Source organism: Nocardioides sp. DN36, assembly GCF_055380375.1.
Genome location: NZ_AP043823.1, coordinates 338,956 through 393,948, shown reverse-complemented (window position 1 = coordinate 393,948; position 54,993 = coordinate 338,956). Strand labels below are relative to the sequence as shown.

Here is a 54,993-nt window from a genome sequence, read left to right as displayed (position 1 = left end):
GGGCCGGCGAACGCGAGTGCCGTGGTGGCGACCCGTCGGGGCGACGGCGGCGCCCGCCTGCTGCTGTGCGGCCACCTGGACACGGTCTTCCCCCGTGGCACCGCTCAGTCCCGCCCCTTCGCCGTCTCGGGAGACCGGGCCACCGGACCCGGGGTGAGCGACGACAAGGGCGGTCTCCTGGCCGGGGTCACCGCGCTCCAGGTCCTCGATGACCTGGGCTTCCGTGACTTCGGACAGGTGACCCTGGTGGCCACCCCGGACGAGGAGGTCGGGAGTCCGTCGTCCCGGCCCCTCCTCGAGGAGCTGGCCGCCTGCCACGACGCTGCCCTGTGCCTGGAGTGCGCGCGCGAGGACGGCCGGCTGGTCATCGCCCGCAAGGGGGTGGCCGACGCGGTGCTGGAGATCACGGGAAGGGCGGCCCACGCCGGTATCGAGCCGGAGCGAGGCGTCAACGCGGCCCTGGTCGCGGGGCAGCTGGCCCTCGACCTCGCGGCGCTCGACCGCAGCGGGCCCGACGTGACGGTCAACGTGGGGATCGTGTCGAGCGGTGATCGCGCGAACGTCGTCCCGGGCCACGGCCGCGTGGTCGCCGACGTACGCACCCGGCACACGAGCTCGTTCCGCCAGGTGGTCGAGGAGATCCACCGGATCGCCGAGCGCCCCTCGCTGCCCGGGGCCTCGATCAAGGTCCAGCTCGAGAACGTCGCGCCGCCCTGGGAGGCCGACCCTGCCTCACGTTCGCTCGCCGAGACCGCCGCGGAGGTGGCTGCGGACCTCGGCCTCGAGATCGGCTTCGCGCGGACCGGCGGATCGGCCGATGCGAACCTGCTGGCGGCTGCCGGCATTCCCGCGCTGGACGGACTCGGCCCGGTCGGGGGCGGTGACCACTCCCCCGAGGAGTGGCTCGACCTCGCCACCGTGACGCAGCGGATCACGCTGCTCACCGGTCTCGTGGCCAGGCTCGGCACACCCTCTCGCACCTGCTGAAGCGAGTTCGGACGCGTCCCGGGCTCACACCTCGGGGGCCTTCACCTCGGCGCCGTGCAGGGTGACCGCCCAGATGACGAGGATGTCGATGACGATCATGAGGGCCGACCAGAGCGGGTAGGCCGGCATGAAGGCGAGGTTCGCCACGGCACTCAGCATGGCCAGGACCACCGCGATGATCCGCGCCCACATCCGGCCGGCGAGCAGGCTCGTGCCGACCAGGATGGCCAGCACGCCCCACGCCAGGTGCACCCAGCCCCACGTGGTGTAGCTGACGTCGACGGCCAGGCCTCGGCTGCCGACGACGTACACCTCGTCGCGCAGGAGCGCGACGAGCCCCTCGATGCCGTGGAAGAGGCCGAGGAGGACGAGCATCACGCCGGCGAAGTTCACCCACGCCACCCAGGCGGACTGCTGGATCGTGTACTGCTGGTGCTGCCACTCCGGTGAACCGGGCGCGGCGAAGTTGCTGACCGTCTGGACGTCGGCCATGGACCGGGGGTCCAGCTGGTTGCTGCTCATGGTGACTCCTCGATGTCGGGGCTCGTGGGTCACCGTCGAGCGTCGTCGACTCTCCCCCGGGCCGCGTCATCCGAGAAGGATGATTTCGCGGTCCGCGGCCACTTTCACGTCGCGCGCTGGTCCCGAGCGCTTCGTCAGGGTCGAGGGAGGACCGTCAGGACCCGCTCGACATGGTCACGGAACTCCTGCATGAAGTCCGACAGGAAGGCCGCCGTCGACTCGTCGGTCACCTCGCCGTCGTCGGTGAACAGCCCCGGCCTGAAGGTGATGTAGGCCTCCGGCGCGGTCATCTGACGGGCGTTGCAGAAGCTCAGGACCGCGCGCAGGCTCTGCTGGCCCACCGCGGTGCCGATCTGTCCGGGCGAGGCCCCGATCACCGCCGCCGGCACGTGGTCGAAGGAGTTCTTCCCCCAGGGCCGTGAGGCCCAGTCGATGGCGTTCTTCAGGGCGCCCGGGATCGAGCGGTTGTACTCCGGGGTGACGAACAGGACGGCGTCCGAGCGGGCGATGGCGTCCTTGAGCGCCTGGGGCTCCGCGGGGTAGCTGTTGTCGAAGTCCGGGGAGTACAACGGGAGGTTGCCGATGGGGAGCTCGGTGAACTCCAGGTCCTTCGGCGCCAGCCGGATCAGGGCCCGGCTCAGGACCCGGTTGATCGACGTCGATGACAGGCTCCCGACGAAGTAGCCGACCTGGTACGCGGTCATGTCGTCCTCCTGGTGAACACGAGTGGGGTGGTCCGAGGCACGGGAGGGGTTCGTCTCCCACTCGCAGGCTCGCAGATCCAGTGCGTCGCCAACACCCCTCGGACGACGTGCCACGAGCGCACGGTGCCCCGGCCCGGGATTCCGGACCGGGGCAGCCTGCGCTGGGTCACCCTGCTGGGTCACCGGGACAACACGCGACCGATGGCCATCACGCCCAGCGGGTCGTAGGTGTCGATCGCCCGACGCAGCCGCGCCCGCGTGGCCTCGTCGTACGCGTCGACGTACTCCTCCGGGCTGAAGGTGAAGTTCGGCAGCCGCGGACCGCCCGTCCAGGGCGCGAGCGCCTCCAGGATCGCCTCCGAGTGGGACTCCAGGCCCGGGGTGCCGGCGATGCCCACGGTCAGCAGCGAGTACGCCGCGCCCCGCGCGCTGAACGCGCTCTCGTGCTCGCCGGCCCGGGCCGTGGCGCCGCCCATCTGCCGCACCTCCACCAGCACCTGGGGCGACTGCGAGCCCGGTCCCGTCAGGGCCAGCAGGGCGTCGACGGCCTCTGCGGGGAAGTCGGTGAGGACCGCGGCCGACTCGTGGGCCGGAAGCGGGTCCAGCGGGTCGGTGTGCACCGAGTCGATCGCGGTGTAGGGCTTGAGCGCCACGTCGTCGAGCAGGACGGGCGCCGACTCGCGGATCGGGGCGAACCGGCGCTCCCCCTCGTCGGGGTCCCCCGTCCAGACGTAGCGGACCGAGAGCGTCATCCGGTCGGCGAGCTCCGGCGGGACCCCGGGCATGGCCGGCAGCTGGAACAGGGCGATCGAGGTGGTGGCGAGCTCGGGGAGGTCCTCGGACCAGTGCAGCCAGCGCTCGATGACCGACGCCGCGTCGTCGCCGTCGAACCACAGCGAGCCGCCGTAGAACGTGGGCTGGTGGACGAGGTCGAACTCGATCGCGGTGACGATCCCCAGCATGCCCTTGCCGCCGCGCAGGGCGAAGAAGAGCTCGGGGTGCTCGGTGGGGGTCGCCCGGCGCAGGACGCCGTCGCCGGTGACCACCTCGATGGCGCGCACCTTGTCGATCGCGAGGCCGTGGGTGCGGGCCATCGGGCCGAGGCCGCCGCCGGTGGTGTAGCCGACGACGCCCACGTCCGTGATCGAGCCGGACAGGGGCGCGAGGCCGTGGGGAGCTGCCGCCTCGACGACGCGGAGCCACTTGACCCCGGCCCCGACCCGGGCCCAGCCCTCCGGGTGCACGACGCACTCGTCGAGTCCCCGGGTGGTGACGAGCAGCTCGGTGGTGAGCTCGGCCATCGGGCCGTGCCCGGTCGCATGCGGGGTGACGCGCATTCCGTGGCGGCCGGCGAAGCGGACGGCCTCGACCACGTCCTGCGCGGTCCGCGCGTCCAGCACCGCTGCGGGACGCACCGGGATCGCGACGTTCCAGGGCGAGACGAGGGCGTCGTACGCCCCGTCGCCGGGGACGGCGACGGTGCCGGACGTGCGGGCGTCCAGCTCGGCGAAGGGGGCGGGGGACGTGGTCGGCGCGGTGCGGGTGTCGGTGATGCTCATGGTTCCTCCGGGGTGGTGTGTGCTGACGTCCACCACGGTGGGTCCGCGCTCTTGAGGCGGGCTTGAGGCCGACTTGGGTCCCGGGGCCCAAGCCGCCCTCAAGCGCAGGCCAAGTCCCCCGGGCCAACGTTCGGGTCGACCCCGCACCACCCCCACCCGAGGAGACCCACCATGAACGTCCGCACCACCACCTTCGCCCTGGTCGGCGGCGCCCTGATCGCCGCGGCCACCGCCGCTCCCGCGGGCGCCGCGGCCCCGCCCCGGATCGACCTGCGCGGGGCCGGCGTCGGCTCGTACGTCATCGACGGCGGCTCCGCCCGGCTCACCGGCCGGGTCACCGGAGCACCGTTCGACGGCGGCTACACCGCCGTGCTGGCCGCGGCCGACGGCACCCTGCCCGACCCCGGCGTCTGCGAGCCCGGCACCGCCACCCTGGACGTGAGCGGGACCAGGGACCGCTCCCTGCGCCTGGCCGCCACCGGCGAGGTCTGCGGCACGTGGGCGGACGCGACGTACGTCGTGACGCACCGCTTCGTCGGCCGCTACGACGTGACCGGCAGCTCGGTCCGCAGGACGCTCGGCACCGACGGCTGGATCTCGCTGGTCCTGGCCACCGAGGGCCGCGCGAACGTCGAGGCGATCGACACCTGAGGACCGCGGTGACGGGGCGCGCCTCTCAGCAGGAGGGCTCGAACGTCCCGCGGCGCATGCGGGGTGCGGCGATGGACTGCGCCCCCGGCCGGTGCAGGTCGTAGAACCGGACCCAGTCCATCTGCATCCGCGAGGTGTTCATCAGGCGGCCCGGGCGACCCACGATCTCGAACTCGGGGTGGAACGTCGCCCCGGCCAGGGCTTCGGTCCGCCGCTCGGTCCGCACCACCGCGGTGTCGACGAACCACGAGATGTGGTCCGGCGTGACCTCGACGGCGTACGTGTGCCAGGCCCGCGAGCGCAGGTCCAGCGGCTGGGAGTACCGGAATGCCTGGTCCGGGGCGGTGGTGACCCGGCCCCGGGCCCGTTCGTGGCCGGGCCGGTACCTCGCCAGCACGATCCGGTTCGCGTCGCAGTCGACTTCGTCACCGGGGGCGAGCTCCCACACGAAGGAGAACGGGGTCTCCCCCGTGGACTCCTCGACGGCGCGGACCCGGGCCTCCCACCGTCCGTACCGGGCTGACTGATCGGTCGCCTCGACCGTCACCAGCTCGGTGGACGAGGTGGCGTGGATGGTCAGCATCCCCTCACGCTGCTCGACCAGCTCCGGGTGGTCGGTGGCCCACTCACCCTCGGCCTGGCTGGTGGTGCGGTCCTCGAACTCACGGCGCCACTCCTCGACGCCCCACTGGAACACCTTCGCGGCGTTCGTGGGGTGCCGGCAGTAGCCGATGCAGCCCGGGGCGAAGCCCTGCGCGGCTGCCCTGGTCGCCGGCGCGGCTGCCGCCGGGGTCACCGCGCGGGTGGTCGACGAGCCGACGGCGCCGGCAAGGACCGCACCGGCCATGAGAAGTCCTCCCAGGACGAGGTGCAGTCGTCGGTCGAGCGCAGGGGTCATGCCCTGATCATCGGTCGCCGGGACCCTCGACTTGTGGGTTTCGGACCACGGGACTCGGGACGGCGCACGAGCATCGGTGTGGACCTCTGTGGCGCGCCCATCGCGACGAGTGGGAGCGTGGCGACATCGACCGGGCCCGCGCGAACCGTCGCGCCCACGACGCCGGACAGGAGTGAGGCAGATGCGACCGACGATCCACTTCACCTCCGAGACCGGCTGGATCAACGATCCCCACGGCCTCACGTTCCACGCGGGCGAGTACCACCTCTTCCACCAGTACGTCCCGGACAGCCCCGTGTGGGCGCCCCACTGCCACTGGGGCCACGCCACCAGCCCCGACCTCCTGACGTGGACGTCTCGGGGCGTCGCGATCGCGCCCGGGGACGGCGACGACGGCATCTGGACCGGCAGCCTGGTCGTCGACGCCGAGCGCACGCAGATCCTCTACACCTCCGTCGCCCAGCCGGACCTCGGGCTCGGGCGGATCCGCGTCGCGTCCCCCGTCGACGACACCTGGGACGAGTGGACGAAGGGCGACGTCGTCGTACGACCTCCCGAGGACCTGGACCTGGTCGCGTTCCGCGACCCCTTCGTGATCCGCGAGCAGTCGGGCTGGCGGATGTTCGTCGGGGCGGCCGCCCGTGACGGTCGGGCACTCGCGCTCACCTACGTCTCGGGCGACCTCGCCGCGTGGAGCTACGACGGGGTGGCGGCCGCACGCTCGACCCGGGAGACGGACCCGGTCTGGATGGGCGCGCTGTGGGAGTGCCCGCAGGTCTTCGAGGTCGACGACCACTGGGTGATGGTGAGCTCGGTCTGGGACGACGACGTCCTCCACCACGCCGGCTACGGCATCGGCGACGCGCACTCCTACCGCGACGGGCGCTTCTCCCCCACCGACTGGGGGCAGCTGAGCTTCGGCGGCTCCTACTACGCACCCTCGTTCTTCCGCGACCGCGACGGCCGCCCGTGCCTGATGTTCTGGATGCGCGGCGTCGCCGACCCCGAGCAGGGATGGGCCGGCTGCCTGAGTGCCCCCTACCTGCTCTCCGTGGTGGACGGCCGCCTCGTGGCGCGCCCGCACCCGGAGGTCGAGGCCCGACGAGGTGCGGAGGTCGGTCCCGGCGAACCCGCTCCGGCGATCGACGTCGAGTGGACGCCGGCACCCGACGGTGACCACCTCCCCCTGGGATCGGAGAGCGGCGGGACCGCCCGGATCACGACCGGCAACAAGGTCGTCGCCCTCAAGCGTCCCGGCCACGAGACCTGGACCATGCCCTGGTCGGGCGGCCCGGTGCGGGTCCTGGTCGACGGCCCGGTCGTGGAGATCAGCACCAGCGACGGCGTCCTGGGCGGAGCGATCGAGCCGAGCGCCACGTGGCACGCCCCGTCCGGGGATGCCACCGCCTGGCGGATCTCGACGTAGGCCAGCCGGGTCGGTGGCGCCGAAGGCGGCGGCGTCACCGTCAACCCGGTCGACAACAGCTACGGCGACCACGGGCTCCGAGCGGAGCAGCGGCGTAGGGCCTGACGGCCGGCGGCTCGCACCGTCCGCGAGCCCGGCTTCCCGCCTTCGAGTCGGGTTCGGGCGGTCAGGATCCGTCGAAGTGCCAGCCGTCGGCCGTCGTGACGATCGACGGGCCGGACGTGTCGCCGAAGACGCCTCCGAGCTGCTCCAGTCGCAGGGCCGTGCCGGACGGGGTCGTGGGCGCGACGCGCACCTGCACGGTGAGGAGCCCGCTCCCCGAGGCCGGGAGCTGCTGCGTCCGGGGCGTCACGGTGACGCCGGCGTCCGAGGACCGCACGCGCACCGTGCCGCTGTCGGAGACGGTGACGCAGACTGTCAGGTCGACCGGCTGGTCGTAGGGGTGGGTCTCGGTGGACCAGTCGGTGCCGAGCACCACTCCCCCGTCGCTGCCGATGAGCGGCAGGTCGTTGCACTCCCCCGCGCTGGTCGGGCTGCCCTGCGCGGGTGGCTCGTTGGCGTCCGGGTCGTGGTGACCACACGCCGACAGCGCGAGCAGCAGGACCGACGAGGTCGCGAGCAGCCGTCCGGGTGACCAGCTCCGGATCTCCTGCACGATCCGCCCCCGAGGTGCTCTGCTCCGTGCCCGCCCGATCCCGGGGGGTGTCGATGCGTCGGGTGACCTCGCCATGAGGCAACCGTCGCAGACGGACCTCCGCCGCGTGGAGGGTTCGATCGTTCCCACGGCGCTCGCCGGCGGCGACGGTCAGCGAAGGCCTGGGGGTCGTCGTCCTGACCGTCACCGGCGCGCAGGTGCAGCGAACGCCTCGTGCGCCACCCAGGCGCGGAACGTCTCCACACCCATCACCTCGACCAGGCCGCCTGTCTGCGACGCCTGTCCCAGCAGCGCCTGCACCTTGCGGTCGAGGATGGCCCCCTCGAGCTCGAGCAGCAGCTCGAGCTCGTCGTCGGAGCAGACCCGGGGGCGTCCCAGCTCGAAGACCCCGAACTGCGCGGCCAGCTCCCACTCGACGGTGGTGTCACGCGCGACCGCGTGCAGCAGCCGTGGCCGGACGGCGGCCCGCTCGAGGGCGAGGTCTGCCCACGCGCTCACGGCCCGGTGGTCGGGGTGACCGGTGAAGCCGTCCGGCCCGAAGGTGATGACGGTGTCCGGCACTACGTCGTCGACCACCGCGGCGAGTCGGTCGACCACCTCCTCGGGATCGAGGTCCGCGCACCCGCCGTCCGGGAGGTCGAGCCAGTGGTGCTCGGCCACCCCGAGGATGCGCAGGGCACTCTCGAGCTCCTCACTGCGGACCTCCGCGAGTCGTGCCACCTGCTGGGGCGTGGCTCGCGCCACCCCGGCCTCACCGCGGGTGGCGGTGACGCAGACGACGCGCTGGCCGGCGTCGGCCAGCAGGGCAGAGACGCCTCCGGCGAGATAGGTCTCGTCGTCGGGATGTGCCCAGATCATCAGGACGGTCCCCAGGTGCTCCATCCACCCATGATCCGCTGGAAGCCCCGTCACGGCCCACAGCACAGCAGGGTGATGGCCGTGGCCGGGATGGCATTGCCGTCAGCGCGGCGAGGTTTCATGAGCTCGCCCGTGGGGACAGTCCTGCCCCCTCGCCGACTCCGGTGCTCAGGAGTCGCGGCCGGCTCGGGGGGTGGACGCGACGATGTGAGCGGTCAGGCTTCGGGGATGGCGCGGCCGAACGCCTCGAGGGTGATGGCCTCGGGCTCGGGGCCGCCGCGCTGGCCGGTGTCGAGGACGTCGATGGCGGCGAGCTCGTCGGCGGTCAGGTCGAAGTCGAAGACGTCGAAGTTCTCCGCGATGCGGTGGGCCTTGGTGGACTTCGGGATCACCGAGCGACCCTGCTGCAGGTGCCAGCGAAGCATCACCTGGGCCGGGCTCTTGGAGTGCGCCTGGGCGATGCCGACGATGGTCGGGTCCTCGAGGGTGCTGGTGTGGTTGCCCTCGCGGTAGAAGGTGATGCCACCGATCGGCGACCAGGCCTGGGTCAGGATGCCGTGCTCGGCGCCGAGAGCCTGCACCTCGTGCTGCTGGAAGTAGGGGTGCACCTCGATCTGGTTGACCGCGGGCACCACGCTCGCCTTCTCCAGCAGCCGCTCGAGGTGGTCCACCATGAAGTTGCTGACCCCGATCGCGCGGACCTTCCCCTGCTCCAGCAGGGTCTCCAGGGCGCGATACGCCTCGAGTGTCCTGTCGAGCTCCGACGGGAGCGCCTGGTGCAGGATGAGCAGGTCGATCTGGTCGACGCCGAGCTTGCCGGCGCTCTTCTCGAAGCCGTGCAGCGTCTCCTCGTAGCCGTAGTCGCTGATCCAGATCTTGGTCTCGACGAAGACCTCGTCGCGGGCCAGGCCGGAGCCGTGGATGGCCTCGCCGACCTCACGCTCGTTGCCGTACGCCGCCGCGGTGTCGACGTGGCGGTAGCCGGTCCTCAGTGCGGCCTCGACCGCTGCGCGGGTCTCGTCGGGCGGGGTCTGGAAGACCCCGAGCCCGAGGGCAGGGAGCTCTACGCCGTTGTTCAGGGTCAGCATGATCATGTTCTCCGTCATGTCGTCGACGTTAGGCAGGTCGGTTCGCTCGTGGGAGGGACTGGTGTAACCCCCCTCATCGGGTGAGTAGGTGACTTCGTGACTCATCTGCGGCTCGCTCCGGTCAGGTCGATGCGGCTGAGCCACGAGTCGACGGCCGACGGTCCGGCGTCGCCGACCTCCTCGCCCTGCACGGCGAGGGCCTCACCGACCGTGGCGCCGCTGCAGGCATCGGTGTACTCGCGGTCGGCAGTGCCGAGACCGCTCATGGCGTGGGTGGTGACCGGGTGGACCGTCTTGCCGGCCCAGTCATGGCCGTCGACGAACGTGTGCATGATCATCGGCGGCCGCACGTTCCAGATCGGGCTGGCCAGCAGGACCACGTCGTACTGGTCGATCGAGTCCAGCGGGTTCGTGATGCCCGGCCGGGCGTCGGCGTCCTGCTCGCGCACGTTGCGGGCCACGGTGTCGTCGTAGTCGTCGGAGTACGGGTAGGCGGCCTCGATGCGGTGCACGTCGTGGGCGATGCCCAGCGCGTCCAGGCGCCGGCTCATGATGCGGACCAGGGCCTCGGTGTTGCCGACGTCGAGGTCGGTGCGGTCGCCGTGGTGGTAGTTCTCCCCCGCGCGGGAGAAGTAGGCCACCAGGACCGACGGGGTCGAACCGTCGGTCCGGTCCGGCGACGGGCTGTTGGTGGGCGCACTGGTGTCGGCCGGGTTGAAGCGGGGCCCCCTCATGCGGCGTCCATTCCACCTCGGGGCAGCAGGAAGCTGAGCGCGGCGGTCACCCCGACGAGCACGGCGAGGGCGACGAGACTGACCCGCAAGCCGCCCATGAAGCCGGCCGTGTGGGCGATGACCGCCCCGCTGGCGGCGACGCCCATGGAGCCGCCGACCTGGCGGGCGGTGTTCAGGACACCGCTGGCGGTGCCGGCTCGAGGTGCGGGGACCGCGTCGAGGAGCAGCGAGGTCAGCGGCGGGACGGTGAACGAGCCCCCGACGCCGACCGGCACCATGAGCAGCGCGACGGCCCACAGCGGCAGGTCCACGGCGGCGAAGGCGAGACCGAGCAGACCGAGGACCATGAGGACCTGTCCGCCGATGACCGGGACCTTGGAGCCGAACCGGAGGGCGACCCCGGCGGCGGTCGGGTTGAGGATGGCCACCAGGGCGGTCATCGGCAGGAACAGCAGGCCGGTCTCCAGCGGAGATGCGGCGCGGATCTCCTGGAAGTACAGGCTCTGCACGAACACCACGCCGTAGAACCCGGCCATCGTGACGAACGCCGCCGCCAGCGAGACCGCCACCGGCCGCGCCCGGAAGAGGTCCAGCGGCACCATCGGGTGCCGCCCCCGGGCCTGGGACAGCAGGAACGCGACCGCGCCGAGACCGGCCACGACGAACGCCGTGACGATCTGCGGGTCACCGTAGCCGTGGCTGCCGCCCTCGATGACGGCGTAGGTGAACCCGACCAACGCGATGATCGCGGTCACCTGGCCGACGAGGTCGAAGGAGTGCGGGCGGCGCACGGAGTCGGGCACCCTGGCGAGCAGCGCGAGCGCGATCGCCCCGACGGGCAGGTTGATGAAGAAGATGACTCGCCAGTCCAGCTGGGTCAGGATGCCGCCGAGGATCGGGCCGGCCGCGGCCGCGACCGAACCGCCCAGCGCCCAGTAGGCCACGGCCTTCGCGCGCTGGCGGGCGTCGTCGTACGCCTCCCGGATCAGCGCCAGCGAGGTCGGTGTGATCAGGGCGGCACCGACGCCCTGCGCGACGCGGGCGGCGACCAGCACGCCGAGGGACGGCGCCAGACCGCACGCAGCCGAGGCCAGGACGAAGAGGCCCATCCCCGCGCCGTACGCGCGACGAGCGCCGGTCCGGTCGGAGAGGGTGCCTGCGAACAGCAGCAGGGACGAGAACGTCAACGTGTATCCCGTGACCACCCACTGCAGGCCGGACAGCCCACCGCCGAGGTCGCGACCGATGTCCGGCAGCGCGACGTTGACGATCTGCGCGTCGAGCGCGACCACGAAGAAGCCGAGCATGGCGACCGCGAGCGGAGCCAGCCGGTGCGTACGCCGCGGCAGTTGGTCGAGGGGCTGGTTGACGATCGATGCGAGCACCCCTCAAGGGGACCGCTCCTGCCGGGGACGTGCCAGTGGCCCCCTTGACAGGTAATGCCAGACCCTCCCCAGCCACCTGCGGGGCACGTAGCGTCGAGCCATGGACAATCGGACCGAGGTGCGCGACTTCCTGAGCTCCCGACGAGCGCGGATCACGCCCGAGCAGGCCGGCCTGCCGTTGTACGGCACCAACCGCCGCGTCAAGGGTCTGCGCCGCGAGGAGGTCGCCTTGCTCGCGGGCGTCAGCACCGACTACTACACGCGCCTCGAACGCGGGAACCTCACCGGCGTCTCGGAGTCCGTGCTGGAGGCACTCGCGTCCGCCCTTCAGCTCGACGAGTCGGAGCGCACGCACCTGTTCGACCTCGCCCGCGCCGCCAACACCGGCGCACGACAGCGTCGCACCGCACCGAAGCAGCACGTGCGCGAGGGTGTGCAGCGCATCCTCGACACCATCGGCGCCCCCGCCTACGTCCGGAACAACCGGCTCGACCTCCTGGCAGTGAACCGCCTCGGGCGGGCGCTGCTCGCCGACCTCTTCCCGACCGGGGGCGACTCGGGCGACGCAGCCACGACAGCGCGCCCGAACCTCGCACGGTACATGTTCCTCGACGACCGCTCACGCGACTTCTACGTCGACTGGGCGGCGGTCGCCAGGGACACCGTGGCCGCGCTGCGCATCGAGGCCGGCCGCAACCCCTTCGACCGCCCGCTGTCCGACCTCGTCGGCGAGCTCTCCACCCGCAGCGCGGACTTCCGCACCTGGTGGGCCAGCCACAACGTCCGCCTGCACCGCACCTCGTCCAAGCGGATGCACCACCCGGTCGTCGGCGAGCTCGAGCTCACCGGCGAGGCGCTCGCGCTGCCCGGCGACACCGGGCTGACCATCATCACCTACACCGTCGAGCCGCGCAGCGCGTCCGCCCAGGCCCTCGACTTCCTCGCCAGCTGGGCGACCCAGGCCGTCACCCCCACCGGCGACACAGCGGCCGCGGACTCCGGGCCGGCCGCCGGTGCCTGACCATCGAGCAGCGCGCCCCGAGCGAGGTCGGAGGCCCAGGACCGGGTGGATCTGACGCGGGCACCGGCAGCTTCCCGCGAGTGTCGTCGCCGTGGTGGTCAGGGGATCGACCTCCTACCTGGACCCCGAAGATGGCTACGATCACCCTCCCGCCCGCACATCAGGAAGCGAGCACGTGACTGACACCGACCTCGGCGCCCGAGCCCTCAGCGGCCGGACGAGCTAGGCGCGCTGTGGTTTCGTGGCGCGACGCAGCCTCTCAGCAGGCTCAGGACGACCTCGACGGCCTGCTCGGCCTCGCTCTGGGCTTCGCCCAACAGCAGCTGGACGAGCACGGCGAGTTCCATCCCTTCGCAGTCGCAGTGGACACCAACGGCCAGCAGCGCATGGTGGCCACGGACAGCGGTGACGAACGGCCCGACTCCGCTGACCTGGTCACGACTCTGGTCAGCGCACTCTCTGCGCAACGAGACGAGCTGCGCGCCGCGGCCATCGTCGCCGACGTCCGTGTGCCCGAGCTCGGCAACGACGCCGTCCGCGTCACGCTGGAGCACTCCGAACGGGTCGCGCTCACAGTCCTGTTGCCTTACCGACGGCGACGGCGAGGCCGCGGAGTCGACTACGGCGACCTGCGGGCCGGCTCGGCATCGGCGATCCTCTGGCCGCCCCCGCAGCCTGCACCACCGAGCTGATCGACTCTCCTTCCCTGCGGAGGGAGCGATGTGAGACCGATCCACTGCGACCGCACGACCAGCTCAATCAGTCTCGGTGCTCACGTGCACGACGAGGTTGCCTGCCTCGACCACGGCCAGCAACGTCACGTCGCCGAATCCGAGCTCGAGCCCGGAGAGCTCTCCGGCCTCGTTGAGGATCGGGTCCACCGATGTGACCGAGCGACCGACCAGACTGTTGAGGTCCCCGGTCGCAGTCGTGGGTTCCCAGAGACCCACCTCGTCGGCCAGCTCCTGGCGCTCGACGGCCCCGGCCCCGGCGTAGGGGTCGGTCCACGGTTGCGAGGTCAGGTCGAGCGTCCAGTCGGCGGTCGCGTCGAGGGTCGTGAACGTGCCGTCGCTCCACCCCAGCTCGACCGGCCCGACCTCGCTCGAGGGGTCGTCCCGGAACCGGTGTCGAACGAGCCTCGCCGAGGCACACGGCCTTCCGACGAGCGCGGCGAACAGCGCGGAAGCACCTTCGAGGCCGTCAGGCATGCGCTGATCGCCGCTCACGTCACCCGAGCACTGTGCGCAACGTCCGCTCGGCGAGGTCGGCCACGCCAGGTCCGTACTCCTCGTAGTCGGCCTTGACGAAGATGCCGTCCGCCTTCTTGTCCTGAGCACCCTCGAGCTCGTGCTCCAGCGCGATGCGCACCTTCCTCGCGGCAGGCGAGTCGTCCCTGTCCAGCAGGGACAGGCCCCGGCGCGCGACCTCGTGGATGCGGGGCACGAGCATCACCCCCGGGGGCAGGGTCACCTCGGCGAGCCGGGCGCCGTTGATCTCGACCTCACGGAACTGCGCTGTCGAGAAGTCGACCCGGGTCATCCCCCCGCGCGGACGGCCGCGCACCGGCCGGCAGTCGAAGATCACCTCCCGCAGCTCGCCCGAGAAGGTGACGTCGGTCAGCTCACAGCCTTCGAAGTGCATGCGGGTCAGGTCCGCGGACGCGAACGAGCACCCCGCGAAGACGGTGCCCGTCGTGGTGTTCTCCCGCATCTTCGCTCGGTCGAACGTGACGTCGATCCAGCGGCAGCCCCGCCGGTTGCTCCACCCACCGAGGCCGCTGTCCCGCAGGTCGGCACGTCGGAAGGTCGAGCGCTCGACCGTGGTGTCCCACAGCCGCCAGTCCCGGCAGTCCGCACCGTCGAGGACGCAGTCCACGATCCTCGCCCGGTCGAACCGCAGGCTCTGCAGCCGTGCGCCGCTCAGGTCGAGGCCGCGCCAGCTGGTCCGCTCGAGGGTGAAGGTCCCGGCCATCCGCCGCACAGTGCCCCCAGCCACCTCGTGGCGCCCCAGCTCGACCGGGCTCGGCAGCACGAGACCACGCAGGTCGACGCGGCCGTCGTGCCGGCCGAGCGGGAGGTCGTCGAGCGGAACACCCGTCACGAGGCGGGCCTCCGCGTCGAACGCGAGCAGGCGACCCGCCCCCGTGAGCCAGCGTTCCGCCAGGGCTCGTGCGCTCGTCAATTCGTGAACAATCCAATCCCGTCGCCGAAGGGCACAGAATACCGGCTGACGTGTGCCTTCCACTGTCCCGTCGTGGTGATGTCCCACCAGGTGTTGGACATGACGTCATGGAAGTCCGGACCGAACTCTCCGGACCGCGAGACCCACAACTCGCCACGAAGTGCTTCGTCTTGTTTCACGGCCGACTTCACGGCCCGGTCGATGCGTTGACCACGGAAGGCCGGCTCGAGCTCCGGGCTGTCGTCCAGCTTGATCTTCTGGCGATGGGTCAGCGGCAGGTCACCCGCGTCGTACGCCTTCACTGCTTCATCGACATGAGTCTGCAGGCGGGTCAGAGACCCGGTCGACCGACGACGGGAACAACGTCACCCTCGCCGAGCAGGTCGCGGCTCAGCTCTGGTTACGACCTGGCACCGTTGCGCTCGTCCCAGGACCCGACATGCAAAGCCGGATGGACGCACGCTCCCGGCGTACCTGTCCAGGAGACGCGGCAGCGTTGAACCGGCCCGACCGGACAGCCGCGACGCGTGGCCTTGGCCCGATGGGTGTCCCCCGTGATGGGCGAAGTACCGCGACTCCGTGACGACACTCAGGCAGTCGGACGACGCGGGCGCGACTTCATCGCCCACGTCGACGTCCTTCCAGACGTCGACATCCCCTACCAGGCATTCGCCCGCCGCCCGCCCGGAACTGACACTGCCTGATGCCGTGTCCGAGCTCACGCACTCCGTGATGTGGTGAATGCTTGCGCACATGCGAGAGGCCCTCACAGTCAGACTGTGAGGGCCTCTCGCACTTTGTAGCGGGGGCAGTGTCCTGGCTCAGGACATAGGAAACGCATGTCTCAAGACATAGGAAACACCGTCGTGGGCTGGATGCTCAGCCGTGTCGAAAGCCAGGCTGGTCATCACCGCGGTCGAGATCGAGGGCGTCAGTCAGGCTGAGGCCGCCGCCCGGTACGGGGTCAGCAAGGGCTGGGTGAGCAAGCTGCTCGCCCGCTACCGCGCCGAGGGGGACGCGGCGTTCGAGCCCAGATCGCGGCGCCCGCGGACCTCACCGAACGCCACCCCCGAGGCCACCGTCGACCTGGTGCTGGCACTGCGCAAGCAGCTCGCCGAGGCCGGCCTGGACGCCGGCGCGGACACCATCGGCTGGCACCTGACCCACCACCACGACGTGATGCTGTCGCGGGCCACGATCAACCGGATCCTCGCCAGGGCCGGCGCGATCACCCCGGAGCCGGCCAAGCGACCGAAGTCGTCCTACATCCGCTTCGAGGCCGAGCAACCGAACGAGACCTGGCAGTCCGACTTCACCCACTACCGACTCACCAACCCCGACGGCACTCCGGGCGCGGACTGCGAGGTCCTGACCTGGCTCGACGACCACGCCCGCTACGCCCTGCACCTCTCCGCGCACCGGCGGGTCACCGCACCGATCGTGCTCGCGGCCTTCCGCGCCGCCTGTGACCTGCACGGATACCCGGCATCCACGCTCACCGACAACGGCATGGTCTACACCACCAGGTTCGCCGGCGGCCGCGGCGGACGCACCAGCCTCGAGCATGAGCTGCGCCGCCTGGACATCGTGCAGAAGAACAGCCGACCCAACCACCCGACCACCTGCGGCAAGGTCGAGCGGTTCCAGCAGACCCTGAAGAAGTGGCTACGCGCCCAACCCGACCAGCCGTCCACGATCCCCGAGCTGCAGGCCCTGCTGGACCGGTTCGCCGTCCAGTACAACCAGCACCGCCCACACCGATCCCTGCCCCACCTGGCCACCCCAGCAACCGCCTACGCCGCACGCCCGAAGGCCACCCCCGGCACCGACCGGGCCAATGACACCCACGACCGGGTCCGCCACGACCGCATCGACGACTCCGGCTGCGTCACCCTGCGCGTCAACGGCCGACTCCACCACATCGGCATCGGCCGAACCCACGCCCGAACCCACGTCCTGCTGCTCGTCCAGGACCTGCACATCCGCATCGTCGACGCCGCCACCGGCGAGCTCCTCCGCGAACTGATCCTCGACCCCAGCCGCGACTACCAGCCCACCGGAGCCCCCAAAGGACCCACCCGCAGACCCCAGAAATGACAACTCCCGGATCCACAGTCGTGGGTCCGGGAGTTTCCGATGTCCTGAGACATCACATTGTAGCGGGGGCAGGATTTGAACCTGCGACCTCTGGACCTCCAGCGCGTGCTCGTCTCGCAACGGGCTTGTTTGACCACACTTGCCGGCGTGTGCTCTGACCTGCGCAGACGCGCACAAGCCAGCGGCCCGACCCTGCACCGTCTTGATGCTGTCTGCTCGTAATAGAGGGCTTGCGCTGGCGTTTTCGGTACATAAGCGCGGCATGACTCGAATCGCAAGTGGGTTCGGAGAGCCAGGCTCACTACCCGCGTCTATCCATCGCCACGATGCTGGGCAACCAGCTGCCCAAGGTCGAGCAGATGTTTCGCAACGCCCAAAGGCGCGAGCTCCTCACCCACGGTTCAAGCCAGCCCCCACACGAGGTAGAGAAGGCCCGCATCCAGCGTCAGTGCTCAAGCGACGAGTCCCCGGATCGCCCACGTGCGCGCCACGGGCGACCAGGCCAGAATGAGCCGCCCAGCGAAAGCGTCACCCCGGCACCCTCAGCGGGCGAGGGGAGAGCCGAGACTCCCAGGGCGCAGAGGCCGACGGCCCGTGGCCGTCGCGGCGACGTGCACGATCGACCGGGCCTCCTGCCCGTGTTCGTCCCCGTGGTGCACTGTGAAGACCAGCACCGTGTCAGGCGCCAACGGCACCGCGGCGAGCAGCGCGAGGCCGACCGAAACCGTCACGGGTGGCACTTCCCCGGGTGTGGCGGCTCCGGAGTAGGCATCCCTTGCCCGAGGAACATGAGGGGCACGTCAGAGCGCGGCTACGTCACCGACCACAATGATCGCCGGCGGCTGTACCTCTTCGTTGTCGATCGACTCCCCGAGTTGACTCAAGGTCGTGCGGATGACGCGTTCGCTCGCCATTGATCCGTCCACGACGATGGCCGCGGGCTGACCGGTGTGGCGTCCGCCATCGATGAGGGTCTGGGCGATCACAGCGGCGTTGTGGACGGCCATCATCAGAACGATCGTGCCTCTTGATGCGGCCAGGGCGTCCCAGTTGACGAGGCTGTCAGGGTGGCGGGGCGGTACGTGTCCTGAGACGACGGTGAAGTCGTGGACGACACCTCGGTGTGTGACGGGGATTCCCGCCAGCGCTGGTACGGAGATGGACGAGGAGAGGCCGGGGATGACACGGACCGGGACCCCGGCTTGTTGCAGGTGAAGCACCTCCTCGAACCCTCGTCCGAAGACGTGGCTGTCGCCTCCCTTGAGGCGGACGACCCTCTTTCCGGCTCGTGCCCGGTCGAGCAGGACGGCGTTGATGTCTTTTTGGGCGGTGAACCGGCTGCGCGGGAACTTGGCGACGTCGATGAGCTCCACATCGGGAGCGAGCCCCGCAAGCAACTCATGAGGCACCAGCCGATCGGTCACGACGACATCCGCGCCGAGCAGCGCCTTGAGGCCGGCGATCGTGATGAGGTCCGGGTGGCCTGGGCCGGCGCCGACGAGTGTGACTCCGGCGAAGGAGGCTGGGTCAAGGCAAAGGGCTTGGTCAGGCATGAGCGTCATTGTCCAAGCCAGGTGAGGTGGTCGCCGATGCGGGCCACGGCGCCGTTGGGGACGTCGACCCACGGTGCTTCGTGTGGCTTCATGCCTTGGAGGTACGCGACGGCGGACCGTATCGCGTCCCCGTGCGACACGAGGACGGATACGTAGCCGCGGTCGAGGTCGCTGAGCACAGCACCCATGCGGTCGTACACGTCCATGAGCGACTCGCCACCCGCGATCGGCTGCGTTGGGTCCGACCAGTCGAAGGCCTCCGCTGCGGCCCAGGTCTCCTCGTACGTTCGGCCCTCCAGGTCACCCAGATGTTGCTCGCGCAGGCGGGGGTCCGACTCCGGAGTCAGCTGCAGCCGGCGGCCGATGACCGCGGCGGTCTCCGCCGCGCGGGTCAGGTCGCTGCTGACGAGACGGTCAGCGGCCAGTCCCACGTCCTTGAGGTCTTCTGCGATCAGCTCTGCCGCTGCGGCCGACTGCGAGCGCCCGAGATCGGTCAGCGGCGGATGAGGGGTCTGTCCCTGGGTCAGGCGGCGGACGTTCCACTGCGACTGGCCGTGGCGGACGAGATAGACCGGGTGAGGCATGGGGGTGATTCTCCCGTAGGCTGCGGACTGCTCGTGGTGCAGGAACCCGGTGAGATTCCGGGGCGGTTCCGCCACTGTGACGTCGACAAGACGCAGCCAGACACTGGCCATGGGCTGATCCGACCGATTGACGGGGCGAGAACCCCGGAGGAGGAAAACGGCCCATGGCTGCGCCTACCCGCATCGCACTGTTGTCGACTTCCGACACGGACCTGCTGTCTGCTCGCGCCAGTGTCGCCGGCTATGTCTGGGGGAACCCTGCCCGCAGCACCGACGCCGAGCTCACGGCACTCGCCACCGGCGCGGACCTCGTCGTCGTGCGCCTGCTCGGATCGCCTCACGACCTGTGGCCCGGCCTCGCCGCCGTGCGCGAGGCCGGCACCCCGCTGGTGATCCTGGGCGGCGAGCAGCAGCCGAACGCCGAGCTGATGGAGCTCTCCACCGTGCCGATGGGGACGGCCGCCGAAGCACACCGCTACCTGGCCGAGGGCGGTCCGGCCAACCTCGCCCAATTGCACGCGTTCCTCTCCGACACCGTGCTGCTGACCGGCGAGGGGTTCGAGCCGCCCGTGGCGATCCCGGCGTGGGGGTACGCCGACCGGCCGTCCGGCCACGATGGCGACCTGCCTCGCGTGGGCGTGCTCTACTACCGCGCGCACGAGGCCAGCGGCAACAACGCGTTCGCGCACGCCCTCGCCGACGCGATCGACGCGACCGGCCGAGCGGTCGGCGTCCCGATCTTCGCCGGGTCGCTCCGCTCGGCGCCCGATGACCTCTACGAGGCGCTCGGGACGCTCGACGCCCTCGTCGTGACGGTGCTCGCGGCAGGCGGTAGCGCCCCGGCCACGGCCAGTGCCGGCGGCGACGACGAAGCGTGGGACGTGGAGCGGATGGCAGCCCTCGACATCCCGGTGCTACAGGGCTTGTGCCTGACCAACAGCCGCGACGAGTGGGAGGCCTCGGACGACGGGATCAGCCCGCTCGACTACGCCAGCCAGATCGCCATCCCCGAGTTCGACGGCCGGATCACGACCGCGCCGTTCTCGTTCAAGGAGATCGACGCCGAGGGTCTCCCGTCCTACGTCGCCGACCCCGAGCGCTGCGACCGCGTCGCCGGCATCGCGGTCGCACACGCCGTCCTGCGCCGGGTGCCCACCGGCGAGAAGCGGATCGCGCTGATGCTCAGCGCCTATCCCACGAAGCACGCGCGGATCGGCAACGCGGTCGGCCTCGACACGCCGGTCTCGGCCATCCGGCTGCTGCGCCGCCTGCGTGAGGACGGCTACGACCTCGGCACCGACAACCCGGTGCTGCCGCTCCTCGACCTGCCCGACGACACCGAGGCCGGCGACGCGCTGATCCATGCCCTCATCGCCGCCGGTGGGCAGGACGAGGAGTGGCTCACCAACGCACACCTCACCGACGCGCACGTGCGCATCGGCAAGGCGGCGTACGACGCCTGGACGGCCGACCTTCCGGTGTCTTTGCGTGACGCCATGGTCGAGGCGTGGGGCGAGTCACCGGGCGGCCTGTTCGTGAACGATGACGGCGAGATCGTTCTCGCCACCCTGCAGGCCGGCAACGTCGTGATCCTGATCCAGCCTCCGCGCGGCTTCGGCGAGAACCCGGTCGCGATCTACCACGACCCCGACCTTGCGCCCAGCCACCACTACCTCGCGGCCTACCGCTGGCTCGGGGCGGATGTCCAGGCCGGGGGCTTCGGGGCACACGCGGTGGTGCACCTGGGCAAGCACGGCTCGATGGAGTGGCTGCCCGGCAAGAACGCCGCACTGTCCGCCGCCTGCGGCCCCGACGCCGCCATCGCGAACCTGCCGCTGATCTACCCGTTCCTGGTCAACGACCCCGGCGAGGGGGCGCAGGCCAAGCGACGCGCGCACGCCACGATCGTCGACCACCTCGTGCCGCCCATGGCGCGCGCGGAGTCCTACGGCGACATCGCACGACTCGAGGGCCTGCTCGAGGAGTACGACAAGATCTCAGCGATGGACCCCGCCAAGCTGGCGGCCATTCGGGGTGAGATTTGGCAGCTCATGCACGCCGCCCAACTGCACCGTGACCTCGGCCTGGAGGAACGCCCCGACGACGAGGAGTTCGACGACTTCCTGCTCCACGTCGACGGTTGGCTGTGCGAGATCAAGGACGCCCAGATCCGCGACGGCCTCCACGTCCTGGGCGCGGCGCCGACCGGCGAGGCCCGGGTCAACCTGGTGCTCTCCATCCTGCGCGCCGCGCAGGTGTGGGGCGGCGTCGGCAACGCGGTCCCCGGCCTGCGGGCCGCGCTCGGCCTCAAGGATGGCGCCGATCTCCGGGCCGTCGACGAGACGGAGGCGCGGGCCCGGACGCTGGTCGAGGCAATGGAGGCGGCTGACTGGGACCCGACGGTCGCGACCACGCTGCATGACGCGCCGGAGGTCCAGCAGGTGCTGAGGTTCGCGGCCGAGCAGGTCGTCCCCCGCCTGGCCGGGACAACCGGCGAGCTCGACGCGGTCCTCCACGCGCTCGCTGGCGGGTTCGTGCCGGCCGGGCCCTCCGGCTCTCCCCTGCGTGGCCTGGTGAACGTGCTGCCGACGGGCCGCAACTTCTACACCGTCGACCCGCGGGCCGTCCCCAGCAGGCTGGCCTGGCAGACCGGCCAGGCGATGGCCGACTCACTGGTGCAGAAGTACCTCGACGAGACCGGCACCTATCCCACGTCGGTCGGACTGTCGGTGTGGGGCACCAGCGCCATGCGGACCTCCGGGGACGACGTCGCCGAGGTGCTGGCGCTGCTCGGGGTGCGTCCGGAGTGGGACGCCGAGTCCCGTCGGGTCCGCGAGCTGGTCGTCGTCCCGCTCGAGGAGCTCGGCCGCCCGCGCATCGACGTCACCGTCCGGATCTCGGGCTTCTTCCGCGACGCGTTCCCCCACGTCGTGGCGATGCTCGACGACTCGGTGCGGATGGTGGCCGAACTCGACGAGCCGGCCGAGGCGAACTACGTGCGCGCCCACTTCGCCACCGACCTGGCCGAGCACGGCGACGCCCGCCGCGCGAGGACCCGCATCTTCGGGTCCAAGCCCGGGTCGTACGGCGCCGGCATCCTGCAGGTCATCGAGTCCGGCACCTGGCGCGACGACAACGACCTCGCCGAGGTCTACACCGCCTGGGGCGGCTTCGCCTACGGCCGCGACCTCGACGGTGCCCCGGCCGCCGACGACATGCGCGCCAACTACCGCCGCATCAAGGTCGCCGCCAAGAACGTCGACTCCGCCGAGCACGACATCGCGGACTCCGACGACTACTTCCAGTACCACGGCGGCATGGTCGCCACGGTCCGCGCGCTGACCGGTGCCGATCCGAAGGCGTACGTCGGCGACTCCACCTCGCCGGACGCGATCCGCACCCGCACCCTGTCGGAGGAGACCGCCCGCGTCTTCCGGGCTCGGGTGGTCAACCCGCGCTGGATCGCCGCCATGCAGCGGCACGGCTACAAGGGCGCCTTCGAGCTGGCCGCCACCGTCGACTACCTCTTCGGCTTCGACGCCACCGCCGGGGTGGTACACGACTGGATGTACGACAAGCTCGCTCAGGAGTACGTCCTCAACGAGCGGAACCAGGAGTTCCTGCGCAAGTCGAACCCGTGGGCACTGCGCGGCATTGTCGAGCGACTTCACGAGGCCGCCGAGCGCGGACTGTGGGCCGAGCCCGACGCCGACACCCTGGCCGCGATGCAGCAGGTCTACCTCGAGGTCGAGGGTGACCTCGAAGACCGCGAGTGAACGCCCGGTGAGGGTCCGCGTTCTCGGCGTCGGCATGGGGCCGCAGCACATCACCCCGGAGGTGGCCGACGCGCTCCGGTCGTGTGACTACGTCCTCGCCGCCGAGAAGCGCGAGGACGACGGCCTGCTCTCGGTCCGCCGAGCCATTGCGGCCGAGCATCGTCTCGAGGTGGTCGCGGTCCCCGATCCCGAGCGGGATCGGACGGATCGGGCCGACTACGCCACGGCGGTGCAGGACTGGCACGAGGCTCGGGTGGCGGCCTACGAGCGGGTCCTGCGCGAGCGGGGTGGCACGGCGGCGTTCCTCGTGTGGGGCGATCCCTCGCTGTACGACTCGACGATCCGGGTCGTGGACCGGCTGGCCGAGCGGATGCCGGTCGAGTACGACGTGCTGCCGGGCATCAGCGCACCGCAGCTGTTGGCCGCCCGCCATCGGATCGTGCTGCACCCTGTCGGGCAGCCCGTCCACATCACCACCGGCCGCCGGCTCCGCGAGGACCTTGCCGCCGGCCAGACCAACCTGTGCGTCATGCTGACCGGCACCCTCGACCTGGCCGGCCTCGACGACTGCTCGATCTGGTGGGGTGCCAACCTCGGCACCGACTCTGAGGAGCTCGTCGCGGGGCGGGTCGCCGACGTGCTGCCGTCGCTCGAAGCGGCGCGCGAGCGTGCGAAGACAGCGGCCGGCTGGGTGATGGACGTCTATCTGCTGCGGGCTCGGGAGGCGCAGCCGTGAGCGGTCTCCTGGTCGCCGGGACGACGTCCGACGCGGGCAAGTCGGTCGTTACCACCGGCCTGTGCCGAGCCTTCGCGCGGCGCGGCGTGAAGGTGGCGCCGTACAAGGCCCAGAACATGTCGAACAACTCGATGGTCTGCTCCGCCGGCGACGGCACGACCGCCGAGATCGGCCGGGCACAGTGGGTCCAGGCACTGGCTGCCCGCGTTGCCCCGGAACCGGCGATGAACCCGGTGCTGCTCAAGCCCGGCAGCGACAGGCGCAGCCACGTCGTGCTCATGGGCCACCCCGCGGGCGAGGTCTCGTCGGCGGACTGGGAGACCGGCCGACGTCACCTGGCCACGGCCGCACACACCGCGTACGACGACCTGGCGGCGCGTTTCGACGTGGTCGTGGCCGAGGGAGCAGGGAGCCCGGCGGAGATCAACCTGCGCGCCGGCGACTACGTCAACATGGGGCTGGCCCGGCACGCATCGCTGCCGACGGTGGTTGTGGGCGACATCGACCGGGGCGGCGTCTTCGCGGCGATGTACGGCACGGTCGCGCTCCTGAACCCGAAGGACCAGCGACTGGTGGCGGGCTTCGTGGTCAACAAGTTCCGTGGCGAACTGGCGCTCCTCTCCCCCGGCCTGGGCTCCATGGAGCGGCTGACGGGCCGTCGGGTGTTTGGCGTGCTGCCGTGGGATCCGAGCCTGTGGCTGGACTCCGAGGACGCTCTCGACCTCGAGGGTCGTCGCTCGCGCGGTGAGGCCGCCTTCCGGATCGCAGTCGTGCGGTTGCCGCGGATCAGCAACTTCACCGATGTCGACGCGCTCGGGTTGGAGCCCGACCTCGACGTCGTCTTCGTCTCCAATCCCCGCGACGTCGCCGATGCCGATCTGCTCGTGGTGCCGGGGACCCGCTCGACGATCAGCGACCTGGCCTGGCTGCGCGCACGGGGCCTGGACGCCGCGATCCTCGACCACGCCCGCCGAGGTCGCCCGGTGCTCGGCATCTGCGGCGGTTTCCAGATGCTCGGTCGCACCATCAGCGACCCTGCCGGTGTCGAGGGCGTGCCGGGTGCCGAGGTCGAGGGGCTGGGGCTGCTCGACGTCCGCACCGACTTCGCCGCCGAGAAGGTGCTGCGATTGCCCGCCGGCGCCGCCCTGGGCGCACCTGCCTCGGGCTACGAGATCCACCACGGCCGGGTCACCCGCGGCGGTGGCGAGGAGTTCCTCGGCGGAGCCCGTGCGGGCAAGGTCTTCGGCACGATGTGGCACGGCAGCCTCGAGGGCGACGCGCTGCGGGGTGCGCTGTTGTCCGAGCTGTTGGGCCGAGAGCCGTCCGCGGTGAGCTTCGGTGCCGCCCGCGACGCCCGGCTCGACCGGCTGGGCGACTTGGTCGAGGAGCACCTCGACGTCGACGCACTGCTGACACTCGCCCGCGACGGCACACCCGCCGGCCTGCCCGTCCTACCCCCAGGAGGTTCCCCGTGAGGCTGCTGCTCCTGGGAGGCACCAGCGAGGCCCGCGACCTCGCCGCCCGGCTCGTCGACGATCGCGACAGCGGCATCGAGGTGACCAGTTCCCTGGCCGGCCGGGTTGCCGAGCCGCGTCTGCCGGTCGGGAGGGTGCGCATCGGCGGCTTCGGCGGGGTCGAGGGTCTGCGGGCCGCGCTTGCCGAGTACGACGCCGTGGTTGACGCGACGCATCCCTTCGCCCTCGGCATGAGCGCCAACGCCGTAGCCGCCTGTCGCCTCGAAGACGTCCCCCTGCTGCGGCTCGAGCGGCCCGGTTGGGAGCCAGACCCGAGGTGGCACTACGTCGACGACCACGAACGGGCGAGCACGCTGGCTGCCTCTCTCGGTGCGCGGCCGTTCCTCACAGTCGGCCGCCAGGAGCTGGCTCGCTTCGTCCCCGCGCTGTCCGGCCACGCCGTGCTCGCCCGGGTCGTCGACCGTCCCGCCCTCGACCTGCCCGAGGCGTGGTCGCTGCTGACCAGCCGTGGCCCCTACACCCTCGATGGCGAGCTCGCCCTGATGCGGCAGCACGCCATCGACGTCCTCGTCACCAAGGACTCAGGCGGCAGCTACACGTGGCCCAAGATTCAGGCCGCAGCCGAGCTCGACGTCGCCGTGGTCGTCGTACGGCGTCCCGCGTGCCCGGTCGGGGTGCCGATCGTGCACGACGTGGACGATGCCGTCGCCTGGGTCAGGGAGCAGTCGTGAGAGTGCTCGTCACCGGCGGAGTCCGCTCCGGCAAGTCCTGTCACGCGGAGTCGCTCCTGACCGGACCGGTCACCTACCTCGCCCCAGGGCCGGTCCAGGACGACGCCGACTGGGCCGCGCGGATCGCCGTCCATCGGGCGCGGCGGCCTGTCGACTGGACGACTGTCGAGTCCCACGACCTCGTCGGAGTGCTCGCGCGCACGGACGGGCACGTCATGGTCGATTGCCTGGGCACGTGGCTCACGGCGGTGCTCGACGAGCGTGGCCTCTGGGGTGCGCCGGCGGACGAGATCACCGACGTGATCGGACACGTGGCGCAGGAGACAGCGGACGTCCTCGCTGTTCGCGACCAGGGAGAGGACACCGTTCTCGTCACCAACGAGGTCGGCCTGGGCGTCGTCCCCGAGCACCGGTCCGGTCGGCTCTTCCGGGACCTGCTCGGACTGGTCAACCAGCGCATCGCGGCGGCCTGCGACGAGGTGCACCTGGTGATCGCAGGCAGGGTGATCCGGCTATGACCCAGCCAGGCACCGCGCTGCTTCTCGTTGGCATGTCCGTCTCCGATGTCGACCGTCGCGACGAGCTGCTCGCGGCGGCCGACCGCCACCATGCGGGCGTCGCCTTCTTGCAGATGGGCGACCCATCGCTCTCGCGCGAGCTCACCCGGCTCGCGGACGCCGGCGCCACCACGATCAGCCTCGCCGGCATCAGCCTCGGCCCGCTCGCCCCTGGGCAGTCATGGCTACGGAGGATCGCCTCCCACTGGTGGCGCGAGCGCGCCGGGCACCGGCCGGTGATCGAGGTTGCGACCCGGCTGGCCTCTACGATCGAGGAGATCGAGGTCGCGCTGTTCGACCTGAAGCCGATCTCCGGCGCCGAGCCGGGCCTGACCTCGACCGCCTGGGAGGACGTGACCCGCCACCGGCGCCAGGTGCTCATCTGCCGCGGCCCGCGGTGCACGGCCCGCGGATCCGACGAGACGGCCCGCGCGCTGATCCTCGGACTGATGGAGGCCGGGCTCGGCGACCATGACGTGCTGGTCACCCACACTGGTTGTCAGTTCCCCTGCAACCAGGCCCCGGTCGTCAGCGTGCAGCCCGACGACGTCTGGTACGGCGGCGTCGATCCCGGCGCGGCCCGCCGGATCGTGTCCGACCACCTGCTGGCCGACACTCCCGTGGAAAGCCGCCGGCTCCCGCGCTGAGCGCAGGAGCCGACAGGTTGGTTCGCGGGGCGGGCCGTCAGAGGCTCGCGGCGAGCGCGCGCCGCTGCGCCCGCGCCGTGTGCGCGGCGTAGAGCCGACCGACCAGTCCGGTGAGCACCACGCCGATCACGCCCCACATCGTGGCCAGCGTGAACAGTGACGCCCGGCGGAAGAACCAGAGCGTGTCGGCCGGGAAGTCGCCGACCTCGTTGACGGTGGCGAAGAGCTGGCCGGCGACGGCCATGACGGCCAGGTAGCCGGCTGCACCGGCGACGACGCCACCGTAGGTGCCGAGGCGGTTGCGCAGCCGCAGCGCGACGTACGTCGCGGCGACGGCCGTCAGGACCGAGACGGCCACGAAGCCGAAGTAGAGCGCAGTCCTGTCGCCGATGGTGTCACCACTTCCGACCGCCGGCGGGTTCGCCGGATACTTCAGGAACGGCACCAGGGCGAAGGCGACGAAGCCGAGCAGAGTGATCAGGGCGGTGGACTGGCCGGGCTGGAGCCGGCCCATGCGGCCGATGGTGCCGGCCGCGACGAGGGCGACGATGCCGCCGAGCGCGAGTCCGACGGCGAGGCTGCCGGTGAGCAGGCCCCAGGTCCGCTGGTTGTCCCGGGAGACTTCGGTATCCTCGCCCTCGTCACCGTGAGAGTGGCTGTGCGTGTGGCTGTGGCCTCCGGAGGCCTCGTCGCCATGGTCGTGGGACGCGTCGGTCGGCGCCTCCTCGGCGGCGGTGCCTGACTCCTCGAGGGCGATGGCAGTCTCGACGTGGGGCTCCCCCACCGAGTACGCGACGAAGAAGGTGGCGATGCCGGCAACCAGGCCGGCGATCAGACCACGGATGAGAAATGCACGTGCGGTCATGCTGGTTTCCGTTCAGGAAGCAGCGCGGCGCCGACGCCGGCGCCGCGCGCGAGAAGTGTCGTCAACAGCCCCGCCGCGCTTGTTCGGGGTCGCTATCGCGCCGAAGAGCGCTCAGAGCTCGGCCGGGATCCCGGGCTCAGGCCTGGATCCGGGCCGGAATCAGGCTCAGTGGCAGGGGTAGCCGAGGAGGTGGCGTCCGTCGTGGACCCACTCGTGGATGGCCGTGCCGGACAGGAGGGAGACGGCACCCTGGTCGGTGCTGACGAAGAAGAGCACCAGCGTTCCGAGGAGACCGAAGAACAGCGCCCATGGCGCCAGCTGGCCGAACGGGATGGTGGGAACGGAAGGTGCGCCGGCGACCGGCGCCGCAGAGACCTGCGACATGTGTCCTCCTCAGGGATACGTGCGTCCCTGTTCGATGGGATGGATGACGGACACTCGGGTCTGACTCCACCGCCCGGAGGCGATGTCACAGTAGCGCGACTGTGCCGGATTCTCACCGGCTTCCTCGTGCCCGTTAGCCGGATGCTATCGCACTCCGGCCCGCTGTGCGCCGAGCCACGAGCAACGCGCCGGATGCCGACACGACCGCACCGATGATGCCAACCCTGCGTGCGAGTCGGGCGGCCCGACCGATGTCCTCGGGTCGTACGGCGCGCCCGTCGCCCATGACGGAACGGTGCTCGAGCCGGCTGCCGTAGTAGCGGTTCGTGCCGCCCAGCCGGATGCCGAGAGCGCCGGCGAAAGTGGCCTCGACGACTCCGGCGTTGGGGCTGGGATGGGCGGCGGCGTCACGGCGCCATGCCTTGGCGGCGGACCGCGCCGTTCCTGGCGAGGCAAGGAGCGTGGCGGCACCGGCGATCCGCGAGCCGGGCAGGTTGACCAGATCGTCGAAGCGGGCGGCGGCCCAGCCGAACCGCTCATAGCGGTCGTTGTGGTGGCCGACCATCGCGTCGAGGGTGTTGGCCGCCCGGTAGCCGAGCAGCCCGGGCATCCCGGCCACGGCTCCGCACAGCAGCGGTGCAACGACGGCGTCCGAGGTGTTCTCCGCGACGGACTCCACGACCGCGCGCGCGACCTCCGACTCCTCCAGCGCCGAGGTGTCGCGGCCCACCAGATGGGTGAGGCGTTCACGGGCGGCCGGGAGGTCGCCTGCTCTCAGGAGCGCGTCGACCGCGAGTGCCTCGCGCTCCAGCGAGCGCCCACCGAGCACCGTCCAGGCCACCACCGCGGTGGCCACCGCCTGGGCGACGGGGTTCCGCGCCGCTGCCCGCTCCGCTACGACTCCCACCACGATCGCCGCCCCGACGAGTGCCGCCGTGTGTGCCGCACCCCGCGGCCGCGAGTCGGCGTACAGCCGACGCTCCAGCGCCGCGGCCGCGTTGCCGAAGCCGGCAACGGGATGGAGATGCTGCGGGTCTCCGAGCACGCGGTCCGCGGCGAACCCGAGCAGAAGACCGACGGCTCGGGCGCTCACGAGAGGGCCACCAGCAGGGCGGCGAGCGCCAGCTCGATCGCGGCGCCGAAGACGTCGCCGGTGACGCCGCCGAGCCGCCGCACCGCTCGCGCGACGAAGACGGCGACCACGGCGAGTGCCATCGCGCTGGCCAGCGCTCCGCGCCACCAGGTGAGTCCGGACCAAGCGCCGGCGAGCGAGAGAACGGCGGCGCACGTCAGCCACATGAGCACGACGACCGGCCGGGCCACGGTGCCGGTGTAGGTGTCGCCGAGTCCCCCGGGTCGTGCGGACGGCACGCCCCGGGCGCAGCAGGTGGCGAGCGCGGCGCGGGAGACGCAGAGCGCGCAGCCGGCGAGGACGGCGGCGCGCACAGGGTGCGGTGAGGCCAATACTGCGACCAGGCCTGTGGCCTGCAGGCCGAGGACCAGGACCACCGCCACGACGCCGGCCGGACCCGACGTGCCGCTCTTCATCACCGCCAATGACCGCTCACGGTCGTAGGAGGCCGCCACGCCGTCGACGGTGTCGGAGAGCCCGTCGAGGTGGAAGGCGCGGTTGCCGAGGATGGTTGCGCCCAGCGCCAGCAGAGCCGCCACGGGGATCGGCACGTCGAGGCCATGCCCGGCCAGGGCCACCAGAGTCACCGCCACCGCGAGCGGCAGGACTGCCAGCGGTGCGAGCACCATGGCCATGCCGGCCCGGCGTCGGTCGACGAGGGCCGGTGGGGCGACGGGGATAGCGGTGAGTGTGCCGAGGGCCAGCCGCCACGCGTCGAGCAGCATCACGCCCGTAGCTCGGACAGCAACGCCACCTCGCGGAGCACGGCGGAGGCGCTGCGGACCACCGGAACGGCCGCGACAGCACCTGCCCCCTCCCCCAGCCGCATGCCGAGGTCGAGCAGCGGTTCTCGGCCCATCTTGGCGAGCGCGAGGGACTGGGCAGGCTCGGTGGAGCGGTGCCCGGCGGCGTACCAGGCGGCGGCGCCGGGCTCGATCCGGTCGGCGGTGAGGGCACAGGCCACGCTCATGAGTCCGTCGAGCAGCACCGGTACGCCGTCCTGGGCTGCGGCAAGGAGGTAGCCGGTGGTGGCGGCCAAGTCTGCGCTTCCCAAGGCTGTCAGTGTCTCGACCGGGTCGCCGGCCCGGGTGCCGGCACGCTGGAGGGCGATGTCGATCACCTCGGTCTTGTGCGCAAGCGCGACATCGTCGATCCCCGTGCCGCGCCCGACCACCTCGGCTGCGGGAAGCCCGAGGCCGGCGGCGACCAGGGACGCGGCGGGCGTGGTGTTGCCGATGCCCATGTCTCCGCCGAGGAGCAGCTGAGCACCGGCCCGGATCTCCTCTCGCGCGATCGCCGCCCCTGCGTCGAGGGCCTGCCGGGTCTGCTCCGGCGTGAGCGCGTCCTCGAGATGAATGGCGCCGCTGGACCGACGGACTTTGTGGACGGTCAGCGCCGCGCGAGTCGCCTCGTCGAGATCGGCGAAGTCGTCGTCGACACCGAGGTCTAGCACGCGGACCGCGACGCCGTGGGTGGCTGCCAAGGCATTCACAGCCGCCTTGCCGGCTAGGAAGGTGCGGACCATCGCACCGGTGATCGCGGGCGGGAACGCGGAGACACCGTGCGAGGCGACGCCATGGTCGCCGGCAAAGATGACCAGCCGGACGTCATTCACCGGCTTCGGAGGTACATGGCCCTGGCAGGACGCGAGCCAGATGCCCAGCTCGCCGAGGCGGCCGAGGGCACCGGGCGGGGTGGCCAGCGCGGCCAAGCGCTTGGCCGCATGATCGCGGGCGATGTCGGACGGGGCGGAGACGTAGGGCATGGCGGACCTCACAAGGTGGGCTGGAGAAGGCGGACCGCGTCGAGCGCGGTGAAGAACTGGTTCGTCATCCCCGGTGGACGCACGGCGATGCGGACCCAAGTGGAGTCGAGCCCCGGGAACGTGTCGGCCCGGCGTACAGCGACGCCGCGCTCCCTCAGCGCCGCATGAGCGCCCCGTCCCAGCCGCGCCAGGACGAAGGGCGCCGCCGATGGCGCGTAGTCAATCCCGCGTCCGCGAAGACCGCCTTCGAGGAAGTCGCGCCAACGCGCCAGCGTGGCCGCACGCTCGCGGACCTCGGGGGTCGCTGTCCGGCTGGTGCACGCGATCGTTGCGGCAATGGCCGGTGCCGAGACCGACCAGGGCGTTTGCCGGTCGGCCAACCAGCGGACATGGGCGCGGTCGCCGACGACGTAGCCGGCACGGATGCCCGGGATGGACCAGTGCTTGGTGAGACTCCGGACGACCACCAAGTCCCTGAGTCGCTCGCGGGCCAGGGAGCCGGTCTCGCCGGGCACCGCGTCCATGAACGCCTCGTCGACCACGACGAGACGGCCGCGTCGGCGCAGTCGGCGGAGCGTGTCTTCCAGGTGCAGGACACCGGTCGGATTGGTGGGATTGCCGATGACGACGAGGTCGGCGTCATCAGGGATCGCGTCGGGGTCGAGCGCGAAGCCATTCTCCGGTCGGCACAGGACCGTCGTCACGGTGTGTCCGGCCTGCTCCAGCGCCGCATGCGGCTCGGTGAACTGGGGGTGTACGACGACGGGGCGCCGCCATGGGCGCAGCTGGGCGATCAACGTGAACGCCTCCGCGGCGCCGGCGGTCGGAAGGACCTCCTCGAGCTCTCGGCCGTGCCGCTGGGCGATCGCGGCGCGGGCCGGCTCGGCGTCGGGGTACGCCGCCGCCGCGGTGAGGCTCTCGCGCAGGGCGCGCTCCAACCAGGCCGGCCGGCCGCCGTCGTAGACGTTGACGGCGAAGTCCAAGAGCCCCTCCCCCGTCTCGACGTCGCCGTGATGGCGCAAAGGGTCGGCCACACGGTCACGGGGTCGCGTGACGGGCACCGCAGGCGGAGCGGGCGAGACCACGTGCATCGGCGCGGCGTAGACGGCGTCGGCGAACCGCTGGGCGAGCTGAGGGTGGCCGGCCCAATGGACGTGGAGGTACGACGCGTGGAGGTTCCCGCTGGCATAGCCGACTGGTTCGTGGTCGATCGCCCAGGCCGCGCTCTCGCCGGCCGCCGGGGAGGTACGGGTGCGGTGGAACTCATGGCCGGTGACCTCCTCCCCTGCCTTGGTGAGGAGCGAATCGGTCGCGGCGACCGCAGCCGGGTAACGCAGCACGAGCCGCCCTGCCATCGCAGCCGTGGCCGGGAGGATGCCCGCCATGGGTGCGCCGTCGAGCGACTCGGCCAGGTAGAGCAACCCGGCGCACTCGGCGACCGTCGGGATCCCGGCTGCCACGGCGCTACGCAGATCGTCCAGCAGACCACGGTTGGCGGCGAGCTCGGCGGCGTACACCTCGGGGAACCCGCCGCCGAGGTAGATGCCCTGCGTGCCAGCCGGAAGGGCCGGATCGACGAGCGGATCGAAGGTGACGACCTCGCAGCCGGCAGCGGTCAGGAGCTCTTCGGTCTCCGCGTAGCGGAACGTGAAGGCGCGCCCGCCGGCCATCGCGACGACTGGCCGGTGGTCGCTGGCGCCGACCGACATCACCTCTCGTGCGGGGCTCCACGACTCGGCGTCCAGATGCGGCGCCGAGCGGGCGACCTCGAGGATCGCGTCGAGGTCCAGGTGGCGGGCCACCTGCTCCCCGAGCTGTTCGATCATCCGGATGGAACCGTCCCGTTCGGCGGCGGGGACGAGCCCCAGGTGGCGTGAGGGTGTGGAGAGCCGGACGTCGCGCGGCATCACGCCAAGGACCGGCAGGCCCGTTTGCTCGAGCGAGCCGATGATCTCGGCGGTGTTGCGGTCCGATCCCGCCTGGTTGAGGACGACACCGGCCACCCGGACTCCGGCGTCGAACGTCGCCATGCCGAGGGCGATCGCCCCCGCGGAGCGGGACAGCTTGGCGACGTCGATCACGAGCACTACTGGCGTCCGGGTGAGGGTGGCGACGTGCGCGGTGGAGGCGAATCCGTCGGTGCCCAGTCGTCCGTCGTACAGGCCCATGACGCCCTCGATCACCGCGATGTCCGCGCCGGACGCACCGTGCAGCAACATCGGGACGAGCCGCTCCTCGCCCACGAGGTGCGGGTCGAGGTTGCGGCCGGGGCGGCCGGTCGCCAAGGCGTGGTAGCCGGGGTCGATGTAGTCCGGACCGACCTTGTGGCCGCTCACCTCGTGGCCGGCGATCCGCAGTGCCGCCATCAGGCCGGTGGCGATCGTGGTCTTCCCCTGTCCGGTCGACGGTGCTGCAACGACGAGCCGGGGCAGGGCTACCACTCGATGCCCCTCTGGCCCTTCTGGCCGACGTCCATCGGATGCTTGACCTTGCTCATCTCCGTGACTAGGTCGGCAGCCTCGACGAGTCGGGGATCGGCATTGCGGCCCGTGATGATCACGTGCTGGAAGCCCGGGCGGTTGGTCAGCGTCTCTACAACGTCCTGGACGTCCACCCAGCCCCACTTCATCGGGTAGGTGAACTCGTCGAGGATCAGCAGGTCGTGGCTCTCGTCGGCCAGGCGGCGCTTGATCTCCTGCCATCCCTGCAGAGCCGCGGTCTCGTGGTCTTCGGCGTCACCCTGCTTTCGGGTCCACGACCAGCCGGAACCCATCTTGTGCCACTCGACCGGGCCGCCCTCGCCCGTCTCCTCGTGCAGCCGGCCCAGTCGCTCCAGAACGGTCTGCTCGCCGATGCGCCATTTGGCCGACTTCACGAACTGGAAGACACCGATCTTCCAGCCCTGGTTCCACCCGCGGAGCGCGAGCCCGAAGGCGGCGGTGGACTTCCCCTTGCCGTCGCCGGTGTGCACCACGAGCAGAGGTCGGTTGCGACGCTGCTTCGTCGTCAGGCCGTCGTCGGGGACGACGGCGGGCTTGCCCTGGGGCATCAGGCCGCTCCCTTCTGCGTGCGGGATCGGACCGTGCCGGCCAGCGCCTCAGCATTGACCTCGGCCACGGGGAGGTGTTCGGCACGCAGCAGCTCGGCGAGTCGCAGTGCGAGGCCAAGACGCAGGGGGCCGCTCTCGCCATCGATGACGACCGTCGTCACGCCGAGCCCGGCGACGTACTCCGCAGCCTGCTGTGACCGCGCGACAGCGTCCTTTCCGCCCGTCGCGCGACCGTCCGTGACCAGGACCAGGAGTGGTCGCAGCCGTGGATCGCGCATTCGCTCGCGGGTCAGCACGCGAGCGGCTTCGAGCAGCCCTTCGGCCAGCGGCGTACGTCCCCCTGCCGGAACTTCGTCGAGCCGCGCTGCAGCGATGTCGACGGAGCGTGTGGGCGGCAGCGCGACCGTCGCCTCGGCGCCTCGGAAGGTGACCAGGCCGACCTTGTCACGGCGGCGGTAGGCGTCGAGCAGCAGCGAGAGGATCGCGGTCTTCACCTGGGACATCCGCTTACGCGCGGCCATAGAGCCGGAGGCGTCAACGCAGAAGAGCACAAGATTGGCCTCCCGACCCTCCCGCACGGCGACCCGGAGGTCCTCGTTGCGCAGCTCCACGCGTCCGGTCGTGCGGCCGCGCGAGGACTGCTTGCCAGCGGCCGCCAGCAGGGTCTCCACCAGGTGGAGCGAGCCGGTGGGTCCGTCCGGCAGCCGGGCGCCGACGCGGCGACCGGTGCTCGCGAGGGCTCGGCTGCGTCGTCCGGCCGCGCCCTCGCCGAGCCCCTGCACCTTCAACAGCCGCGGTCGGTACGGCGCGGTGGCACGAACCGTCGAACCGGCCTCGGTGACTGCGAGAGGCGTCACCGGCGGCTCGCCGTCAGACTCGGGCGGAGTGTCGTCGGTCGCCGGCGCCTGGTCGCTGTCACCGTCAGCGGCCTCGTCCCACTGTCCGTCACCCTGCGCCTGATCCTGTGTGTTGTCCTCGGGAGAAGTCGGCGGCTCATCCGGGGCCGGTCCCTCCGGCGGCTCCGGCGGTAGCTCGTCGTCGCCGAGGATCTGGTCGAGCAGGTCCTCGTCGAGACCGGGAGCATCGAAGGGGTTGCGGCGGCGCCGGTGCGGCAGCGCCAGCAGCGCGGCGCGTCGGATATCGGCGCGGGTGACCTCGTCGCGACCCTCCCAGGCGGCGTGGGCGACCGCGGTGCGGGCGGTGACGATGTCGGCGCGAAGCCCGTCGACCTCGAACGTGGCACAGACTTCGGCGATCTTCATGAGCGCAGACTCGGTGAGCCGCACCTTGGCAAGACGCTCGCGGGCGGTCTCGACTCGCTCGGTCAGGGCGCGGTCCGCGTCGCGGTAGCGCGCGGTGAACGCGACCGGATCGGCGTCGTAGGCCATCCGGCGCCGTACGACCTCGGCGCGTAGCGCCGGCTCCCGGGGGGCGGCAACCTCGACGGTGAGCCCGAAGCGGTCCAGCAGCTGTGGACGCAGTTCCCCCTCCTCGGGGTTCATCGTGCCGATCAGCACGAACCGGGCCGCGTGCTCGACCGAGACGCCGTCGCGCTCGACGGTGACCTGACCCATCGCCGCGGCATCGAGGAGCAGGTCGACGAGGTGGTCGTGCAGCAGGTTGACCTCGTCGACGTAGAGGATGCCGCGGTGTGCTCTCGCGAGCAGTCCGGGCTCGTACTCCACCTTGCCGTGTGACAGCGCCCGCTCGAGGTGTAGGGAGCCGAGGACTCGGTCCTCGGTCGCGCCAACGGGTAGTTCGACGAGCCGCACCGGACGGACGATGGCCTCCGTCTCGGTGCCGAACGGGCCGTCGGGCGACGTGGCTGCCGGGTCGGCAGGGTCCACGGAGAACCTGTCGCCCGCGTACACATCGATGGGCGGCAGCACGGCGGCCAGCGCCCGCACCGTCGTCGACTTCGCGGTGCCCTTCTCGCCCCGCACGAGCACGCCACCGATCTCCGGCGAGATCGTCGTGAGGACGAGCGCGAGGCCCATGTCGTCCAGGGCGTCGGTCTCGCAACCGAGGACGGCTGAAAATGGGTAGTGCTGTGGCATGTGAGGCTCCCGCTCTGTTCGCCAGCAGTGACTGGTCGGGCGGGAGGCCGGTCTTCGGACTTGCCGAGTCCTCCGCTCAACTCATGAGTGGAGGCTCGGTTCACCGCAGCGGGCCTGTGCCGGAATCTCACCGGCTTCCCAGATTCTCCCCGTCCGCCGTCCCCACCGTTTCCGATGGCTGGGCCGTTGGGGCACCTCTCGCCTTGCGGGGCTCACGATAGCGTCTGCTCGCGTGATCACTGTGGTGGGTATCGGCGCCGACGGCTGGGACGGTGTGTCGGAGGTCGGCCGGGCCTGGGTCGAGCGAGCCCGCGTGGTGCTCGGTGGGCGCCGGCACCTCGACCTCCTGCCCGACGTGCCGGGGCAGCGCCGCGAGCCCTGGCCCTCTCCGCTGCGTGACCGGTTGCCGGCGCTGCTCACGTCCCTGGCGGACGAGGCGGCAGGCGGGCATGTCGTCGCCCTGGCGTCCGGCGACCCGCTGGTGTCGGGGATCGCCACGACCTTCATGCACCTGCTCGGGCCTGACGAGGTGACCGTCGTCCCGGGGATCTCCTCAGTCGCCCTCGCACGGGCGGCGATGCGCTGGTCGGCGGAGAGCCATGCGGTCGTGAGCGTGGTGGGTCGCGACGTCGCGCTGGTGCGCCGCGAGCTCGCCCCTGGCCGTCGGATCCTGGTCCTCTCGTCCGATGAACACACGCCGAGGGATGTGGCGGCGCTGCTGGTCGCGGAGGGGTACGGCGACAGTGAGCTCACCGTCCTCGGCGACCTGGGCGGACGCGAGCAGAGCTCTTTCCTGTTCGACAAGGCCGTCATCCTCACCGGCAAGGAGTTCGACCTCCCTCGGCTCAACGTCGTCGCGATTGACTGCGTCGGCCCGAGCCTCGGCGGCTGGGTCGCCGGTCTGCCCGACGACGCCTTCGAGCACGACGGCCAGCTCACCAAGCGCGACCTGCGCGCCAGCGCTCTCGCCCGGCTCTCCCCGACCCCGGGCGAGCACCTGTGGGATGTCGGCGCCGGAGCCGGCTCGGTCGGGATCGAGTGGATGCGCGCCCACCCGTCCTGCACGACGACGGCGGTCGAGGCGGACGCCGACCGTGCTGCGCGGATCAGCCGCAACGCCACGAGTCTCGGTGTGCCGGGGCTTGAGGTCGTGCACGGACGGGCCCCCGGCGCGCTCGCCGGGCTCCGCCCGCCGGACGCCATCTTCGTCGGCGGCGGCGCCACCCGCGACGGGGTGATCGACGCCTGCCTGACGGCGCTGCGACGGGCCGGCCGGCTGGTCGTGCACGGCGTGACGCTCGAGACCGAGATGCTGCTCGGTCGGCTCTACCGGAAGCACGGCGGCGAGCTGACCCGAGTCTCGGTCGAGACCAGTGCACCGGTCGGCGCCTTCACCGGGTGGACCCCGGCCCGTACCGTCACGCAGTGGGCACTGACGCGCTGACGCCGTACCTCTCCTCATGCAGGACGCTCGCCAACGGCGAGCGGTGCCGCCAGCCGTAGCGCTCCAGGTCAGGCACGTCCGGTAGCTCCGAGACGGCGCCGACGCAGAGCCACGCCACCGGCCGTACGTGCTCCGGCATGCCGACGAGGTCGCGCAGGAACTCCTCGCGGTAGAAACTGACCCACCCCACCCCGAGGCCCTCGGCGGTCGCGGCGAGCCAGAGGTTCTGGATGGCGCAGACCACCGAGTAGAGCCCGGCGTCGGCGATGGCATGCCGCCCGAGCACCCTCGGCCCGCCGCGGGTCGGGTCGTAGCCGACCACGATCCCGAGCCGCGACTCGCGGATCCCTTCGACCTTGATCCGCGAGAACGTCTCGGCGCGCTCACCGCTGAGCGTCGCCGCGAACGTGTCCCGCTCGAGCGCGACGTGGTCGGCGAAAGCGCTGAGCGCGTCCGGCGAGCGGACCAGCACGAAGTCCCACGGTTGGCTCATCCCGACACTCGGTGCACAGTGAGCCGCCGACAGCAGCCGCTCCAGCACCTCGGCGGCCAACGGCTCACCTGTGAATTCTCGGCGAGTGTCACGACGACGGTTGATGACGTCGTAGAGCTCCATCAGAGCCCCCGATCGCCGCGTCGCTTCGAGCTCCGGTCGCGGGCCGCGTCGTAGAGATAAGACTCGCCGCCCTCGCGGGCCAGCGCCCAGCCGACCAGGATCACGGCCGCCTGGCGCAGCCCTGCCGCCTCCACCACCTCCGAGATGGTCGCCACCGTGCCACGCAGCACCTGCTCCCCGGGCTGGCTGGCGCGGTAGACGACGGCCACCGGGCAGTCCTCGCCGTACTCCGGTTCGACCTCGGCCATCAGCGCCCGCACTCGCGTGATCGCCAGATGCAGCACGAGCGTCGAGCGGGTCGCAGCGAACGCCGCCAGCGACTCGGACTCCGGCATCGCGGTAGAGCGGGCCTGGGTGCGGGTCAGCACCACCGACTGCGCCACCAGCGGCACCGTCAGCTCGCTCCCGACCAGCGCAGCAGCGGCAGCATAGGCGGGCACCCCGGGCGTCACCGACCAGGCAACCCCGGCAGCATCGAGCCGGCGGGTCTGCTCGTGCAGCGCGGAATAGAGAGACGGGTCGCCGGACGTCAATCGCACCACCGTCTGCCCCGCGCCAGCTGCGCCGACCATCCACGCGACCATCGTGTCGAGGTCGAGGTCTTGGGTGTCGACGAGCTCTGCGCTCGGGCCGACGTGGGCGAGCACGTCGGGATCGAGGTAGGTGCCGGGATAGAGCACCAGGTCCGCCTGCGCCAGCAGGTGCGTCGCGCGCACGGTCAGCAGGTCGGCCGCGCCCGGTCCGGCGCCGACGAAGTGGACGGCAGCACTCACCGCACGTACCTCGGCGTCCACACGCCGGCGCGGCTCACCCGCGTGCTCTCGGCACCCACGATCAGCAGGCACTTCATGTCGATCGTCTCCGGGTCCAGGTCGGCCAGCGTCGTGACTGTCAGCGACTCCTCGTCGCGCCCGATGTCGCGCCCGACGATGACGACGGTCTCTGGCTTGCGGTGTTCCAGCAGGACACGGTGGGCGGTGGCTATCTGCTCGGTCCGGGAGCGGGAGGCCGGGTTGTAGATCGCTAGCACGAGGTCGGCGTCGGCGATGGCGCGGAGGCGCCGTTCCACGACCTCCCACGGCTTGAGCCTGTCGGAGAGCGAGACGACGGCGAAGTCTGCCCCGATGGGCGCACCGGCACGGGCGGCCACCGCCTGCACGGCGCTGACCCCTGGCAGCACCCGGATCGGCACGCCCGCGTACGCCGGGTCCTCGGCCGCCTCGAAGACGGCTGCTGCCATCCCGAAGACGCCAGCGTCGCCGCCTGAGACGACCGCGACCCTCTCCCCCGCTTTGGCCAGGTCGAGCGCGACACGAGCCCGGTCGACCTCGACGGTGTTGCCCGACGCGTGGCGGGTCAGTCCGGCACGCGGCGGGACGCGAGCCACGTACGGGGCGTAGCCGACCACGTGGTCGACCTCGCCCAACGCCGCCGAGGCTTCTGGCGTGAGCCAGTGGTCGGGGCCGGGACCGAGGCCGACGACCAGGAGTTCAGCGGTCCGCCCGTCGTGTGTCGCGGCGGATCCACTGGGCTCCGCGTCGCGAGCGCGCAGCCGGTCAGCGGTCGGCCGGTTGGCCGTGTCGCCGGGGACGACGATCAGGGAGAAGTAGGGCACGGAGTCCGGGTCGACCTCGGCGACGGGCAGCCAACGCTCCTCGGACTGCGACGCCCGCTCGACGTACCAAGCGCCCTCGAGCCGCCCGGCCTGCGCCAGCGCTGAGCGCACGGCCGGAAACGTCCGGCCGAGCTTCATGATGACGGCGGCTTCCGTGTCCGCCAGCCGTCTCGCAAGCTCCGGCTCGGGCAGGGTTCCGGGGAGGACGGTCAGGACGTCTGTCTGTCGAACCAGCGGGCCAGAGCTACCAGAGATCGCCGCTGTCGCCGCCGCGAAGGCGGGCACGCCCGGCACCACCTCGGTCGGGTAGATCTCCTTGAACCGGTCGTGGAGGTACATCGACGAGCCGTAGAAGAGGGGATCGCCCTCCGAGAGCAGAACCACGTCGCGACCGGCGTCGAGGTGATCCGAGAGCCGCACCGCGCAGGACTCGTAGAAGTCGGCCATCGCCCCGACATACCCACCGGGGTGGTCCGTGGTGCCGGTGGTGACCGGGTAGCGCAGCTCCTCCTCGATGGCGTCGGCCGGAATGACGCCGTCGGCGATGCGGCGTGCGTGGGACTTCTTCTTCACGCCAGCGTGGTACGCGACGACGTCGGACGCGCCGATGATCCGAGCGGCTCTCAGCGTCATGAGCTCCGGGTCGCCGGGGCCGATGCCGACAACCGTGAAACGGCCGGTCATTCTGCCTCCTGCGCGAGAGCGTTGAGTGCTGACGAGGTCATCGCCGATCCACCGCGACGGCCGCGGACGGTCGCGTAGGGGATGTCGATGCCGTGCTCGGCGTGGAGGTCCACGAGAGCCTGCTTGGACTCGGCAGCACCGATGAAGCCGACCGGGCAGCCCACGATCGCCGCGGGTCGTGGGCCCCCGTCGAGAATCATCTCCAGTAGGTGGAACAGTGCAGTCGGAGCGTTGCCGATGGCGACAACGGCACCGTCTAGTCGCGGCCTCCACAGTGAGACGGCGGCGGCGGTACGGGTGGTACGCCACTCGCGGGCCAGCCCGGGCACCCGCGGGTCGTTGAGCAGGCAGACGACGTCGTTGTCCTTCGGCAGTCGGCTCCGGGTGACGCCGGTCGCGACCATGGTCGCATCGCACAGGATCGGCGCGCCCGACTCCAGCGCGGCCCGGGCAGTCGACACCATCTGCGGATGCACGATCAAGTCATCAGCGAGGTCGACCTGCCCGCTGCCGTGGATCATGCGGACGGCGAGCTTCTCGGCATCGGCCGGCACGGCCCGCAGGTCGGCCTCTCGCCGGATGGTGGCGAAGGAGTCGACATAGATGGCGGGTCCGGAGTCGACGTACTCGTAGTGGCGCGTTGGCCTGCGCAGGTTGGTCATCTGCTCTCCTCGGGAATGAGCACGCCACGCCACGGTGTGACAATCACGTGATCAACTGCTGCGGTCAGGTCTTCGATGACCTGTTGGTCGAGACCGGTCTCGGAAACCTCGACATGACGCCCACCGGGCACTGCCCCGAATGGCAACGGTTCCGCCGGGTCAGGGAGGCCTGGATCGGACGCTCTCTGTACGGCGAGGGCCTCGGCCAGCTCCGACACGTGCCAGGCCGCTCCCGGCCCGCGCCCTCGGCGTACGACGAACTCATGCGCCAGCTCCGCGATCCGCCCTGCCGCCTCCGCGAGCTCCACGGTCGCCCCCCACCCGGTCCCGATCCGTAGCTGAGCCCAGGTCGAGTCCAGCGCGACCAGCCCCAGGTCGCAGCTGCGAGCCAGTAGATCGCCGCGTCCGTCGTCGAGCACGAACAGGAACCGGCCCGACAGGGCCGCGAGATCCGGGTCAGCGCACAACCGGTCGTCCAGCTCACGTGCAACCGCTCGGAGGTCGGCGCGACCCCCGGCCAAACCGGTTTGCGGCGACACCATCACATTGCGGACCAGTTCATGGGTCCTGCTCGGCAGGAGGCCCGTTCGCTCGAGGGCGGCGAGCGCCTCGGATGACAACCGGCCTTCGAAGCCGGGGAAGGCGCGCACCTGAAGATTCGCCCGCGACGTCGTGTGCACGCGTCCGTCGCCGTACTCCTCAGCGACCTCGACGAGCGACCTCAGCGCTCTCGCGGGAACCCTGCCCCCGATCAGCCGAAGCCGTACGAGAAGGCCGTCCGCAGCCCGCCACGGCCGGAGGGCGCCAGGACACCGGTCGGCGCGAGTGCGGGAGGCTGACACTGCCAGGACCTATCTGGTCAGGGACCCTGTCGCGGAGTCCACGTACGACCTGGCGACGGTTGTCACCAGTGCCAGCAGGTCTTCGGACTCGGGATCAACCGGTGCGAGGCACCTTCCCAGAGCATCGCTCCAGTGGCGTGTTGCCTCGCCCGTCACCCTCACCGCTGCGCGTCAGTCCCGGAATCTCACCGGGTTCCCTGACTCCACGAGTGGAGTACGACTGGCGCCCACACACTAGCGCCTCCCACTCACGCGACCGATAGGGCGAACCCGCGGAGACCTCCGCCCCGCTTGCTGCAGGGCTGTCAGTGTGCGGATCGGCCATCGCCGGGACCGCTCTGACCAGGCAATGGAAGAGGTTGGAAGACAACGAGAGCCAACGAGAACTACGACATCTGATCCCGCGCGGGCTAAGTCCGCCGCGCCTCCAACGGCCCGGGACATCGGCGCCATTCCGGTCACGCCTCGGTTCGCTGGCTATGGACCGCGTCGTCACTCGGGCCCCGTCGGGCCGCGCCTCGCTTCGCGACCAACGGGGTTTCTGGGTCACGAAAGCGCGACACAAGCCGTAATGGTTCAAATGACCAGTGGCCCGTGACCTGCGTTTCCGCAGGTCACGGGCCAGTTTTCAGTAGCGGGGGCAGGATTTGAACCTGCGACCTCTGGGTTATGAGCCCAGCGAGCTACCGAGCTGCTCCACCCCGCGTCGGTGAACACAACAGTACGGGACGGGTGCGGGAGCGCCAAATCGGGGTCCCCTCACCCGCGCAGGACGAAGGCGGGCAGCCCCGACGCACCTAGCGTGGGAGCCCATGAAGGGTCTCGCCGAGTGGCGCGCGGACCCGCGCCTTCGCCAGCTCGAGTCCACCCTGGAGTCCACGAGGGTGGGCCGGCTGGCGCTGGCGCTCTACCGGGGCAACCTGCGCGACCGGGCACTGAACCTGGCCGGCCAGGCGTTCATCGCACTCGTGCCCCTGCTGATCGTGTTGGCCACCATGGCCTCCAGCAGCGACTCGACCGCCGTCGGGACCTGGCTCATCGACCGGTTCGGGCTGGAGGGCGACGCTGCGGACGCCGTGCGTCAGCTGTTCACCCGACCGCCGGACGCCGGCGGAAGCACGTCGATCCTCGGCTTCCTGGTCCTGCTTGTGTCGCTCTCGAGCTTCGCCCGCTCGCTGCAGCGCAGCTACGAGACGGCCTGGGGCCTGCCCTCGCGCGCACCCCTGCGCAGCCTCTACGGGATGGCCGGTGCCATTCTCCTCGCCGCGACCGTGACGACCACCGCGTGGGTCAGCAGCCTCGTGGGCAGCGTGACGCCCGGTCGGTTCGGGACGCTCGCCGGCGAGCTGGCGGTCGGCGTCCTGGCGTGGTCGCTGGTCGGCTGGCTGCTGCTCAGTCGTCGGGCCCCCTGGAGCCTGCTGCTCCCCGGAGCTGCGGTGAGCGCGATCGGCCAGGCGCTGGCCGCCTGGGCAGGCGCCATCTGGCTCCCCGTGCTGCTGGAGAAGAACACCGAGCGATACGGCGTGATCGGCGTCGCGATCGCGATCGTCTCCTGGCTGGTCGTGCTCGCGTTCCTCGTCGTCGCCAGCGCAGTCGTCGGCGCCCACGTGGGCAGCTGGCTGGCGGGCCGGCAGCCGGTCATGCCGGCTGCCGACGACGCCTGAACCCCCCGAGCCTCAGCCGGTGGCCTTCTGCTGGTCCGCCAGCGCCACGGCCTGCGCGATGAGCTTGCGGGCCTGCTCGACCTTCTTGGCGTAGGTCACGGTGTCGCGGTTGTCCAGCGCGGTCTCCGCGTCCGCGAACGCCTGATCGGCACGGTCGAGCAGCGAGCGGATCTGGGCGCTCACCGAGGCCGGCGGCTGGTCGCCGCCCTGGTTGCCCTTGCCGCCGTTGCCACCACCGTTGTTCCCGCCGGAGGGCGGCGGGTTCCCGCCGTCGGTGACCCCGAGCGCGTCACCGAGCGCCTCGCCGAGGGTCCGGCCGATGCCGACCTCCCCGCCGTACGAGACCAGCACGAACTGCAGGATCGGGTAGCCCGACGTCGACCCGGCACGCACGGCGTACACCGGCTCGACGTAGATCAGCCCGTCGTCGACCGGGAGCGTCAGCAGGTTGCCGAAGATCGGCGGCGCGCCACCGAGCTGGTAGGGCTGCAGCTTCTCGCGGACGTCGTTGTTCGACGCGAAGTCGTTGGCGACCAGTCCCGGACCCTGCGTCTGCTGGTCGGCCAGCTGCAGCACCCGCATCTGACCGTAGGTCTTCGAGGTCGCGTCGGAGTCGACCGAGACGAACGCCGCCAGGTTGTTCTTGTTGTACGGCGTGAACACCGACGTCAGCGAGAACGTGCTCGAGGTGTCCCCCGACGCGGTCGGCTGGTCCACGAAGAGGCGGTACGGCGGCTGCAGGTTGCCCTTGGAGTTGGGGTCCTCGGGGACCGCCCACCGGTTGTTGGCCTGGTAGAAGTCGCTGGCGTTCGTGACGTGGTAGCGCGCGAACTGGTAGCGCTGCACCTTGAACAGGTCCTCGGGGTAGCGCAGGTGGTCCATCAGGTCCGCAGGGATCTCCGCCTTCGGCTTCACGGTCCCCGGGAAGGCCTTCTCCCACGCCTTCAGGATCGGGTCGCTCTCGTCCCACTCGTAGAGGGTGACGGTGCCGTCGTAGGCGTCCACGGTCGCCTTGACCGCGTTGCGCATGTAGTTGACCTCGTCGGTCGGCAGCGTCCGCAGCCCGGAGGAGTCCTGCAGCGAGTCGTCGATCATCGTCGTGAACGACTCACGCTCCGCCGAGGGGTAGCGGTCGGTGGCGGTGTAGCCGTCGAGGATCCACTGGATCCGTCCGTCGACCACGGCGGGGTACGGGTCGGAGTCGATGGTCAGCCACGGGGCGACCTTCTCGACCCGCTCGCGGGGGCTGCGGTTGTAGAGCACCTGGCTGTCGGCGTTGACCCGCCCGGAGAGCAGGAAGTTCGGCTCGCTGAACTTCACGGCGTACATCAGCTGGTTGAAGAAGTTCCCGATCGGGACACCTCCCTTGCCGGCGTACGTCGTGTAGCGGTCCGGGGCCTCGCCGTTCGACGTTGTCTCCCCCAGGTCGAGCTCCACGTCCTTGGCGTCGGCGGGCTTGCCGACGATCGAGTAGTCCGGGCTCGACTCCCCGAAGTACACCTGCGTCTGGTAGTCACCCAGCGCGTTCTGCGCCTGCGGCTCGTCGGACGTCGGCTGGCCCTCGGCCCACTGGATGCTCGTCGCCTCGGCGGAGTTGTCGGCCGGACGCTGGTTGGCGTACGCCGCGATGATGCCGTTGCCGTGCGTGTAGACCGTGTGCAGGTTCGACCAGTTCCGGTCCCCGTCGGGGATGCCGGCCTGGTCGAGCTCGCGCACGCCGAGCACCAGCGCGCGGTCGATGCCGTCGAGCTTGTAGCGATCGACGTCGAGCACGTCGGCCACCGAGTAGTAGGCACGGGCCTGCTGGTTCTGCTCGAACGTCTGGCGCACCAGCTGCGGGTCCACCAGCGGCGTCGAGGAGGTCGCGCGGCTCAACCCGGGCAGCTGCCCGGGAGACGCGGTCGGGTTGCTGGAGTAGGAGTCGACCTGGACGTCCTCGAGGTCGTAGGCCTGGCGGGTCGCGTCGATGTTCTTCTCGATGTACGGCGCTTCCTTGTCCGCCTCCGACGGCTTGACCTGGAACTGCTGGACGATCCCGGGCCAGATCAGGCCCAGCAGCACCGCCGAGAGGGCGAGCAGCGCCAGCCCGACCGAGGGCAACAGCCAGGTCCGTCGCCACACGTTGAGGAAGAACAGCACCGCGCAGATGACCGCGATGCCCATCAGGATGTTCTTGGCCGGCAGCACCGCGTGGTCGTCGGTGTAGGTCATGCCGGTGATCAGCCCGCCGGAGCGGGTGACCAGGTCGAAGCGGTCGAGGTAGTAGTCGGCGGCCTTGGCCAGCACGAACACCCCGAGCAGCACGGACAGCTGCGCCTGCGCCGCGCCGGAGAGCCGGTCGTGGGAGGTCTGCAGCCGGATGCCGCCGTACAGGTAGTGCACGATCGCGGCGGCGAGCAGCGCCACCACGGTGACCGCCATCGTGAAGTCGACCAGATAGTGCAGCCAGGGCAGGTCGAAGACGTAGAAGCCGATGTCCTTGCCGAAGTAGGCGTCGTTGTTGCCGAACGGCACGCCGTTGCGCCACAGCAGGTAGTTGCGCCACTGGCCGACCGCGGAGGAGCCGGCGAAGCTGCCGAGGACCAAGGAGACGCCCACCAGCAGCCAGGTGCGGATCGGGGTCACCGCGTCGCGGTAGCGGTCCAGGCCGGTCTGCTCCGGGGAGTTGGGCCGGAACATCGGCCGCAGCCGGTAGGCGAGGTAGACGTTGACGCCGACGACCGCCGCCATCAGCGCCCCGAAGACGAAGAAGAGGCCGGTCTTGGTCCAGAACAGCGTGCTGAAGACCTCGGAGTAGCCGCCGTTGCGGTACCACAACCGGTCGGTGTAGACGCCGGCGAACGTGGTCAGCCCGAAGAACGCGAGGATGACGACGACCGCGGTGATGATCAGCGCCCGCGAGCGCCGGGGGCGCTGCCGCGTCGGCGGCGGGGTGTCCCGCGGGTCGTCGTCGAACAGCTCGCTCATCGGGGCTCCTCCCCGTCGTCGTCGACCAGCGTCGAGCCCAGCAGCTCCAGCAGGGCCGGGACCAGGTCGGCACCGCCCACCACCGAGGCGGCGTCGTCGTGGGCGCGCAGCCGCAGCGCGCAGTACGTCGATCCCGCGCGGGTCGCGCCGGCCACGATCCGGACCTCCTGCCGGTCCGGGTGCTCGCGGGCGTACTCCTCGGCACCGGCCGGGTCCTCGGGGATCTGGGCGTCGGCGTCGGGGGGCAGCACCAGCCGCTCCACGACGGCCGCGCACCCGGCCACACCGGCCGGCCACACGATCGACTCCAGCACCGACTCGAGCGGTCGGTCGGGGGCGAGCTGGTCCTGCTCGACCGGCGTCAGCGAGCCCCGCGCGGACGAGGCGTCCAGGCCCATCGCCGCGGCCAGCGCGGGCTCGTGCTCGACCAGTGCCGCGGTCTCCACCAGGGCGTAGAGGCGGGCCGGCTGGTCCCACCCGCCCTCGGCGATGTGCGACTCGATCTCGAGGACCGCCGCGGCCAGCGCGGGGTCCACGTCGAGGTCGGCGGTGAGCTCGGGGCTCAGCTCGGGGCTGGTCTCCCCCGGGTCGGCCTCCCCCGGGCCGGCCTCACGCGGGTCGGCTTCAGGGCGGTGCTCCGGCTCGGTCACGAGTCCTCCTCGCAGGACGGCAGGTCAGCGTCGTGGTCGTCGTCCCAGGCCTGGAGGGCCGTGACGGCGTCGTGCATCGTGGTCGCCTTCACCAGGCGCATGTCGCCGTTCGGCGCGCCCAGGGCGTCCTTGCAGTTGTCGGGCGGGACGAAGAAGAGCTTCGCGCCGGCGTCCCGGGCGGCGACGATCTTCTGCTGGATGCCGCCGATCGGGCCCACCTTGCCGGTCCCGTCGACGGTGCCGGTGCCGGCGATCGTCTCGCCGTCGGTGAGCGAGCCCGGGGTGAGCGTGTCGTAGATGCCCAGCGAGAACATCAGCCCGGCGCTGGGGCCACCGATGGCGGGGTCGATGTTGACCGAGACCTTGAACGGGAACTCGTAGCCGGTGCCGAGCTGGATCCCGATGGTGGGCTTCCCGTCCTTCTCCTCCGGGGTCACCGTGACGCGGGTGTTCTTGCCGTCGCGGCGTACGACGACGTCCACGTCCTGGCCCGCCGGCACCCCCTGGACGGCCTTGACCACGTCGTCGGGCGAGGAGATCTTCTGGCCGTCCACGGAGACGAAGATGTCGCGCACCTGCAGCTTGCCGTCCGCGGGCGACCCGTCGAGCACGCTGAGCACCTCGGTGGCGGGCTTGACGTCGTAGCCCAGCTCGTCGAGGGCCACCGCCACCGCCGAGTCCTGCGAGGAGACCATCTCGACGGCGCCCTCGCGCCGGTTCTGCTCGGTCGTCGTGTCGGGGGCGTAGACCGCCTTGTAGGGGTAGACCGCGTCGTCGGGGCTGATCCAGTCGCGCATCAGCTCGGCGAGGGTGACCTTGGCAGGACGCGGCTGGGAGACGTAGACCGTGGTCATCCGCAGCTCGCCGTCGTCGCGGTAGACCTTGTGGCCCTGGACCTGGATGATCTCCTGGCCCTGGGTCTCGGCGAGCACGTCGACGGTCAGGCCGGGCTCGTAGGTGACGAAGGGCAGCGGCTCGGTCGCGGCCGCGACCCACAGCCCGATGAGCAGCGGAGCCGCGAGGAGGCCGGCGAGGGTGCGCTGCGTCATGGCCGTAGCCTCTCACCCACGGCCAACCGCGCCCGTCCCCCGGTCGGCACGCCTCAGGAGACGCGACGCCCGCGGGGCTCGCCCGGCGCCGGACGCGGCGCGCGCGAGGGCCGCACCGCGATGCCGGTGCTGCGGTCGCGAACCGGCGTGCGGGCGGAGTACGGCGTGGGCCGCTTCGGCTCGCGCTGCATCGCCTCGGCCAGCCGACGCACGGCCACGTCGCGATCGACCTCACCGCGCCCCTCGCGACCGAGCCAGCTCACCCAGAGCATCGCCACCACGGTGACGACGACCGGCGGCACCAGCCAGAACAGGATCTCCACCCGCTCAGGGTAGGTACTTCCACCGCCCGGACCGGGCCGACGCGCCCTACGGCGAGCCGACCCACTCCTCGCCGCCGTCGCCGAACCGCTGGTGCTTCCAGATCGGCACCTCCGCCTTGAGGGTGTCGATCAGGGCCCGCGAGGCGTCGAAAGCCTCGCCCCGGTGGGCGGCGGTGGTCGCGATGACGACGGCGATGTCGCCGATGGCCAGGGTGCCGGTGCGGTGCACGGCCGCGACGCCGTGCACGTCGTACTCCTCGGCGATCCGGTCGCACACCTCGCGCAGCTTCGCCTCGGCGGAGGGGTGCGCGGAGTAGTCGAGGCCGTCGACGTCCCGACCGCCGTCGTGGTCGCGGACCCGGCCGATGAACAGCGTCAGGCCCCCGCTGGCCTCGTCGTCGAGCGCGGCCACCACCTCGGCCACGTCGAGCGGCGTCTCCCGCAGCGCGACGAGCCGGACGACGGCGTCGGCGGCCGCCGAGCCGCCGGTGGATCCCACGGTTGAGTCGGTCACGGGCCCGACCCTAGGGCACGGCGCAGGCAGGCGGGACCGGCCTTCCGCCGCCGCGTACCGTTGCCCCATGAGCACGAACCCCGGCGAGACCCCCGACGAGCCCGAGGACAGCGGCCAGAACCCCTTCAAGGGCACGCCCTTCGAGCAGCTCTTCGGCGCAGGCCTCGGTGGCGCCCTGGGCGGCGGCCCCGGCCAGATGCCCGACCTGTCCGCGCTGTTCGGCCAGATCCAGTCGCTGATGCAGCCGTACGACGGCCCGCTCAACTGGAACGTCGCGCTGGACACCGCCCGCAAGCTGGCCGCCCAGACCCCCGACCCGACGCCGACCCAGAAGCAGAAGGACGCGGTGGCCGACGCCCTGCGCCTCGCCGACCACTGGCTCGACGACACCACCACCTTCCCCTCCGGTGTCACCTCGACCGCGGCCTGGAGCCGCGCCGAGTGGATCGTCGGCACCACCGAGGTGTGGAAGGTCCTCGTCGAGCCGATCGCCGAGGGCTCGGTCGCGGCGCTCGGCAGCGCCATCCCCGAGGAGGCCCGGGCGATGTCCGGGCCCGTGCTCGGCATCCTCGGCAAGGCCGTCGGCGCGATGCTCGCCTCCCAGATCGGCTCGGGCCTCGGCGGCCTGGCCGGCGAGGTGCTCAGCGTGTCCGACATCGGCCTGCCGCTCGCCCCGGCGGGCAGGGCCGCGCTGGTGCCCACCAACGTGGCGACCTTCGCCGAGGGGCTCGACGTCACCGAGGACGACGTGCTCCTCTACCTGGCCCTGCGCGAGGCCGCCCACCAGCGGCTCTTCGCCCACGTGCCGTGGCTGCGCGAGCACCTCATCGGCGCCGTCGCCGACTACGCCCGCGGGATCGAGATCAACGCCGAGGGCATCCAGAGCCGGGTCGAGGAGCAGATGCGCGGCATCGACCCGACCAACCCCGAGTCGATGCAGCAGCTCCTCGAGGGCGGTCTCTTCGACCTGCCCCAGTCCCCCGCCCAGACCGCCGCCCTCCAGCGCCTCGAGGTGACCCTCGCGCTGGTCGAGGGCTGGGTCGACGAGGTCGTCGGCCAGGCCACGCACGAGCGGATGCCGAGCGCGGGCAAGCTGCAGGAGGCCTTCCGCCGCCGGCGCGCCGCCGGCGGGCCGGCCGAGCAGACGTTCGCCACCCTGGTCGGCCTCGAGCTGCGGCCCCGTCGGCTGCGCGACGCCTCCACGCTGTGGGGCTCGCTGCGGACCCGTCAGGGCATCGAGGCACGCGACGGCGTGTGGATGCACCCCGACCTGCTGCCGACGGCCGCCGACCTCGACGACCCGCTCGGCTTCCGCGAGGACGCCACCGCCCCCGAGGAGCTCAGCGACGACGACTTCGACGCCGCGCTGCGCGACCTGCTCGACGGCGGCGACGGGTCCGGCGAGGCCCCGAAGGAGTGAGCCTCCACGCCGACGCCCTGGCCGTGCTCGAGGCCTGGGCGGCACCCTCGCCCGCCCAGGAGGCGCTGCGCGAGCGGTACGCCGCCCACCTGCGTGCGCACCCCGACGGGATGACCCGCGCCTGCCGGCCCGACCACCTGACCGCCAGCACCGTGGTGCTCGACGAGGACGCCACCCACGTGCTGCTCACGCTGCACGCCAAGGCCCGGCGCTGGTTCCAGCTCGGCGGCCACTGCGAGCCCGGGGACCGGACCCTCGCCGGCGCCGCCGCACGCGAGGCGCGGGAGGAGTCCGGGCTCCCCGGCCTCGTGGTGGACCCCGTCCCGGTCCAGCTCAGCGAGCACGAGGTGCCCTTCTGCGGCCCCACCGGCGACGTCCACCACCTCGACGTACGCTTCCTGGCCGTCGTGCCGGCGGACGGCCGGCACGCGGTGAGCGAGGAGTCCCTCGACGTGCGCTGGTGGCCGGTCGACTCGCTCCCCGACCCCGAGCCGGAGCTCGTGGAGCTGGTCGCCCTGGCGCGGGCCCGGGCTCAGTCGGCGTCGCCGCTGGGCGGCGGGTCCAGCTTCGCGGCGGCCGACCAGCCCAGCAGGTAGCCCTTGGCCCGCTCGGCCTGCGGGTAGCGGTCCACCCAGGACCAGAACCGGTCGTCGTGGCCGGACTCCAGCAGGTGGGCGAGCTCGTGCACGAGCACGTAGTCGATCACCCACGACGGCATCCCCCGCAACCGCGCGGAGAGCCGGATCGTCCGGTCGCCGGGGGTGCAGGAGCCCCACCGGGACCTCTGGTTCTCCACCCAGCGCACCGACTCCGGCGTCGCGAGCCCCCCGAGGTAGCGGTCGCTCAGCGCGAGCGCCCGCTGCATCAGGCCGTCGTCGGAGGGCGAGCGGCGCTGCTCGGACCGCTCCAGCCTGGCCAGCATCGTCTGCACCCACTCCGCCTCCTCGGCGCGGCTGAGCGAGGCCGGGATCATCACGACGATGCGGTCACCGTCGCGGTAGGCGGAGACGGTACGACGACGCCGCTTGCTGCGGCGCACCTCCACCTCCGGCTGTCCCATGGTGCGAAACCTAGCCGTTCGCCCAGGCCAGGAGGCGTTCCTGCGGCCAGGTGTTGACGATGCGATCCGGGTCGATCCCCGCCTGCTCGGCGCGCTCGCAGCCGTAGCCGAGGAAGTCGAGCTGACCGGGTGCGTGGGCGTCGCTGTCGATCGAGAACAGGCAGCCGGTGTCCCGGGCCAGCTCGAGCAGCTTCGTCGGTGGGTCCCGCCGCTCGGGCCTGGAGTTGATCTCGACCGCGACGTCGTGCTCGGCGCAGGCCTCGAAGACCGCCTTCGCGTCGAACTGCGACCCCGGCCGGGTGCCTCGGTTCCCGGTCACCAGGCGGCCGGTGCAGTGGCCCAGGACGTTCATCCGGGGGTTGCGGATCGCGCCGATCATCCGGCGCGTCATCGCCGCGGGCTCCATCTTCAGCTTGGAATGCACGCTGGCGACCCGCACGTCGAGGCGACCGAGCATCTCGTCGGTCTGGTCGAGGCCCCCGTCGTCGAGGATGTCGACCTCGATGCCCTTGAGCAGGGTGAACCCGGAGCCCGCGAGGTGCTCGTTGACCGCGTCGACGACCGCCAGCTGCCGGGTGAGCCGCTCGGCGCTGAGGCCGTGCGCGACGGTGAGCCGCGGCGAGTGGTCGGTGAGCACGAGGTAGTCGTGGCCCAGCTCGATCGCGGTGAACGCCATCTCCTCGATCGGCGAGCCCCCGTCCGACCAGTCCGAGTGCGAGTGCAGGTCACCGCGCAGCGCCGCCCGCAGCTCCAGCCCGCCCGCGGCGACCGGCCCGGCGTGCTCCTCCTCGAGGCGGGCCAGCCGCTCCGGCAGCACCCCCTGGACCGCGTCGGCGATCACCTTCGCCGAGCTCGCACCCACGCCCGGCAGGTCGGTGAGCGTCCCCGCGTCCACCGCCGCCCGGACGTCGTCGTCGGACATCGGCAGGATCGCCGCCGCCGCGCCCCGGAACGCCTTGACCTTGTAGGTGTCCTCGCGGCCCCGCTCGAGCAGGAACGCGATCCGGCGCAGCGCGGCCACCGGCCCCGCGTCGTACGACCCCCGTCGCTGCGACACGCCGTGCACCTCCGAACTTTCTTCTCTCCACAGCCGGTGGACGACATCACCGCTGGTCAGCGCAGCGTACGACGTCCGCCCGGGCGTGTCCTCCACAGGCTGGTCCCAGGACGAAAGTCCCGTTCTCCACCGGTCGCCCTGCGTGTCCCACAGGGTTGTCCACACGTTGTCCACAGGCTGTGGTCAGCGGGCGTTGACCGGGCCACGCCCCGCCTCCTAGCGTTGCCCGCAGATGAGGCCCCCGGCCCGTCGACCGACACTCGCAAGGGGAAGGCAAGTGTCGCGAGGCGGGCAGGGGGCCCTTCTGCATGTCGGGGCGGGCAGGGGCGCCGGCGCTCAGACCCCCCGGAACACCGGGGCCCGCCGCTCGCGGGCGGCGCGGATGCCCTCCTGCAGGTCCTCGGTGGCCAGCGTGACCGGCTGCGCCATGGCCTCCCACTGCAGGCAGCTCTCGATGTCGGCGTGGCCCCCGTCGGCCAGGGCGAGCTTGGTCAGCCGGCTCGCGATCGGGGCCGTCGCCGCGATCCCCCCGGCGACCTCCAGGACCTCCTCGTGGAAGGCCGCCGGGTCCAGGACCCGGGACACCAGCCCGATCCGCAGCGCCTCCTCGGCGTCGACCACCCGGCCGGTGAGCAGCAGGTCCTTGGCGTGCGCCTCGCCCACGACGTGCGGCAGCAGCCAGGTCCCGGCCATGCCCGGGTGCATCCCCAGCTTCACGAACGGTGCGCCGAGCTTCGCGCCGGCGGCGGCGTACCGCAGGTCGCAGGCCAGCGCCATGCAGAGACCGGCGCCGATGGCGGGGCCGTTGACCGCGGCGATCGTCGGCACCTCCAGCTTCCGGATCGAGAGCCATGCCCGGTAGAACGCGAGCATCCGGCTGCGCAGGTGGTCCACCGAGGCGTCGGGCTCGCTCGCGATCCAGGAGGTGTCACCGCCGGAGCAGAACGCCGAGCCCTCGCCGGTCACGACGACCACCCGCACCGACGCGTCCGCGGCCAGCTCGTCGACGGCCGCGACCCACGAGGCGGTCATCTCCTCCGACATCGCGTTGCGCTGGTCGGGGTTGTCCAGGGTGAGCACGGCGACGCCGACGCGGGGGCGGTCGAGGCGCAGGTGGGTGAGTTCAGGCATGGGCACAAACTAGTGAGCGTGGACCACGGCTGCCGTGACCCGGTTCACGCTGAACGGTGCGCCTGCTACGCCTGAGCGCAGGCGTGTCGTAGGGTCGAGGCGGTTCGACGGCACCCGCTGTCGGGCTCCGACGGGCTTCCCTCGTGTTACCCCGTCGCGACGACCGAAGAATACAAAGGCAAGGAGGCCGTCATGGCGGAGACCTGGAGCGGCGAGTTCTACTGCGTGAAGTGCAAGGAGAAGCGCGAGGCCGAGGGCGAGGTCAAGGTCAACGACAAGGGCACCCGCATGGCCAAGGCCGTGTGCCCCGTCTGCGGTACCAACCTCAACCGCATCCTCGGCAAGGCCTGATCCTCACCGATCAGCCCCCAGAGCTCGTACGGCGGCGTCGCCCGGTCTGTGGACCGGGGCGGCGCCGCCGTCGTGTTGCGTCCTGCGGAACCCTGTGGACGACGCCCCGGACCGGGACCGCCGTCGTGCCAACCTGCCGGGCATGCCCGGTGACCACCTCCACGACCCAGGAGTGACGGGGCCGGTCCCGGCTCCGCCTCTCCCCCGACGACCCGCGCTGCGGCCCGGCCTGCACGTCGTCCGCCGCGACGACCGGCACCTGCAGGTCGGGATCGACCCGCCCCACGTCCTGGTGCTGCCCGACGAGCCGCTCACCCGGCGGCTCCTCGAGGAGCTGCGCACCGGCGTCACCCCGGACCTGGGCTCCCCCCTGGCGCGGCGCCTGGTCGGCGAGCTGGCCGCGCGCGGCCTGGTGGTGGACGGTGCGGTCCGCGACGCCACCCTCGGCTCGGCCGAGGACCGGGGCGCGGCGGCCGCAGCCTTCGCGCAGTTCGGTGACGACGCCCCCAGACGCCTCGCCGACCGCGAGCGGGCCCGGGTCCGGGTCGACGCCGCACCCGACACCGAGCAGGCGGCCACCCGGCTGCTGCGGTCCTCGGGCGTCGGCCTCGACGCGGGCGGCGACGACCCGACGGCGGTGCTGGTGGTCGGCGACGAGGCCCTGCCGCGCGCCCGGGTCGACCCGCTCGTGCGCGCCGGGCTCCCCCACCTCGTGGTCGCCCCCGCCGCCGGCGGTCTGGTGGTGGGTCCGTTCGTCGTCCCGGGCGTGACCGCCTGCCAGCGCTGCGTCGACGCGGCTCGGGCGGAGGCCGACCCCCGCCGGCCGGTGCTGCTCGAGCAGTGCCACCGCGGCTCCGTGGCCGCGGG

53 protein-coding genes, 1 tRNA gene and 4 riboswitches (2 of these 58 cut by a window edge) are annotated in these 54,993 nt (G+C 71.6%); of the genes, 18 read left to right on the top strand and 36 right to left on the bottom strand.

The window, feature by feature from the left end; all coding sequences use genetic code 11:
* On the top strand, window positions 1-987 hold the 3' portion of the coding sequence (locus ACZ43H_RS02795) for a M20 family metallopeptidase (protein WP_464587567.1). Its footprint begins 186 nt before the window's first position; 987 of the gene's 1,173 nt are visible here — the last part of the coding sequence; the start codon falls outside the window, past its left edge; it ends in the stop codon at window positions 985-987.
* A 24-nt stretch (window positions 988-1,011) separates the two neighbouring features.
* On the opposite strand, the gene ACZ43H_RS02790 is transcribed toward ACZ43H_RS02795, so the two are convergent.
* From ACZ43H_RS02790 to ACZ43H_RS02780, 3 genes are all read right to left on the bottom strand, one after another.
* On the bottom strand, window positions 1,012-1,509 hold the full coding sequence (locus ACZ43H_RS02790) for a DUF7144 family membrane protein (RefSeq protein WP_464587566.1): 498 nt from the start codon (window positions 1,507-1,509) through the stop codon (window positions 1,012-1,014).
* A 134-nt stretch (window positions 1,510-1,643) separates the two neighbouring features.
* Window positions 1,644-2,213 carry an NADPH-dependent FMN reductase gene (locus ACZ43H_RS02785; RefSeq protein WP_464587564.1) on the bottom strand — a complete coding sequence of 190 codons (570 nt, stop codon included), beginning with the start codon at window positions 2,211-2,213 and terminating at the stop codon, window positions 1,644-1,646.
* A 179-nt stretch (window positions 2,214-2,392) separates the two neighbouring features.
* Window positions 2,393-3,772: an FAD-binding oxidoreductase gene (locus ACZ43H_RS02780; protein WP_464587563.1), complete on the bottom strand. Its 1,380-nt coding sequence runs from the start codon at window positions 3,770-3,772 to the stop codon at window positions 2,393-2,395.
* Between the two features lie 171 nt (window positions 3,773-3,943).
* On the opposite strand from ACZ43H_RS02780, the gene ACZ43H_RS02775 reads away from it, so the two are divergent.
* Window positions 3,944-4,423, top strand: coding sequence for a hypothetical protein (locus ACZ43H_RS02775; protein ID WP_464587562.1), 480 nt, complete (start codon window positions 3,944-3,946; stop codon window positions 4,421-4,423).
* A 25-nt stretch (window positions 4,424-4,448) separates the two neighbouring features.
* Here ACZ43H_RS02775 and ACZ43H_RS02770 read toward each other — a convergent pair whose 3' ends face one another.
* Window positions 4,449-5,321: a glycoside hydrolase family 16 protein gene (locus ACZ43H_RS02770; protein WP_464587560.1), complete on the bottom strand. Its 873-nt coding sequence runs from the start codon at window positions 5,319-5,321 to the stop codon at window positions 4,449-4,451.
* Window positions 5,322-5,502: 181 nt separating this feature from the next.
* Here ACZ43H_RS02770 and ACZ43H_RS02765 point away from each other — a divergent pair, with 181 nt between their 5' ends.
* On the top strand, window positions 5,503-6,747 hold the full coding sequence (locus ACZ43H_RS02765; RefSeq protein WP_464587558.1) for a glycoside hydrolase family 32 protein: 1,245 nt from the start codon (window positions 5,503-5,505) through the stop codon (window positions 6,745-6,747).
* A gap of 166 nt (window positions 6,748-6,913) precedes the next feature.
* On the opposite strand, the gene ACZ43H_RS02760 is transcribed toward ACZ43H_RS02765, so the two are convergent.
* The 5 genes from ACZ43H_RS02760 to ACZ43H_RS02740 all read right to left on the bottom strand — a co-directional run bounded on the left by ACZ43H_RS02760 (window position 6,914) and on the right by ACZ43H_RS02740 (window position 11,467).
* Entirely contained in the window at window positions 6,914-7,402 is a 489-nt protein-coding gene (locus ACZ43H_RS02760; protein WP_464587557.1) for a hypothetical protein, read from the bottom strand.
* 183 nt (window positions 7,403-7,585) lie between these two features.
* Window positions 7,586-8,284, bottom strand: a complete 699-nt coding sequence (locus tag ACZ43H_RS02755; RefSeq protein WP_464587556.1) for a PIG-L deacetylase family protein — start codon at window positions 8,282-8,284, stop codon at window positions 7,586-7,588.
* A 191-nt stretch (window positions 8,285-8,475) separates the two neighbouring features.
* Window positions 8,476-9,366, bottom strand: a complete 891-nt coding sequence (locus tag ACZ43H_RS02750; RefSeq protein ID WP_464587554.1) for an aldo/keto reductase — start codon at window positions 9,364-9,366, stop codon at window positions 8,476-8,478.
* Window positions 9,367-9,449: 83 nt separating this feature from the next.
* The gene (locus ACZ43H_RS02745; protein ID WP_464587553.1) at window positions 9,450-10,082 is read right to left on the bottom strand and encodes a flavodoxin; all 633 of its coding nucleotides are present in this window, start codon (window positions 10,080-10,082) and stop codon (window positions 9,450-9,452) included.
* Window positions 10,079-11,467, bottom strand: a complete 1,389-nt coding sequence (locus ACZ43H_RS02740; RefSeq protein ID WP_464587552.1) for a DHA2 family efflux MFS transporter permease subunit — start codon at window positions 11,465-11,467, stop codon at window positions 10,079-10,081. The genes ACZ43H_RS02745 and ACZ43H_RS02740 overlap by 4 nt, the downstream gene beginning before the upstream one ends.
* Window positions 11,468-11,567: 100 nt before the next feature.
* On the opposite strand from ACZ43H_RS02740, the gene ACZ43H_RS02735 reads away from it, so the two are divergent.
* Together ACZ43H_RS02735 and ACZ43H_RS02730 are read left to right on the top strand one after the other, a co-directional pair.
* The gene (locus ACZ43H_RS02735) at window positions 11,568-12,488 is read left to right on the top strand and encodes a helix-turn-helix transcriptional regulator (RefSeq protein ID WP_464587551.1); all 921 of its coding nucleotides are present in this window, start codon (window positions 11,568-11,570) and stop codon (window positions 12,486-12,488) included.
* Between the two features lie 233 nt (window positions 12,489-12,721).
* The gene (locus tag ACZ43H_RS02730) at window positions 12,722-13,180 is read left to right on the top strand and encodes a hypothetical protein (protein ID WP_464587549.1); all 459 of its coding nucleotides are present in this window, start codon (window positions 12,722-12,724) and stop codon (window positions 13,178-13,180) included.
* Window positions 13,181-13,243: 63 nt separating this feature from the next.
* On the opposite strand, the gene ACZ43H_RS02725 is transcribed toward ACZ43H_RS02730, so the two are convergent.
* Genes ACZ43H_RS02725 through ACZ43H_RS02715 form a run of 3 tightly spaced genes read right to left on the bottom strand, consistent with a single transcriptional unit; the run spans window position 13,244 to window position 14,971 of the window.
* Window positions 13,244-13,696: a hypothetical protein gene (locus ACZ43H_RS02725; protein WP_464587547.1), complete on the bottom strand. Its 453-nt coding sequence runs from the start codon at window positions 13,694-13,696 to the stop codon at window positions 13,244-13,246.
* A 19-nt stretch (window positions 13,697-13,715) separates the two neighbouring features.
* On the bottom strand, window positions 13,716-14,669 hold the full coding sequence (locus tag ACZ43H_RS02720; protein WP_464587546.1) for a pentapeptide repeat-containing protein: 954 nt from the start codon (window positions 14,667-14,669) through the stop codon (window positions 13,716-13,718).
* Entirely contained in the window at window positions 14,666-14,971 is a 306-nt protein-coding gene (locus ACZ43H_RS02715; RefSeq protein ID WP_464587544.1) for a hypothetical protein, read from the bottom strand. Before ACZ43H_RS02715 ends, ACZ43H_RS02720 begins: the two co-directional genes overlap by 4 nt.
* A gap of 583 nt (window positions 14,972-15,554) precedes the next feature.
* Between ACZ43H_RS02715 and ACZ43H_RS02710 the strand changes: the two genes are divergently transcribed.
* Complete coding sequence (locus ACZ43H_RS02710; protein WP_464587542.1) at window positions 15,555-16,766, top strand: IS481 family transposase; 1,212 nt, start codon at window positions 15,555-15,557, stop codon at window positions 16,764-16,766.
* A gap of 800 nt (window positions 16,767-17,566) precedes the next feature.
* Here ACZ43H_RS02710 and cobA read toward each other — a convergent pair.
* Window positions 17,567-18,319, bottom strand: coding sequence for a uroporphyrinogen-III C-methyltransferase (gene cobA / locus ACZ43H_RS02705; protein ID WP_464587540.1), 753 nt, complete (start codon window positions 18,317-18,319; stop codon window positions 17,567-17,569).
* A gap of 5 nt (window positions 18,320-18,324) precedes the next feature.
* Window positions 18,325-18,903, bottom strand: a complete 579-nt coding sequence (locus ACZ43H_RS02700; RefSeq protein ID WP_179662881.1) for a histidine phosphatase family protein — start codon at window positions 18,901-18,903, stop codon at window positions 18,325-18,327.
* 17 nt (window positions 18,904-18,920) lie between these two features.
* A riboswitch (cobalamin riboswitch) is annotated at window positions 18,921-19,029 on the top strand.
* A 38-nt stretch (window positions 19,030-19,067) separates the two neighbouring features.
* Here ACZ43H_RS02700 and cobN point away from each other — a divergent pair.
* Genes cobN through ACZ43H_RS02670 form a run of 6 tightly spaced genes read left to right on the top strand, consistent with a single transcriptional unit; the run spans window position 19,068 to window position 26,825 of the window.
* Window positions 19,068-22,679, top strand: a complete 3,612-nt coding sequence (gene cobN, locus ACZ43H_RS02695; protein ID WP_464587539.1) for a cobaltochelatase subunit CobN — start codon at window positions 19,068-19,070, stop codon at window positions 22,677-22,679.
* Between the two features lie 7 nt (window positions 22,680-22,686).
* Window positions 22,687-23,415 carry a precorrin-6A synthase (deacetylating) gene (cobF, locus tag ACZ43H_RS02690; RefSeq protein ID WP_179662879.1) on the top strand — a complete coding sequence of 243 codons (729 nt, stop codon included), beginning with the start codon at window positions 22,687-22,689 and terminating at the stop codon, window positions 23,413-23,415.
* Entirely contained in the window at window positions 23,412-24,890 is a 1,479-nt protein-coding gene (locus ACZ43H_RS02685) for a cobyric acid synthase (RefSeq protein ID WP_464587537.1), read from the top strand. Before cobF ends, ACZ43H_RS02685 begins: the two co-directional genes overlap by 4 nt.
* Window positions 24,887-25,621, top strand: coding sequence for a cobalt-precorrin-6A reductase (locus tag ACZ43H_RS02680; RefSeq protein WP_179662877.1), 735 nt, complete (start codon window positions 24,887-24,889; stop codon window positions 25,619-25,621). The genes ACZ43H_RS02685 and ACZ43H_RS02680 overlap by 4 nt, the downstream gene beginning before the upstream one ends.
* Window positions 25,618-26,139, top strand: coding sequence for a bifunctional adenosylcobinamide kinase/adenosylcobinamide-phosphate guanylyltransferase (locus ACZ43H_RS02675; RefSeq protein WP_179662876.1), 522 nt, complete (start codon window positions 25,618-25,620; stop codon window positions 26,137-26,139). Before ACZ43H_RS02680 ends, ACZ43H_RS02675 begins: the two co-directional genes overlap by 4 nt.
* Before the next feature lie 32 nt (window positions 26,140-26,171).
* Window positions 26,172-26,825, top strand: a complete 654-nt coding sequence (locus ACZ43H_RS02670) for a (2Fe-2S) ferredoxin domain-containing protein (protein ID WP_246298456.1) — start codon at window positions 26,172-26,174, stop codon at window positions 26,823-26,825.
* Window positions 26,826-26,862: 37 nt separating this feature from the next.
* On the opposite strand, the gene ACZ43H_RS02665 is transcribed toward ACZ43H_RS02670, so the two are convergent.
* The 8 genes from ACZ43H_RS02665 to ACZ43H_RS02630 form a co-directional block, all read right to left on the bottom strand.
* The gene (locus tag ACZ43H_RS02665; protein ID WP_179662874.1) at window positions 26,863-27,690 is read right to left on the bottom strand and encodes a CbtA family protein; all 828 of its coding nucleotides are present in this window, start codon (window positions 27,688-27,690) and stop codon (window positions 26,863-26,865) included.
* A 165-nt stretch (window positions 27,691-27,855) separates the two neighbouring features.
* Window positions 27,856-28,074, bottom strand: coding sequence for a CbtB domain-containing protein (locus ACZ43H_RS02660; protein WP_464587533.1), 219 nt, complete (start codon window positions 28,072-28,074; stop codon window positions 27,856-27,858).
* 1 nt (window position 28,075) lies between these two features.
* Window positions 28,076-28,225: riboswitch (adenosylcobalamin (AdoCbl) riboswitch) on the bottom strand.
* Window positions 28,208-29,167 carry a cobalamin biosynthesis protein gene (locus ACZ43H_RS02655; RefSeq protein WP_179662870.1) on the bottom strand — a complete coding sequence of 320 codons (960 nt, stop codon included), beginning with the start codon at window positions 29,165-29,167 and terminating at the stop codon, window positions 28,208-28,210. (Overlaps the previous riboswitch by 18 nt.)
* Window positions 29,164-29,931, bottom strand: coding sequence for an adenosylcobinamide-GDP ribazoletransferase (locus ACZ43H_RS02650; RefSeq protein WP_179665533.1), 768 nt, complete (start codon window positions 29,929-29,931; stop codon window positions 29,164-29,166). Before ACZ43H_RS02650 ends, ACZ43H_RS02655 begins: the two co-directional genes overlap by 4 nt.
* Window positions 29,931-30,971 carry a nicotinate-nucleotide--dimethylbenzimidazole phosphoribosyltransferase gene (cobT, locus tag ACZ43H_RS02645; protein ID WP_179662869.1) on the bottom strand — a complete coding sequence of 347 codons (1,041 nt, stop codon included), beginning with the start codon at window positions 30,969-30,971 and terminating at the stop codon, window positions 29,931-29,933. Before cobT ends, ACZ43H_RS02650 begins: the two co-directional genes overlap by 1 nt.
* A gap of 8 nt (window positions 30,972-30,979) precedes the next feature.
* The gene (locus ACZ43H_RS02640) at window positions 30,980-33,412 is read right to left on the bottom strand and encodes a cobyrinate a,c-diamide synthase (protein ID WP_464587531.1); all 2,433 of its coding nucleotides are present in this window, start codon (window positions 33,410-33,412) and stop codon (window positions 30,980-30,982) included.
* Complete coding sequence (gene cobO, locus ACZ43H_RS02635; protein WP_224131704.1) at window positions 33,406-34,020, bottom strand: cob(I)yrinic acid a,c-diamide adenosyltransferase; 615 nt, start codon at window positions 34,018-34,020, stop codon at window positions 33,406-33,408. The genes ACZ43H_RS02640 and cobO overlap by 7 nt, the downstream gene beginning before the upstream one ends.
* Complete coding sequence (locus ACZ43H_RS02630) at window positions 34,020-36,077, bottom strand: VWA domain-containing protein (protein WP_464587529.1); 2,058 nt, start codon at window positions 36,075-36,077, stop codon at window positions 34,020-34,022. The genes cobO and ACZ43H_RS02630 overlap by 1 nt, the downstream gene beginning before the upstream one ends.
* Before the next feature lie 29 nt (window positions 36,078-36,106).
* Window positions 36,107-36,253, bottom strand: a riboswitch (cobalamin riboswitch).
* Window positions 36,254-36,309: 56 nt separating this feature from the next.
* Here ACZ43H_RS02630 and cbiE point away from each other — a divergent pair.
* Complete coding sequence (gene cbiE / locus ACZ43H_RS02625) at window positions 36,310-37,521, top strand: precorrin-6y C5,15-methyltransferase (decarboxylating) subunit CbiE (protein WP_464587527.1); 1,212 nt, start codon at window positions 36,310-36,312, stop codon at window positions 37,519-37,521.
* Here cbiE and bluB read toward each other — a convergent pair.
* The 6 genes from bluB to ACZ43H_RS02595 all read right to left on the bottom strand — a co-directional run bounded on the left by bluB (window position 37,496) and on the right by ACZ43H_RS02595 (window position 42,646).
* Window positions 37,496-38,137 (bottom strand): 5,6-dimethylbenzimidazole synthase, encoded by a 642-nt coding sequence (gene bluB, locus ACZ43H_RS02620; RefSeq protein WP_179662864.1) that lies wholly within the window; start codon window positions 38,135-38,137, stop codon window positions 37,496-37,498. The two genes, cbiE and bluB, sit on opposite strands and share 26 nt — an antisense overlap.
* Window positions 38,137-38,910, bottom strand: a complete 774-nt coding sequence (gene cobM / locus ACZ43H_RS02615; RefSeq protein ID WP_464587525.1) for a precorrin-4 C(11)-methyltransferase — start codon at window positions 38,908-38,910, stop codon at window positions 38,137-38,139. The genes bluB and cobM overlap by 1 nt, the downstream gene beginning before the upstream one ends.
* Complete coding sequence (gene cobJ / locus ACZ43H_RS02610) at window positions 38,907-40,436, bottom strand: precorrin-3B C(17)-methyltransferase (protein WP_464587523.1); 1,530 nt, start codon at window positions 40,434-40,436, stop codon at window positions 38,907-38,909. The genes cobM and cobJ overlap by 4 nt, the downstream gene beginning before the upstream one ends.
* The gene (locus ACZ43H_RS02605; RefSeq protein WP_179662861.1) at window positions 40,433-41,098 is read right to left on the bottom strand and encodes a precorrin-8X methylmutase; all 666 of its coding nucleotides are present in this window, start codon (window positions 41,096-41,098) and stop codon (window positions 40,433-40,435) included. Before ACZ43H_RS02605 ends, cobJ begins: the two co-directional genes overlap by 4 nt.
* Complete coding sequence (locus tag ACZ43H_RS02600; protein WP_343051974.1) at window positions 41,095-41,940, bottom strand: nitrite reductase; 846 nt, start codon at window positions 41,938-41,940, stop codon at window positions 41,095-41,097. The genes ACZ43H_RS02605 and ACZ43H_RS02600 overlap by 4 nt, the downstream gene beginning before the upstream one ends.
* A gap of 56 nt (window positions 41,941-41,996) precedes the next feature.
* A riboswitch (cobalamin riboswitch) is annotated at window positions 41,997-42,180 on the bottom strand.
* Between the two features lie 392 nt (window positions 42,181-42,572).
* Window positions 42,573-42,646 (bottom strand) — tRNA-Met (locus ACZ43H_RS02595).
* A 106-nt stretch (window positions 42,647-42,752) separates the two neighbouring features.
* Here ACZ43H_RS02595 and ACZ43H_RS02590 point away from each other — a divergent pair.
* Entirely contained in the window at window positions 42,753-43,604 is an 852-nt protein-coding gene (locus ACZ43H_RS02590; RefSeq protein WP_464587520.1) for a YhjD/YihY/BrkB family envelope integrity protein, read from the top strand.
* A gap of 12 nt (window positions 43,605-43,616) precedes the next feature.
* On the opposite strand, the gene ACZ43H_RS02585 is transcribed toward ACZ43H_RS02590, so the two are convergent.
* Genes ACZ43H_RS02585 through ACZ43H_RS02565 form a run of 5 tightly spaced genes read right to left on the bottom strand, consistent with a single transcriptional unit; the run spans window position 43,617 to window position 49,107 of the window.
* The gene (locus ACZ43H_RS02585) at window positions 43,617-46,571 is read right to left on the bottom strand and encodes a UPF0182 family membrane protein (protein ID WP_464587518.1); all 2,955 of its coding nucleotides are present in this window, start codon (window positions 46,569-46,571) and stop codon (window positions 43,617-43,619) included.
* Window positions 46,568-47,221, bottom strand: a complete 654-nt coding sequence (locus ACZ43H_RS02580) for a PPA1309 family protein (RefSeq protein WP_464587517.1) — start codon at window positions 47,219-47,221, stop codon at window positions 46,568-46,570. Before ACZ43H_RS02580 ends, ACZ43H_RS02585 begins: the two co-directional genes overlap by 4 nt.
* Complete coding sequence (locus ACZ43H_RS02575; protein ID WP_464587516.1) at window positions 47,218-48,270, bottom strand: YlbL family protein; 1,053 nt, start codon at window positions 48,268-48,270, stop codon at window positions 47,218-47,220. The genes ACZ43H_RS02580 and ACZ43H_RS02575 overlap by 4 nt, the downstream gene beginning before the upstream one ends.
* Before the next feature lie 53 nt (window positions 48,271-48,323).
* On the bottom strand, window positions 48,324-48,593 hold the full coding sequence (locus ACZ43H_RS02570; protein ID WP_464587514.1) for a hypothetical protein: 270 nt from the start codon (window positions 48,591-48,593) through the stop codon (window positions 48,324-48,326).
* 46 nt (window positions 48,594-48,639) lie between these two features.
* Window positions 48,640-49,107, bottom strand: a complete 468-nt coding sequence (locus ACZ43H_RS02565; protein ID WP_464587513.1) for a molybdenum cofactor biosynthesis protein MoaE — start codon at window positions 49,105-49,107, stop codon at window positions 48,640-48,642.
* 67 nt (window positions 49,108-49,174) lie between these two features.
* Here ACZ43H_RS02565 and ACZ43H_RS02560 point away from each other — a divergent pair, with 67 nt between their 5' ends.
* Entirely contained in the window at window positions 49,175-50,527 is a 1,353-nt protein-coding gene (locus tag ACZ43H_RS02560) for a zinc-dependent metalloprotease (RefSeq protein WP_464587511.1), read from the top strand.
* A complete protein-coding gene (locus tag ACZ43H_RS02555; protein ID WP_464587509.1) occupies window positions 50,524-51,123 on the top strand; it encodes an NUDIX hydrolase in 600 nt (199 codons plus the stop codon). Before ACZ43H_RS02560 ends, ACZ43H_RS02555 begins: the two co-directional genes overlap by 4 nt.
* Here ACZ43H_RS02555 and ACZ43H_RS02550 read toward each other — a convergent pair.
* From ACZ43H_RS02550 to ACZ43H_RS02540, 3 genes are all read right to left on the bottom strand, one after another.
* Complete coding sequence (locus tag ACZ43H_RS02550) at window positions 51,060-51,587, bottom strand: M48 metallopeptidase family protein (RefSeq protein ID WP_464587507.1); 528 nt, start codon at window positions 51,585-51,587, stop codon at window positions 51,060-51,062. The genes ACZ43H_RS02555 and ACZ43H_RS02550 overlap by 64 nt on opposite strands.
* A gap of 10 nt (window positions 51,588-51,597) precedes the next feature.
* Complete coding sequence (locus ACZ43H_RS02545; RefSeq protein ID WP_464587506.1) at window positions 51,598-52,644, bottom strand: PHP domain-containing protein; 1,047 nt, start codon at window positions 52,642-52,644, stop codon at window positions 51,598-51,600.
* Between the two features lie 336 nt (window positions 52,645-52,980).
* The gene (locus ACZ43H_RS02540; protein ID WP_464587504.1) at window positions 52,981-53,775 is read right to left on the bottom strand and encodes an enoyl-CoA hydratase/isomerase family protein; all 795 of its coding nucleotides are present in this window, start codon (window positions 53,773-53,775) and stop codon (window positions 52,981-52,983) included.
* A gap of 192 nt (window positions 53,776-53,967) precedes the next feature.
* Here ACZ43H_RS02540 and ACZ43H_RS02535 point away from each other — a divergent pair, with 192 nt between their 5' ends.
* Together ACZ43H_RS02535 and ACZ43H_RS02530 are read left to right on the top strand one after the other, a co-directional pair.
* Complete coding sequence (locus ACZ43H_RS02535) at window positions 53,968-54,126, top strand: DUF5679 domain-containing protein (protein ID WP_011754982.1); 159 nt, start codon at window positions 53,968-53,970, stop codon at window positions 54,124-54,126.
* 142 nt (window positions 54,127-54,268) lie between these two features.
* Window positions 54,269-54,993, top strand: the 5' portion of a protein-coding gene (locus tag ACZ43H_RS02530) for a hypothetical protein (RefSeq protein WP_464587502.1). 199 nt of this gene lie beyond the right edge of the window; only the first 725 of its 924 coding nucleotides appear in the window; it begins with the start codon at window positions 54,269-54,271; its stop codon lies beyond the right edge, outside the window.

What these genes read in the sequence shown, in the direction of transcription:
- ACZ43H_RS02670 (WP_246298456.1), top strand. Translation starts at nt 26,172, where the DNA reads ATGTCCGTCTCCGATGTCGACCGTCGCGACGAGCTGCTCGCGGCGGCC.
- bluB (WP_179662864.1), bottom strand. Translation starts at nt 38,137, where the DNA reads ATGGAGCTCTACGACGTCATCAACCGTCGTCGTGACACTCGCCGAGAA.
- cobA (WP_464587540.1), bottom strand. Translation starts at nt 18,319, where the DNA reads ATGCCTGACCAAGCCCTTTGCCTTGACCCAGCCTCCTTCGCCGGAGTC.
- ACZ43H_RS02765 (WP_464587558.1), top strand. Translation starts at nt 5,503, where the DNA reads ATGCGACCGACGATCCACTTCACCTCCGAGACCGGCTGGATCAACGAT.
- ACZ43H_RS02775 (WP_464587562.1), top strand. Translation starts at nt 3,944, where the DNA reads ATGAACGTCCGCACCACCACCTTCGCCCTGGTCGGCGGCGCCCTGATC.
- ACZ43H_RS02770 (WP_464587560.1), bottom strand. Translation starts at nt 5,321, where the DNA reads ATGACCCCTGCGCTCGACCGACGACTGCACCTCGTCCTGGGAGGACTT.
- ACZ43H_RS02605 (WP_179662861.1), bottom strand. Translation starts at nt 41,098, where the DNA reads ATGACCAACCTGCGCAGGCCAACGCGCCACTACGAGTACGTCGACTCC.
- ACZ43H_RS02755 (WP_464587556.1), bottom strand. Translation starts at nt 8,284, where the DNA reads ATGGAGCACCTGGGGACCGTCCTGATGATCTGGGCACATCCCGACGAC.
- ACZ43H_RS02585 (WP_464587518.1), bottom strand. Translation starts at nt 46,571, where the DNA reads ATGAGCGAGCTGTTCGACGACGACCCGCGGGACACCCCGCCGCCGACG.
- ACZ43H_RS02535 (WP_011754982.1), top strand. Translation starts at nt 53,968, where the DNA reads ATGGCGGAGACCTGGAGCGGCGAGTTCTACTGCGTGAAGTGCAAGGAG.
- cobT (WP_179662869.1), bottom strand. Translation starts at nt 30,971, where the DNA reads ATGCCCTACGTCTCCGCCCCGTCCGACATCGCCCGCGATCATGCGGCC.
- ACZ43H_RS02590 (WP_464587520.1), top strand. Translation starts at nt 42,753, where the DNA reads ATGAAGGGTCTCGCCGAGTGGCGCGCGGACCCGCGCCTTCGCCAGCTC.
- ACZ43H_RS02790 (WP_464587566.1), bottom strand. Translation starts at nt 1,509, where the DNA reads ATGAGCAGCAACCAGCTGGACCCCCGGTCCATGGCCGACGTCCAGACG.
- cobN (WP_464587539.1), top strand. Translation starts at nt 19,068, where the DNA reads ATGGCTGCGCCTACCCGCATCGCACTGTTGTCGACTTCCGACACGGAC.
- ACZ43H_RS02630 (WP_464587529.1), bottom strand. Translation starts at nt 36,077, where the DNA reads ATGCCACAGCACTACCCATTTTCAGCCGTCCTCGGTTGCGAGACCGAC.
- ACZ43H_RS02750 (WP_464587554.1), bottom strand. Translation starts at nt 9,366, where the DNA reads ATGACGGAGAACATGATCATGCTGACCCTGAACAACGGCGTAGAGCTC.
- ACZ43H_RS02650 (WP_179665533.1), bottom strand. Translation starts at nt 29,931, where the DNA reads ATGCTGCTCGACGCGTGGCGGCTGGCCCTCGGCACACTCACCGCTATC.
- ACZ43H_RS02735 (WP_464587551.1), top strand. Translation starts at nt 11,568, where the DNA reads ATGGACAATCGGACCGAGGTGCGCGACTTCCTGAGCTCCCGACGAGCG.
- ACZ43H_RS02560 (WP_464587511.1), top strand. Translation starts at nt 49,175, where the DNA reads ATGAGCACGAACCCCGGCGAGACCCCCGACGAGCCCGAGGACAGCGGC.
- ACZ43H_RS02660 (WP_464587533.1), bottom strand. Translation starts at nt 28,074, where the DNA reads ATGTCGCAGGTCTCTGCGGCGCCGGTCGCCGGCGCACCTTCCGTTCCC.
- ACZ43H_RS02780 (WP_464587563.1), bottom strand. Translation starts at nt 3,772, where the DNA reads ATGAGCATCACCGACACCCGCACCGCGCCGACCACGTCCCCCGCCCCC.
- cobO (WP_224131704.1), bottom strand. Translation starts at nt 34,020, where the DNA reads ATGCCCCAGGGCAAGCCCGCCGTCGTCCCCGACGACGGCCTGACGACG.
- ACZ43H_RS02745 (WP_464587553.1), bottom strand. Translation starts at nt 10,082, where the DNA reads ATGAGGGGGCCCCGCTTCAACCCGGCCGACACCAGTGCGCCCACCAAC.
- ACZ43H_RS02785 (WP_464587564.1), bottom strand. Translation starts at nt 2,213, where the DNA reads ATGACCGCGTACCAGGTCGGCTACTTCGTCGGGAGCCTGTCATCGACG.
- ACZ43H_RS02550 (WP_464587507.1), bottom strand. Translation starts at nt 51,587, where the DNA reads ATGGGACAGCCGGAGGTGGAGGTGCGCCGCAGCAAGCGGCGTCGTCGT.
- ACZ43H_RS02575 (WP_464587516.1), bottom strand. Translation starts at nt 48,270, where the DNA reads ATGACGCAGCGCACCCTCGCCGGCCTCCTCGCGGCTCCGCTGCTCATC.
- ACZ43H_RS02540 (WP_464587504.1), bottom strand. Translation starts at nt 53,775, where the DNA reads ATGCCTGAACTCACCCACCTGCGCCTCGACCGCCCCCGCGTCGGCGTC.
- cobJ (WP_464587523.1), bottom strand. Translation starts at nt 40,436, where the DNA reads ATGACCGGCCGTTTCACGGTTGTCGGCATCGGCCCCGGCGACCCGGAG.
- ACZ43H_RS02700 (WP_179662881.1), bottom strand. Translation starts at nt 18,903, where the DNA reads ATGCCTCACCCGGTCTATCTCGTCCGCCACGGCCAGTCGCAGTGGAAC.
- ACZ43H_RS02725 (WP_464587547.1), bottom strand. Translation starts at nt 13,696, where the DNA reads ATGCCTGACGGCCTCGAAGGTGCTTCCGCGCTGTTCGCCGCGCTCGTC.
- ACZ43H_RS02665 (WP_179662874.1), bottom strand. Translation starts at nt 27,690, where the DNA reads ATGACCGCACGTGCATTTCTCATCCGTGGTCTGATCGCCGGCCTGGTT.